This window comes from Halorubrum sp. GN12_10-3_MGM, assembly GCF_005435235.1.
Lineage (GTDB): Archaea > Halobacteriota > Halobacteria > Halobacteriales > Haloferacaceae > Halorubrum > Halorubrum ezzemoulense.
The window spans coordinates 218,950-270,052 of the sequence record NZ_SGUB01000003.1; the positions used below are offsets into that span (position 1 = coordinate 218,950).

General features: G+C 70.7%; 46 protein-coding genes and 1 other RNA gene (1 of these 47 cut by a window edge). 12 read left to right on the forward strand and 35 right to left on the reverse strand.

What is annotated here, in order from left to right; all coding sequences use genetic code 11:
- Positions 1 to 223 carry the start of an RNA ligase family protein gene (locus tag EXE47_RS04200; protein WP_137708031.1) on the reverse strand. 1,685 nt of this gene lie to the left of the window's left edge, so 223 of the gene's 1,908 nt are visible here — the first part of the coding sequence; it begins with the start codon at positions 221 to 223; its stop codon lies beyond the left edge, outside the window.
- A gap of 98 nt (positions 224 to 321) precedes the next feature.
- Here EXE47_RS04200 and EXE47_RS04205 point away from each other — a divergent pair, with 98 nt between their 5' ends.
- The gene (locus EXE47_RS04205) at positions 322 to 906 is read left to right on the forward strand and encodes a GNAT family N-acetyltransferase (protein ID WP_137708032.1); all 585 of its coding nucleotides are present in this window, start codon (positions 322 to 324) and stop codon (positions 904 to 906) included.
- Positions 907 to 1,297: 391 nt separating this feature from the next.
- Here the strand turns inward: EXE47_RS04205 and ffs are convergent.
- Both ffs and EXE47_RS04215 read right to left on the reverse strand, forming a co-directional pair.
- An RNA gene (gene ffs, locus EXE47_RS04210) (signal recognition particle sRNA) lies at positions 1,298 to 1,609 on the reverse strand.
- A gap of 107 nt (positions 1,610 to 1,716) precedes the next feature.
- Positions 1,717 to 2,130, reverse strand: a complete 414-nt coding sequence (locus tag EXE47_RS04215) for a hypothetical protein (protein WP_086219636.1) — start codon at positions 2,128 to 2,130, stop codon at positions 1,717 to 1,719.
- A gap of 118 nt (positions 2,131 to 2,248) precedes the next feature.
- Here EXE47_RS04215 and EXE47_RS04220 point away from each other — a divergent pair, with 118 nt between their 5' ends.
- Positions 2,249 to 2,707 (forward strand): hypothetical protein, encoded by a 459-nt coding sequence (locus EXE47_RS04220; RefSeq protein WP_049931186.1) that lies wholly within the window; start codon positions 2,249 to 2,251, stop codon positions 2,705 to 2,707.
- 28 nt (positions 2,708 to 2,735) lie between these two features.
- Here EXE47_RS04220 and EXE47_RS04225 read toward each other — a convergent pair whose 3' ends face one another.
- Together EXE47_RS04225 and EXE47_RS04230 are read right to left on the reverse strand one after the other, a co-directional pair.
- The gene (locus EXE47_RS04225; protein ID WP_137708033.1) at positions 2,736 to 3,761 is read right to left on the reverse strand and encodes an aldo/keto reductase; all 1,026 of its coding nucleotides are present in this window, start codon (positions 3,759 to 3,761) and stop codon (positions 2,736 to 2,738) included.
- A gap of 111 nt (positions 3,762 to 3,872) precedes the next feature.
- Positions 3,873 to 4,517, reverse strand: coding sequence for an FAD-dependent oxidoreductase (locus EXE47_RS04230; protein ID WP_086216260.1), 645 nt, complete (start codon positions 4,515 to 4,517; stop codon positions 3,873 to 3,875).
- Positions 4,518 to 4,950: 433 nt separating this feature from the next.
- Here EXE47_RS04230 and EXE47_RS04235 point away from each other — a divergent pair, with 433 nt between their 5' ends.
- From EXE47_RS04235 to EXE47_RS04245, 3 genes are all read left to right on the forward strand, one after another.
- The gene (locus EXE47_RS04235) at positions 4,951 to 6,708 is read left to right on the forward strand and encodes a 2-oxoacid:acceptor oxidoreductase subunit alpha (RefSeq protein ID WP_086219637.1); all 1,758 of its coding nucleotides are present in this window, start codon (positions 4,951 to 4,953) and stop codon (positions 6,706 to 6,708) included.
- A 3-nt stretch (positions 6,709 to 6,711) separates the two neighbouring features.
- Positions 6,712 to 7,575, forward strand: a complete 864-nt coding sequence (locus tag EXE47_RS04240; protein WP_049931193.1) for a 2-oxoacid:ferredoxin oxidoreductase subunit beta — start codon at positions 6,712 to 6,714, stop codon at positions 7,573 to 7,575.
- A 193-nt stretch (positions 7,576 to 7,768) separates the two neighbouring features.
- Positions 7,769 to 9,004: a digeranylgeranylglycerophospholipid reductase gene (locus EXE47_RS04245; protein WP_049931194.1), complete on the forward strand. Its 1,236-nt coding sequence runs from the start codon at positions 7,769 to 7,771 to the stop codon at positions 9,002 to 9,004.
- 106 nt (positions 9,005 to 9,110) lie between these two features.
- On the opposite strand, the gene citZ is transcribed toward EXE47_RS04245, so the two are convergent.
- The 5 genes from citZ to alaS all read right to left on the reverse strand — a co-directional run bounded on the left by citZ (position 9,111) and on the right by alaS (position 16,900).
- Positions 9,111 to 10,253, reverse strand: coding sequence for a citrate synthase (gene citZ / locus EXE47_RS04250; protein WP_089307895.1), 1,143 nt, complete (start codon positions 10,251 to 10,253; stop codon positions 9,111 to 9,113).
- A 196-nt stretch (positions 10,254 to 10,449) separates the two neighbouring features.
- Positions 10,450 to 12,336 carry a PINc/VapC family ATPase gene (locus tag EXE47_RS04255; RefSeq protein ID WP_089307896.1) on the reverse strand — a complete coding sequence of 629 codons (1,887 nt, stop codon included), beginning with the start codon at positions 12,334 to 12,336 and terminating at the stop codon, positions 10,450 to 10,452.
- 145 nt (positions 12,337 to 12,481) lie between these two features.
- Complete coding sequence (locus EXE47_RS04260; RefSeq protein WP_049931200.1) at positions 12,482 to 13,198, reverse strand: type 1 glutamine amidotransferase; 717 nt, start codon at positions 13,196 to 13,198, stop codon at positions 12,482 to 12,484.
- Positions 13,199 to 13,296: 98 nt separating this feature from the next.
- Positions 13,297 to 14,100: an alpha/beta fold hydrolase gene (locus EXE47_RS04265; protein WP_049931202.1), complete on the reverse strand. Its 804-nt coding sequence runs from the start codon at positions 14,098 to 14,100 to the stop codon at positions 13,297 to 13,299.
- Positions 14,101 to 14,119: 19 nt separating this feature from the next.
- A complete protein-coding gene (alaS, locus tag EXE47_RS04270) occupies positions 14,120 to 16,900 on the reverse strand; it encodes an alanine--tRNA ligase (RefSeq protein ID WP_089307897.1) in 2,781 nt (926 codons plus the stop codon).
- 148 nt (positions 16,901 to 17,048) lie between these two features.
- Here alaS and EXE47_RS04275 point away from each other — a divergent pair, with 148 nt between their 5' ends.
- The 3 genes from EXE47_RS04275 to EXE47_RS04285 are packed head-to-tail and all read left to right on the forward strand — an operon-like array spanning position 17,049 to position 19,486.
- Positions 17,049 to 18,920: a PAS domain-containing sensor histidine kinase gene (locus tag EXE47_RS04275; protein ID WP_089307898.1), complete on the forward strand. Its 1,872-nt coding sequence runs from the start codon at positions 17,049 to 17,051 to the stop codon at positions 18,918 to 18,920.
- Positions 18,921 to 18,974: 54 nt separating this feature from the next.
- Positions 18,975 to 19,253: a signal recognition particle subunit SRP19 gene (gene srp19, locus EXE47_RS04280; protein WP_004596410.1), complete on the forward strand. Its 279-nt coding sequence runs from the start codon at positions 18,975 to 18,977 to the stop codon at positions 19,251 to 19,253.
- A 2-nt stretch (positions 19,254 to 19,255) separates the two neighbouring features.
- Positions 19,256 to 19,486, forward strand: a complete 231-nt coding sequence (locus EXE47_RS04285; protein ID WP_089307899.1) for an H/ACA ribonucleoprotein complex subunit GAR1 — start codon at positions 19,256 to 19,258, stop codon at positions 19,484 to 19,486.
- Here the strand turns inward: EXE47_RS04285 and EXE47_RS04290 are convergent, their stop codons facing one another.
- The 18 genes from EXE47_RS04290 to EXE47_RS04375 all read right to left on the reverse strand — a co-directional run bounded on the left by EXE47_RS04290 (position 19,487) and on the right by EXE47_RS04375 (position 36,655).
- On the reverse strand, positions 19,487 to 19,807 hold the full coding sequence (locus EXE47_RS04290; RefSeq protein ID WP_089307900.1) for a hypothetical protein: 321 nt from the start codon (positions 19,805 to 19,807) through the stop codon (positions 19,487 to 19,489). It lies immediately after the preceding gene.
- 159 nt (positions 19,808 to 19,966) lie between these two features.
- Positions 19,967 to 21,469, reverse strand: coding sequence for an NADH-quinone oxidoreductase subunit N (locus tag EXE47_RS04295; RefSeq protein WP_049931213.1), 1,503 nt, complete (start codon positions 21,467 to 21,469; stop codon positions 19,967 to 19,969).
- Positions 21,462 to 22,976 (reverse strand): NuoM family protein, encoded by a 1,515-nt coding sequence (locus EXE47_RS04300; RefSeq protein WP_049931345.1) that lies wholly within the window; start codon positions 22,974 to 22,976, stop codon positions 21,462 to 21,464. Before EXE47_RS04300 ends, EXE47_RS04295 begins: the two co-directional genes overlap by 8 nt.
- A 14-nt stretch (positions 22,977 to 22,990) precedes the next feature.
- Positions 22,991 to 25,039, reverse strand: a complete 2,049-nt coding sequence (gene nuoL / locus EXE47_RS04305; protein ID WP_049931216.1) for an NADH-quinone oxidoreductase subunit L — start codon at positions 25,037 to 25,039, stop codon at positions 22,991 to 22,993.
- A gap of 1 nt (position 25,040) precedes the next feature.
- Positions 25,041 to 25,361, reverse strand: a complete 321-nt coding sequence (gene nuoK / locus EXE47_RS04310; RefSeq protein ID WP_049931218.1) for an NADH-quinone oxidoreductase subunit NuoK — start codon at positions 25,359 to 25,361, stop codon at positions 25,041 to 25,043.
- Positions 25,358 to 25,717, reverse strand: a complete 360-nt coding sequence (locus tag EXE47_RS04315) for a hypothetical protein (RefSeq protein ID WP_049931220.1) — start codon at positions 25,715 to 25,717, stop codon at positions 25,358 to 25,360. Before EXE47_RS04315 ends, nuoK begins: the two co-directional genes overlap by 4 nt.
- Complete coding sequence (locus tag EXE47_RS04320) at positions 25,714 to 25,980, reverse strand: NADH-quinone oxidoreductase subunit J (RefSeq protein WP_049931222.1); 267 nt, start codon at positions 25,978 to 25,980, stop codon at positions 25,714 to 25,716. Before EXE47_RS04320 ends, EXE47_RS04315 begins: the two co-directional genes overlap by 4 nt.
- Before the next feature lie 49 nt (positions 25,981 to 26,029).
- Positions 26,030 to 26,491, reverse strand: coding sequence for an NADH-quinone oxidoreductase subunit I (locus EXE47_RS04325; protein ID WP_049931224.1), 462 nt, complete (start codon positions 26,489 to 26,491; stop codon positions 26,030 to 26,032).
- 1 nt (position 26,492) lies between these two features.
- Complete coding sequence (locus tag EXE47_RS04330) at positions 26,493 to 27,566, reverse strand: NADH-quinone oxidoreductase subunit H (protein WP_049931226.1); 1,074 nt, start codon at positions 27,564 to 27,566, stop codon at positions 26,493 to 26,495.
- Positions 27,566 to 29,230: an NADH-quinone oxidoreductase subunit D gene (locus EXE47_RS04335; protein WP_049931227.1), complete on the reverse strand. Its 1,665-nt coding sequence runs from the start codon at positions 29,228 to 29,230 to the stop codon at positions 27,566 to 27,568. Before EXE47_RS04335 ends, EXE47_RS04330 begins: the two co-directional genes overlap by 1 nt.
- Positions 29,227 to 29,925, reverse strand: coding sequence for an NADH-quinone oxidoreductase subunit B (locus EXE47_RS04340; RefSeq protein WP_006113007.1), 699 nt, complete (start codon positions 29,923 to 29,925; stop codon positions 29,227 to 29,229). The genes EXE47_RS04335 and EXE47_RS04340 overlap by 4 nt, the downstream gene beginning before the upstream one ends.
- The gene (locus EXE47_RS04345) at positions 29,925 to 30,341 is read right to left on the reverse strand and encodes an NADH-quinone oxidoreductase subunit A (protein ID WP_004596397.1); all 417 of its coding nucleotides are present in this window, start codon (positions 30,339 to 30,341) and stop codon (positions 29,925 to 29,927) included. Before EXE47_RS04345 ends, EXE47_RS04340 begins: the two co-directional genes overlap by 1 nt.
- A gap of 393 nt (positions 30,342 to 30,734) precedes the next feature.
- On the reverse strand, positions 30,735 to 31,343 hold the full coding sequence (gene purE, locus EXE47_RS04350) for a 5-(carboxyamino)imidazole ribonucleotide mutase (protein WP_049931229.1): 609 nt from the start codon (positions 31,341 to 31,343) through the stop codon (positions 30,735 to 30,737).
- Positions 31,344 to 31,420: 77 nt separating this feature from the next.
- Positions 31,421 to 31,924: an NUDIX hydrolase gene (locus EXE47_RS04355; RefSeq protein WP_089307901.1), complete on the reverse strand. Its 504-nt coding sequence runs from the start codon at positions 31,922 to 31,924 to the stop codon at positions 31,421 to 31,423.
- Positions 31,925 to 31,933: 9 nt separating this feature from the next.
- A complete protein-coding gene (locus tag EXE47_RS04360; RefSeq protein WP_049931233.1) occupies positions 31,934 to 33,100 on the reverse strand; it encodes a 5-(carboxyamino)imidazole ribonucleotide synthase in 1,167 nt (388 codons plus the stop codon).
- 285 nt (positions 33,101 to 33,385) lie between these two features.
- Positions 33,386 to 34,120, reverse strand: coding sequence for a hypothetical protein (locus EXE47_RS04365; RefSeq protein ID WP_049931235.1), 735 nt, complete (start codon positions 34,118 to 34,120; stop codon positions 33,386 to 33,388).
- Between the two features lie 96 nt (positions 34,121 to 34,216).
- Positions 34,217 to 35,413 (reverse strand): cell division protein FtsZ, encoded by a 1,197-nt coding sequence (locus EXE47_RS04370; RefSeq protein WP_086220041.1) that lies wholly within the window; start codon positions 35,411 to 35,413, stop codon positions 34,217 to 34,219.
- A gap of 138 nt (positions 35,414 to 35,551) precedes the next feature.
- Complete coding sequence (locus tag EXE47_RS04375) at positions 35,552 to 36,655, reverse strand: AI-2E family transporter (protein ID WP_049931240.1); 1,104 nt, start codon at positions 36,653 to 36,655, stop codon at positions 35,552 to 35,554.
- 153 nt (positions 36,656 to 36,808) lie between these two features.
- Here EXE47_RS04375 and EXE47_RS04380 point away from each other — a divergent pair, with 153 nt between their 5' ends.
- A complete protein-coding gene (locus EXE47_RS04380; protein ID WP_049931242.1) occupies positions 36,809 to 37,306 on the forward strand; it encodes an NYN domain-containing protein in 498 nt (165 codons plus the stop codon).
- A gap of 15 nt (positions 37,307 to 37,321) precedes the next feature.
- Here EXE47_RS04380 and EXE47_RS04385 read toward each other — a convergent pair whose 3' ends face one another.
- Genes EXE47_RS04385 through dapA form a run of 6 tightly spaced genes read right to left on the reverse strand, consistent with a single transcriptional unit; the run spans position 37,322 to position 43,524 of the window.
- Entirely contained in the window at positions 37,322 to 38,563 is a 1,242-nt protein-coding gene (locus EXE47_RS04385; RefSeq protein ID WP_137708034.1) for a M20/M25/M40 family metallo-hydrolase, read from the reverse strand.
- Entirely contained in the window at positions 38,560 to 39,474 is a 915-nt protein-coding gene (gene dapF, locus EXE47_RS04390; RefSeq protein ID WP_049931244.1) for a diaminopimelate epimerase, read from the reverse strand. Before dapF ends, EXE47_RS04385 begins: the two co-directional genes overlap by 4 nt.
- Positions 39,471 to 40,847: a diaminopimelate decarboxylase gene (gene lysA, locus EXE47_RS04395; protein ID WP_094520755.1), complete on the reverse strand. Its 1,377-nt coding sequence runs from the start codon at positions 40,845 to 40,847 to the stop codon at positions 39,471 to 39,473. Before lysA ends, dapF begins: the two co-directional genes overlap by 4 nt.
- Entirely contained in the window at positions 40,844 to 41,683 is an 840-nt protein-coding gene (locus tag EXE47_RS04400; RefSeq protein ID WP_137708035.1) for a 2,3,4,5-tetrahydropyridine-2,6-dicarboxylate N-succinyltransferase, read from the reverse strand. The genes lysA and EXE47_RS04400 overlap by 4 nt, the downstream gene beginning before the upstream one ends.
- A 57-nt stretch (positions 41,684 to 41,740) precedes the next feature.
- On the reverse strand, positions 41,741 to 42,532 hold the full coding sequence (gene dapB / locus EXE47_RS04405) for a 4-hydroxy-tetrahydrodipicolinate reductase (protein ID WP_137708036.1): 792 nt from the start codon (positions 42,530 to 42,532) through the stop codon (positions 41,741 to 41,743).
- On the reverse strand, positions 42,529 to 43,524 hold the full coding sequence (gene dapA / locus EXE47_RS04410) for a 4-hydroxy-tetrahydrodipicolinate synthase (protein ID WP_086216650.1): 996 nt from the start codon (positions 43,522 to 43,524) through the stop codon (positions 42,529 to 42,531). Before dapA ends, dapB begins: the two co-directional genes overlap by 4 nt.
- 396 nt (positions 43,525 to 43,920) lie before the next feature.
- Here dapA and EXE47_RS04415 point away from each other — a divergent pair, with 396 nt between their 5' ends.
- A complete protein-coding gene (locus tag EXE47_RS04415) occupies positions 43,921 to 44,856 on the forward strand; it encodes an HD domain-containing protein (protein ID WP_049931250.1) in 936 nt (311 codons plus the stop codon).
- A gap of 77 nt (positions 44,857 to 44,933) precedes the next feature.
- Here the strand turns inward: EXE47_RS04415 and EXE47_RS04420 are convergent, their stop codons facing one another.
- The gene (locus tag EXE47_RS04420; RefSeq protein ID WP_137708037.1) at positions 44,934 to 46,511 is read right to left on the reverse strand and encodes an aldehyde dehydrogenase family protein; all 1,578 of its coding nucleotides are present in this window, start codon (positions 46,509 to 46,511) and stop codon (positions 44,934 to 44,936) included.
- Positions 46,512 to 46,628: 117 nt separating this feature from the next.
- On the opposite strand from EXE47_RS04420, the gene EXE47_RS04425 reads away from it, so the two are divergent.
- Together EXE47_RS04425 and EXE47_RS04430 are read left to right on the forward strand one after the other, a co-directional pair.
- Positions 46,629 to 50,363 (forward strand): MarR family transcriptional regulator, encoded by a 3,735-nt coding sequence (locus EXE47_RS04425; RefSeq protein ID WP_137708038.1) that lies wholly within the window; start codon positions 46,629 to 46,631, stop codon positions 50,361 to 50,363.
- Positions 50,364 to 50,428: 65 nt separating this feature from the next.
- A complete protein-coding gene (locus tag EXE47_RS04430) occupies positions 50,429 to 50,938 on the forward strand; it encodes a PUA domain-containing protein (RefSeq protein WP_137708039.1) in 510 nt (169 codons plus the stop codon).
- Positions 50,939 to 51,103: the final 165 nt, after the last annotated feature.

The window sequence follows — 51,103 nt, forward strand, 5'->3', positions numbered from 1 at the left end:
CGCGGCAGAGCGCGGGCCCGACGTCGAGCGTACGGGTGTCGTGGGCGGGGAAGACGCGACCGAGGAGGAACCGGACGACGACCGGGAGGTCGTCGGTCGACCCGTGGTTCGCGCCGCCGTCGCCGGCGTCCGCGAGCAGGTTGGCGACCGCGAGGGTCGTCTCGATGTCGCCGTCGTGCGCGGCCACCCGTTCCGCCCGCTCAGCCAGCGCGGCGAATTCCATACGCGTCGGGTCGGCGGCCGGCGGGCAAAAGCGACGCGATGACGGCGGGCGACCGGGCCGGGGAACCGCTTTTCACCTCCGCCCTCGTACAGCCGTCTATGTACGTCCGCGACGCCAAAAACCGTGACGAGGCGTGGTTGTTGGACGCGATCGAGCAGCTGGGGCTCGACGACGTCGCCTTCCGGTCGCGGGACTACGTGATCGCGGTCGACGAGGAGTCGGGCGACCGGGCCGGGTTCGGTCGGCTCCGCCTCCACCGCGGCGACGGGGACGAGGAAAACCGGATCGAGCTCACCGGCATCGGCGTCCTCCCCGAGTGGCGCGACCGCGGCGTCGGGGCGCACGTCGTGGAGCGCCTCGTCGACACCGCGGCCGCGGACGGGTTCGAGACGGTGTACGTGCTCACCGACCAGCCGGAGTACCTGACGCAGTTCGGCTTCGAGCGCGTCGACACCGACGACCTCCCGCCGGCCCTCTCGGACCGCCTCACCGAGAAGCGCGAGTTCCTCGGCGGCGGGGTCGTCGGCCTCGAACTGACCGTCGACGCGTTCGAGATGGCGGACCGGTTCCGGCGGGCGTTCAAGGACGCCGAGCCGACGGGCGACGACGAGCCGGAGGAGTCGGCGGAGGACTTCGGGATCGACCCCGACTCGGCGACGTACAAGTACGACACCGGTCGCTGAGCCGCGAGACTGGTTTTTTGTGGCCGCTGTGGCGCGTGCCTCCGAGCGTCCGAAGGACGCGAGGAGCACGCGCGAGGGAGTCGGTGGTCCGGAGCGGAGCGGAGGACCACCGACGAGGCTGGGGAGGTGTGAGGCGCGGTCGCTGTGCGGGGCGGGGCTCGCGGCTGGGGCTTCGGTGGTGGTCGTTTCGATCGATAATTCATAAATGGTATCGTCAGACAGCCGAGCGGCTGGGTGTTCGAGGTTGCTCAGCGTGGCGGCGTCAGTTGCGTATAACTGGAGCCCGGATGAGGGTGATTTTACGTATAAGTAAACGCTCGCGGCGTCGACGCTCACACCGGCGACCGTAGCGTCACAGCATCACCACTCGTCGAAGGAAGCAGCGTATGAATGGCGGACAGGCGGGGTAGCCCGGCGTTCCGTCACGGGGTATCCCGATTGCCTCCTCCACCCCGCGACCCGACGAGCGACTGGCGTCCGGCGGTGGGCTGCTCGCTTCCGCGCCTGACCCAATATCGCCGACGAACCGCGACGGACCGCTCCTGCGAGCGGGCGCCACGGACCGCTGTCCCCGGCGGACGAGGCTTCCACGTTGGCTCTCGGGGCCCGTGCCGGTCTGACCGGACGTGCCCGCTGTTCGGTCCCCGCTGAAGACTGCCTCACGGGTAACGAGCGGGGCCTAACCGCCCGACCTAGTCCGTTCGACGATATTCGGGTGCGGCATAAGGGCCTTTCGTTCGCCGGCCGACGGCGACGCGGGCGGCGAGCGCGCGTCGGAAAAGAGGCGTCCCGCGCGTTCCGGCGTCTCGGCTACGATAACACCGCTCGGGCGTACACCGCCGCGGAGAGCGGCAGCGGGACGGAGAGCGCGACGACGGCGGGCGCGTGCCACACCAGCCAGAGGTGGTCGCGGAACACGGCGGTCGGTTGGACCGCGAGCGCCCACGTCGCCGCGCTCGCCGTCGTCGCGAGCCCGAGGACGATTGCCACGCCCGCGAGCGTCCCCGGGTCGACGTTCCCCTGCTCGACCGAGGCGATAACGACCGCGGCGAGCAGCGCGAACAGCGCGATCCCGCTCCAGCCGACGGCCCCGGAGGCGTAGTAGGACGCGAGCTGCGACGCGTACTCCGGCCCCGTGATGATCGCGTACGGCGCGACGAGCGCGACGACGGTGACGACCGCGGCGGCGATCCCGACCCGACGCGAGACGGCGCGGAGGTTCATACCCGACCTCGGAACGGAACCGCGGTAAAAGGACCGGATCGGAGCGGACGCGGGGGGCGACCGCCTCGCCGCGCTCCGTTCCCGTAGCGTTTTGGCCCGTCGGCACCCACTACGGACCATGTCACTCGACGTCGACCTGCCGGAGCCTCCCGAACTCGCCGCCGTCGACCCGAACGAGTACGAGGACGCCGAGGTGGCTGGCGGCGAGTACCGCCGCGACGACCTCGAAGCGCTCCTCCGCGAGGGCGCGTGGGAGGAGGCGTTCGACCAGTGGGCCGCGGGCAGCGACATGGACGCGGCGGACTGGCAGATCGCGCTCGACCTCGAGTTAGTCTCCCGGTTCGACTTCTTCTGGGACGACTTCGCCGACCGGGTCGGCTACCACGCGCCGGGGCTGCCAGAGGACTGGAAGGAGCGCGACCTCCACCCAGACCTCGACTCGTGGGGGACCGTCTCCGCGATCAACGCGGGGCTCACGGAGCTCGGGCAGATCGTCTGCGAGACGCTCAAGGAGGAGTACATCGACTGGGAGGCCGACTTCGAGGCGCCGGACGACCTGCCGGACTTCGACGAGTAGCGGCCGCTTGTGGCCGGGAGGCGACTGCTCAGTGGCCCCAGCGGTTCCCGTCCGGGTCGTAGCGCGCGTCCATGATCCGGTCCCACTGCTCGTCGGAGAGGTGGAGGTCGGCCGCCGCGACGTTCTCGTCGAGCTGGTCGACCGTCCGCGCGCCGACGATTGGGACGCAGGTGAACTCGTCCCAGCCGGAGAGCCACGCAAGCGCGACCTGCGCGGGCGTCGCGTCGCACTCGTCGGCCACATCGCGGACCGCGTCGAGCACCTTCCAGCCGCGCTCGGAGAGATAGAAGCGCTTGAACCGGTCGTCGAAGCTCGCCCGGGAGCCGTCGGGCGCGATCACCTGCTCGGGGTCGTCCGGGTCGGCGCGCTCGTACTTCCCGGTGAGGAACCCGCCCGCGAGCGGAGAGTACGGGCAGACCGCAAGGTCTTGGTCGATACAGACGTCGAGGTACTCCTTCACGTCCTCGTAGTAGCCCGCGTGGTGGAGTGGCTGGACCACGTCGAAGCCCGCGTACCCGTTGACGTCGGCGGTCCACTGCGCCTTCGTCAGTTGCCACGCCGCCATCGTCGACGCGCCGAGGTGGTGGACCTTTCCCTCGGCGACCAGCTCGTCGAGCGCGCGCATCGTCTCCTCGATGGGGGTGTCCTCGTCCCAGCGGTGGATGTAGTAGATATCGAGGTAGTCCGTGCCGAGCCGGTCGAGGGTCCCCTCGATCTGCGCGTGGATGTGTTTCCGGCCGAGCCCGGAGTCGTTGGGTCCGGGCTCGCCGCGCCCGTCGAATGGGAAGTACACCTTCGAGGCGATCACGTAGTCCTCGCGGTCCCGCTCCGCGAGCCACTCGCCGATGTACGTCTCGCTTTTCCCGTTCGGCGTCCCGTAGACGTTGGCCGTGTCGATGAAGTTGATCCCGCGGTCCGCGGCCGCGTCGAGGATCTCGTGTGACTCCTCGCGACCCGTCTCCACGACGCCGTTCGTCTCGCGCCCGAACCGCCACGTGCCGAAGCAGAGCTCCGAGACGCTGAGCCCGGTGTTCCCGAGCCGTCGGTAGTCCATACCCGGTCCTCGCGGGGGAGGTGTGTAAAGCGTGGCGGCGTCGGCCGGCGACGCCGCGAAGATCGGCCGAGGCGCCGACGCGAGCGCGGACGGCCCGGCCTGCGGCCGCGCCTACCCGAAGTTCTCGACCTTCGCGGCGTCCGCGTCGCCGCCCGCCGCCTCGATGGCGGCCTCCGCGTCGGCGACGAGGTCGGCGAACCCGTAGACGAACACGGTCCCGCCGTCGGCGCCGGTGAGGACGTCGGCGACGGCGTCGGTCAGGGGGGCATCGCCGTCGAGCAGCCTGACCGCGGCGCCGCGCTCGCGGAGGGCGTCGATCCGGTCGGCGTGGGCCACGTCGTCGTCGCGGTAGACGACGGCGGCCTCGGCGTCCTCGTCGAGCGCGCGCTCGGCGATGGCGACCGCGGGGCCGACCCCGGGGCCGCCCGCGATCACGACCGCGCGTGGCTCGCCGTCGTAGTGCTGGTCGCCGAAGGGGCCGGAGAGCGTCATCTCGGTGCCCGCCTCGGCGCCGGAGAGGAACGCCGAGAACTCGCCGCCCTCGTCGGGGTCGATACCGACCGTGACCTCGAACGTCTCGCCGACGCGGGGCGACGAGAGGGTGTAGAACCGCGCGACCGACTCGCCGTCGATCTCGGTGCCGAGCTTCACGAACTGTCCGGGTTCGGCCGCGAACCCCTCGGGGGCGCGGAAGCGGAGGGCGTACGTGTCGGAGCCGACCGGCTCCACCGACTCGACCGTCGCTGTCGTGTCCATACGTCGGATCGGCGGGGCAGACACAAACGCCTTCCCGTCGCCGTCGGTCCTGCCCATGTCGAAACCGGTTCGGACGGGAGGCCCAGATCCCCGCTGCGGTGACCGGCCCGCAGGGCCGACCGCCTCGGCGTGGGGACGACCCGACACATAGACGCCAGATGCGGGGATACCCGACGCCTTGGCCTACCTCGTCGTGAACAAGTCCGCCGCGCACGGGGCCGACGCAGTTCGTCAAACGTCGAAAACGGGTCCGACGCGAAGGGTCGATCGTGATGATTTTGGTGAACGAACGTCCAATTATATGCGTTATTACAAGGTATATAAGTCTCAAAGCTGACAATATTCGCGATATCGAAGACGTACGTCCAGATACACCTCGGTGGCTCCTTCCAGAAGCCTTTTGATGAGTCCGCCGGAACCTTGCCCATAGCACATGGCTGCGGATTTCAACTGGGCTGTCGGCGGAGAGGCCGGCGACGGCATCGACTCGACGGGGAAGATCTTCGCACAGGCGCTTTCCCGCGCGGGTCGACACGTGTTCACGTCGAAGGACTTCGCATCTCGGATACGAGGCGGCTACACCGCCTACAAGGTGCGGACCTCCGTCGACAAGGTACAGAGCGTCGTTGACCGACTCGACGTGCTCATCGCGTTGACCCCCCGGACGATCGAGGAGAACCTCGACGAGCTCCACGAGGGGTCGGTGATCATCTACGACGGCGAACGGACGACGATGCAGGACGTCGAGATCCCCGAGGGGATGATCGGCCTCGACGTGCCGCTGAAGAGCCTGGCCGAGGAGGCCGGCGGCGCGATTATGCGGAACGTCGTCGCGCTCGGCGCGGCCTGCGAGGTGGCCGAGTTCCCCATCGAGAACCTCGACTCGGCGCTGGAGAAGCGGTTCAAGGAAAAGGGCCAGAAGCTCGTCGACAACAACAAGGAGGCGGCCCGCGCGGGCCAGTCGTACGTCGCCGACGAGTACGACCACGAGTTCGACTACTCGCTGGAGACCACCGACGAGGACTACGTCCTCCTCAACGGCGACGAAGCGATCGGCATGGGCGCCATCGCGGCCGGCTGCCGCTTCTACGCCGGCTACCCGATTACGCCCGCGACCGACGTGATGACGTACCTCACTGGCCGCATCGAGCGGTACGGCGGCCACGTCGTCCAGGCGGAAGACGAACTCTCCGCGATCAACATGGCGCTGGGCGCGGCCCGCGGCGGCGCCCGCGCGATGACCGCGACCTCCGGGCCGGGGATCGACTTGATGACCGAGACGTTCGGGCTCATCGCCACCTCGGAGACGCCGCTCGTCATCTGTAACGTGATGCGCTCGGGCCCCTCGACGGGGATGCCGACGAAACAGGAGCAGGGCGACCTGAACCAGATGTTGTACGGCGGCCACGGCGAGGTGCCGCGGTTCGTCCTCGCGCCGACCACCATCTCGGAGTGCTTCTGGAAGACCGTCGAGGCGTTCAACCTCGCCGAGAAGTACCAGCTCCCTGTCTACCTCACCGCCGACCTCTCGATGGCGGTCACCGAGCAGACGTTCTCCCCGGAGACGTTCGACATGGACGAGGTGGAGATCGACCGCGGCAAGATCGTCGACGAGACGGCGATCGACGACCACATGAGCGAGTCGGGCGGCTTCCAGCCCCACGAGATCACCGATGACGGGGTCTCGCCGCGGGCGTTCCCCGGTACGGCCGACGGCGCGCACATGTCCACCGGCCTCGAACACGACGAGCAGGGCCGCCGGACAGAGGACACGGAGATGCGCGTCGAGCAGGTCGACAAGCGCAACCGCAAGGTCGAGACCGCCCGTGAGCGCGAGGACTGGAGCCCGCGCGAGTTCGGTGACGAGGACGCGGACACCCTCGTCATCACGTGGGGGTCGAACGAGGGCGCGCTCGCCGAGGCAGTGGAGTTCCTCGACGAGGACGGACTGGACGTGCGGGTCCTCTCGGTCCCGTACATCTTCCCGCGGCCGGACCTCGCGGAGGACGTGGCGGCCGCCGAGACGACGGTCGTCGTCGAGTGTAACGAGCAGGGCCAGTTCGCGGACCTCGTCGAACACGACGTGCTCGAACGCGTCGACCGCGTGAACAAGTACAACGGCGTGCGGTTCAAGGCCGACGAACTCGCAGCGGAGATCAAGTCGACCCTCGAAGCGGGGGTGGAGGCGTAACCAATGAGCTCAGACATTCGATTCACCGATTTCAAGTCCGACAAGCAGCCGACGTGGTGCCCGGGGTGCGGCGACTTCGGGACGATGAACGGGATGATGAAGGCCCTCGCGGAGACGGGCAACGACCCCGACAACACCTTCGTCGTCGCCGGCATCGGCTGTTCCGGCAAGATCGGCACGTACATGCACAGCTACGCGCTCCACGGGGTTCACGGGCGCGCGCTCCCCGTCGGCACCGGCGTCAAGATGGCGCGGCCCGACATCGAGGTGATGGTGGCCGGCGGCGACGGCGACGGCTACTCCATCGGCGCGGGCCACTTCGTCCACGCCGTCCGGCGCAACGTCGACATGACGTACGTCGTGATGGACAACCGCATCTACGGGCTGACGAAGGGCCAAGCGTCGCCGACCTCCCGCGAGGACTTCGAGACGTCGACGAGCCCCGACGGGCCCAAACAGCCGCCGGTGAACCCCCACGCGCTGGCGCTCGCCTCCGGCGCGACGTTCATCGCGCAGTCGTTCTCCTCGGACGCGCTCCGCCACCAAGAGATCATCCAGGAGGCCATCGAGCACGACGGGTTCGGCTTCGTCAACGTCTACTCCCCCTGCGTCACCTTCAACGACGTCGACACGTACGACTACTTCCGCGACTCGCTGGTTGACCTGAAGGAGGCGGACCACGACCCGACCGACCGCGAGGCGGCGAAGGACGTGATCCTCGACAACGAGAAGGAACACCAGGGCGTCATCTACAAGGACGAGTCGTCGGTGCCGTACCACGAGCAGCACGGCGTCGACGAGGACATGTCGGTGCTTCCGGACGGCGCCCCCGAGGGCGCGACCGACCTCGTCCGCGAGTTCTACTGAACCGCGCCGCGGTCCCGGCGGGCGGACCCGATCCGACGCCCGTTTCGGGGGCCGGGTCTGCGTCCGACCGCCGGATGAGACCCCGGTAATTCCGACCTCTCTCGACGGCCAAAACCGGGCGAACGAGGGGGTTCGCGCGTATTTTCCGGTGGGTTTCAGCAAGCCTAATTAGGTGGGTCCGTAACCGTCGTGTATGGTTGACCGCTACGACGTCGCCATCGCCGGCGCCGGTCCGGCGGGCGCGCAGTGCGCCCGTGACCTGGCGACGCGCGACTACGACGTCGTCGTCTTAGAGACGGAGTCGGAAGACGAGTTCCCGCGACAGAGCAACAAGTCGACGGCGGGCACGTTCCCGTCGATGATGTCCTCTTTCGGAATCCCCGACGACGTCGTGATGTCGTACACCGACGACGTCGTGCTGGAGTCGCCCAACGAGTACTATGAGAGCTACCAGCCGGGCGCGGTGTTGGAGTTCGCGGAGTTCAAGCAGTTCCTCGTCGCCGACGGTCGCGACAACGGCGCGGAGTACCGCTTCGACGCGCGGGTCTCGCGGCCGATCCTCGACGACGACGGCGTCATCGAGGGGGTGCGGTACAACGGCGACGAAGCGGTGTACGCCGACATCGTGATCGACGCTACCGGTCCGGCCGCACCGATCGCCAGCGCGCTCGACGTGGTCGACCTCGAACGCGAGAACCAAGCCATCGGTATCGAGTACGAGATGGAGGGCGTCGAGATGAACCACCCGGACTACGCGGACCTCCGGCGGGCGATGATGCTCCGCTTGGACCACAACATCGCGCCCGGCGGCTACTCGTGGATCTTCGCGACCGGCGAGGACACCGCGAAGGTCGGCATCTGTTACATCCAGAACGACCGCCACCGCGAGTTCGCCGAGGCGGGGAAGACCGTCGACGGGTACCTCGACGACTGGATCGACCGCGACCCGCGGTTCGCCGAGGCGGAACAGATCGACGAGACGGTCCACCGCGGCTCCGCGCACATTCAGCGCCCGGAGCAGATGTACACCGACCGGTTCCTCGCCGTCGGCGACACCGTGCCGAGCATCGACCCGCTGTGGGGAGAAGGGATCCACAAGGGCATGAAGTCGGCCCGCGCCGCCGCGGCGACCGTCGACCGCTGTCTCACCGACTCGGAGCGGCGCATCGACGCGGAGAGCCTCGCGGTGTACGAGACGCTCTGGCACCGAGACGTGGCGCCGCGCGCGGAGTCGCGACTGACGCTCACGGAGTTGCTGTACCTCGCACCCAACGAGCGGTACGACCGGTTGATGCGCGATCTCCAAGAGACGGACGACGACATCTTGGCGAAGGCGAACCGCGGCGAGAAGGCGGGGATGGCGCGGCTGCTTCACCTCGACGATGTCCCGCTGCTCGCGAAGTACGCCCGCGAGCGGTTCGGAATCTGAGGAGCCGGGCCGATCGGTCGCGGACGCACATATTCTGCGAGCGGGTGACGCGCCGCGACGTTTGAAGAGCCGTTCGGAGAAGGCGGGTGGGCGGCGGGCGCGACCGTTACCGTTCGTCGAGGGGAACGAACTTGCTGTCTTCCGGACCGGTGTACCGGGCGCGCGGACGGATGAGGCGGTTGTCCTCTTGATACTCGGCGACGTGCGCGATCCAGCCGCCGACGCGGCTCATCGCGAAGATGGGCGTGTACATGTCGACGGGGATGCCGAGCGAGTCGTAGACGGAGCCGGAGTAGAAGTCGACGTTCGGGGCGATCCCCTCCTCGACGAGCCCCTGTTCGGTGAGGTACTCCTCGATGGCGGTGGTGTAGTCCAGCCACTTGGTGTCGCCCGACGACTCGGCGAGGTCGCGGAGCTTCTCCTCGAGGATGTTCGCGCGGGGGTCTTTCACCTTGTAGACGCGGTGCCCGAAGCCGGGGACGCGCCGTCCGTCGTCCCGGGCGTCTTTCACCCACTGGACGGGGTCTTTCGAGGAGGCGTCCACCTCGTGGAGCACCTCCATCACGTCTTGGTTCGCGCCGCCGTGGAGCGGGCCGGAGAGCGCGCCGATACCCCCGGTGACGCCGGAGTAAACGTCCGCCATCGTCGACCCGATCACCATCGCGGTGAACGTGGAGGCGTTGAGCCCGTGGTCGGCGTGGAGCGTGAGCGCCATGTCGAACGTCTCCTCGCTCACGTTGTCCGGCTCGGTCCCGGTCAGCATGTAGAGGAAGTTCCCGGCGTGCGAGAGGTCCGGGTCGGGGGCGACCGGCTCCTCGCCCTGACGGACGCGCTCGAACGCGGCGAGGACCGTCGGGATCTTCGCCGTGATCCGTCGTCCCTGACGAAGCGTGGCCTCACCGGGGTCGGCCTCGTCGTCCGGGTCGTACGCCGACAGCATCGACGTCGCGGTCCGGAGCGCGGCCATCGGACGCTCGCCGGCGTCCGCGAGCGCGCGGACCGTCTCGATGACGTCGTCGTCAACCTCGCGCTCCGCCGCGAGGTCGGCGGCGAACGCGTCGAGCTCCGCGGCGGTGGGGAGCGAGCCGTGCCACAGGAGGTACAGCACCTCCTCGTAGCTCGCGCCCCGCGCCAGGTCTTCGATGTCGTACCCGCGATACACGAGCTTCCCGACCTCGCCGTCGACGTAGCTCAGATCTGACTCCGCGACGAGGACGCCCTCGAGCCCGCGTTTTAACTCATCAGCCATACCCCGAGTTATCTAGGCCGTCAAAAAAGCGTTATCTTTCAGGAGGGATACGTTACGACAATCGTGGTATGTGGCCGCGTCGAACGACGACGTGACAGCGAGCGAAAACGTCTGGCGTGGATGCGATCGCCAGCCAGCGGGGCGATCGGACGGCCGTCGGGCGGCTACGTCCGACCCGAACGGCCGGTTGCGGGATTCACCGCGCCGGGACGACCGTCACGGTCCGGTTCCGGTCGATCGCGTCCTCCAGTTCCTCGGCGATGGCCGAGCCGCGCGAGACCTGAACCTCACCGCCGCGCCCGACCGTGGCGGTGAAGAGGTACTCGCCGTCCGCGCGCACTTCGACCGTCTCGCCGACCTCGTCGTCGACATCGATGACGACGTGACGCGAGGTGATCTCCGGCGCGACCACCGTCCCGCGCTCGGCGCCGACCTGCCCGTCGCCGTGCCCGTTCTCGGGGCCGCCGGCGGGACCGCCGCCGGACCCGCCGGGCTTCTCGTCGTGCGTGCGGACGTCGATGTCGATCCCGAGGCGGTTCTCGATGTCGGCGATGCGGCCGCCGCCCTTCCCGATCACCGTGCCGATGTCGCCCTCGGTGACGTAGACGACCGCCTCGTCGTCGCCGTTCAGCTCCACCTCGACGTGGCCGTGCGCGACCGAGCGGATCTCGCGTTCGATCTCCTTTTTCGCGATGCGGCCGACGCCCGTCTCGCTCCCCGCCTCGCCGCCGTCCTCGTCGAGCGGGACGGTGACGACCTGCCGGTTGAACGTGTATATCTCGTACTCCGGCCGACCGGTCTCGAAGTTCGACACCTGAATGACCGGACGGGCAAGGTCCTCGGCGGTGAGCCCCGCCGGCACCTTCACTTCCGTCGTCACGTCGTAGACCGTGTGGACCTCACCGGCCTCGATGTAGACGACGGTGTCGACGATCTGCGGGATCATCCCGAGTTCGACGCGGCCGACGAGCCGCTGGAGCGCGTCGATGGCGCGGGAGGCGTGGACGACGCCGACCATGCCGACGCCAGCCATACGCATGTCGGAGAACACCTCGAAGTCGTTCGTCTTCCGGACCTCGTCGTAGATGGTGTAGTCCGGCCGGACGAGGAGGAGAGAGTCGGCGGTGTTCTCCATCTCGCCGCCGAGCGCGCCGTACTGCGTGATCTCGGGACCGACTTGGAGGTCCCGGGGCTTCTCCATCGTCTTCACCGCGTAGTCGCTGTCGTTTAGGAACTCCGCGACCGCCTGCGCGAACGTCGACTTCCCGGCGCCGGGCGAGCCCGAGATGAGGACCCCGCGTTTCCGCTCCGCGAACCGGTCGCGGAGCTCGTCGGCGAACTCGTAGTCGTCGAGGTCCGTCTTCGCGATGGGGCGGACGGCGGTGATCTCGACGCCGTCGGCGAACGGCGGGCGCGCCACCGCGATCCGGTAGTTGCGGAACTGGACGATGTTCATCCCGTCGTCAGAGAGCTCGATGAACCCCTCGCTCGACTGGCGGGCCAGGTCGACGATCGAGTTCGCCCACTCCCGCAGCTGCGCCTCGTCGGTGGGGTCGTCCGCGATCTCGACGTAGCGCATCTCGCCGAGCGCCCCGCGTTTCGCCTTCGGGACGGTCCCCGTCTTGAGGTGGACTGACATCGTCTCGTCGGTGAAAAAGTCCTGTATCGGCAGCTCGTCGACGACGCCGCGGGCGACGGGCTCGACGTACTCGACGTCGAGCCCCTTCGCGCGGGCCACCTCGGCCTGAACCACGTCGCTGGAGAGGAGCGTCGCGTCGTGGTCGGCGGCGAGGTCGCGGATCAGCGCGTCCACGTCGCCCTCGTGTGCGTTCGAGCGGGCGTCGCCGCTCGCGCGCTCGCCGACGTACCGCAGCTCGATCGTCCCGTCGTCGGCGTAGTCCGCGAGCCGCTTGAGTTCGCTGAGCCCGTCCCAGCCGGATTCGAGCCCGTCGTTCGCCTGCGACTCCAACTCGCCGACGACCGCCTCCGGGACGAACACGGTGACCGACTCGTAGGTCCCGTCCGCGACGCGTTCGGACACGCGGCCGTCGACGACCGCGCTCGTGTCCGGTACTACGTTCATACCCGAGTTCGGGACGGGAACCGTATAAGGGTGTTCGACCGGGGGCCGCGGGCGGACGGCGTGGAATCGCGCCGGTCAGTCGTCGCATCGGTCGTGCCGGTCGAGCGGCGCGGCGGTCGCGCCTCCGTCGAACCGGTCGACCCGCTCAGTCGTCCGCGGCCGCCCGCTCCGCCCGCTCGGCCGCCAACCGCTCGGCGTAACCGGTGAAGTTCTCGAACAGTTGCTTCGCCTCGCAGGCGGCGTCGTAGGCGTCGGGCGTGATCGACTCGAGGACGCCGTCCACGCGGGCGTCACCGATCTGATCCCGCTTACCGTCGGTCACGTCGCGGGCCGTGTCGATGTCGTACTCCGGGTGGAACTGGACCCCCCAGCAGTGGCCGTCGCGGAACGCGTGGACGCCGCGGTCGTTCTCCGCGAGCAGCGTCGCTGACGGCGGGAGTTCGACGACTGCGTCGCCGTGGGTGGTGAAGGCGGTGAACGTCTCGTCGATCCCCTCGAACAGCGGGTCGTCGCGAGGTCGGCGGATCTCGTTGTAGCCGATCTCGAACCCGTCCATGCCCGCGACGCGGCCGCCGAGCGCCTCCGCGAGCACCTGGTGACCGTAACAGACGCCGAGGACGGGGACGCCGGCGTCGGCGGCCTCGGCGACGTAGTCGACGAGCGGCGGGATCCACGCCTCGTCCCAGTAGACCGACGAGCGCGACCCGGTCACCACGACGCCGTCGAACTCGGTGTGATCGGGGAGGTCTCCCGCGACGGCGTCGAACTCGACGAGGTCGGCGTCGAGTTCTCTGCGGAAGTTCCGCCGGGTGTTCGCACCGTCGTGGGCGGCGTTCAGCAGGGCGAACCGGAGGCGAGTCATCAGGTGAAGGGTTCGGCGAGAGTCACAAAACGGTTGCGACGCCGGACGCCCCGGCCGACGACGCGGACGCGGGCGTCGCGCGGCCCCGAACGCCGCGCCTACTCGAACCGGCCGGCCGCGTGTTCGGCGAGCCAGCCGACGAGGAGGTCGTTGACCGCGGCCGACGCCTCGACTCCGACGAGGTGGCGCGCCCCGTCGATCCCGTGGAACTCCCCGCGGGGGAGCCCCTCCGCGAGCGTCTCCCCGGCCGTGGCCGGACAGACCGTGTCGTCGGTGCCGTGGACGACGAGCGCGGGCGTGGTGATCTCGTGGAGGCGACCGGTGAGGTCGAACCCCTCGATCGCGGCGCGGTGCGCCTCGTACGTCTCGCGGTCGGCGTCCTCCGCGAGGCGCCACTCCGCGATCCGCGAGAGCGCGTCGGGGTGGGCCTCACGGAAGTCGAGCGAGAGGAGGCCGTTCAGCGACCCCTCGACCGCGGCCGGATCGGCCGGGGGGGCCCAGACGCCGTCGGGGTTGTAGGCGTCCCCCGCGGGCGGCGTCCCGACGAGCGCGACGCTCGCCGGCCGCGAGGAACTCGCCGCGGCCGTCAGCGCGACCATCCCGCCGAGCCCGTAGCCGACGAGGTGAGCGTTTCGGATCCCCTCGGCGGCACACACCGCGTCCACGTCGGCCGCGAGCTCCCCGACCGCGTACGGGCCGGGCGGGGCGTCGGACCGCCCGACACCGCGCGTCTCCGGGGTGATCACGGTGTGTGGACCGGCGAGCGCCGCGTGCTGCCAGCCGAACTGCCAGGCGCCGAGCCCGACGTCGCCGCAGAACACCACCGCCTCGTCGCCGTCGCCGGTGTCGGGGGCGTCCACCTCGTACCGGATCTCGGTCCCGGCGTTGGTCGCGTGCGGCATAGTGGCGAACTGGGCGCGTTCAGGCCTCCTGAAGGCTGCGGAGCACGTCCGGCGCCGCGTCGAGGGCGTCGTCTAAGGCGTCCGCGTCCGGGCCGCCGCCCTGCGCGAAGTCCGGCGGCCCGCCGCCGCCGCCGCCGACGCGCCCGGCGAGCTCCGAGACGACCTGCCCCGCGTTCACGTCGACGCAATCGGGGACGCCGACGACGAAGCTCGCGGAGCCGTCCGCGCCGCTGCCGATCACCGCGACTTTCCCGTCGTCGACGTGGGCGTTCGCGGTCGCGCGCAGTTCGTCGGCGTCGCCGTCGAGCCGCTGGATCACCGCTGTCGTCCCGGCGACCTCGACCGCCTCGGCGTCGGCGCCGCCGGCGGCCCGCGCGGCCGCGAGCTCCTCTTTGAGCGACTCGATCTCCTTGCCGCGGGCCTTCCACTCCTCGAAGAAGCGCTCGGCGGTGTCCGGCACGTCGAGCGGGTCCACGTCCAGGACCTCGGCCGCGTCGTACAGCGCGTCCTCGGTGCGCTGGGTCGCCTCCACCGCCGCGGCCCCGGCCGCGAAGACGATGCGCTCGACGCCGTCCTGTACCGGCTCCGTCTTCAGCACTTTCACGGCGCCGATCTCGCCGGTGCGGGCGACGTGCGTGCCGGCGCAGGCCTGGACGTCGGCGTCGCCGACGTGGATCAGCCGGACGTTCGTTCCCGGCGGGACGCCGCCCTGGTACAGGTCGAAGCCGTGCTCGGCCTCCGCCTCGTTGCGGTCGGGCCACTCCTGGCGGACGGGGACGTCGTCGCGGACCAACTCGTTCGCGACGCGCTCGATCGCCTTCACGTCCTCGCGGTCGATGCGCTCGAAGTGGCGCACGTCGAGCCGCGCCGAGTCGGTTCCCTTCTGGGCGCCAGCCTGCCGGACGTGGTCGCCGAGCACCTCGCGGGCGGCGTGACCGATCAGGTGCGTCGCGGTGTGGTGCGCGCGCAGTCGGTCGCGGCGGTCGCCGTCCACCTGCCCCGTGACGAACTCGCCTTTGCCGGGGTCCGCGTCCGTGCGGTGGAGCACGACCCCGTCGACCTCCTGAACGTCGTCGACGTCGACGGTGGTCTCTCCGACCGTGAGGTGGCCGCGGTCGGCCGGCTGACCGCCGCCCTCGGGGTAGAACATCGTCTGGTCCAGCACCACGTCGTACCCGCCCTCGGCCTCCAGCACGTCGAGGACGACCGCCTCGAACTCCGTGCGTCCCTGGTCGTCGTAGAACAGCTTCTCCGTCTCGGGGAGGTCGGCGAGCCGCTCGTCGCGCTCGTCGCTCTCTCCCGCGGCGTCGCCCTCCTCGTGTCGGTCGGCGACGAGCGCGTAGAAGTCGTCGGGCACGTCGACGGTCGCGCCGCGCTCGTCGGCGATGTCGGCGACCATGTCGGGCTGGATCCCGTGGGAGTCGTACAGCTCCAGTAGCTCCCCCGTCGGGATCGGCTCACCGGTGCCGGCGTACTCGTCGGCGAGCTGTTCGACCTTGCGGGCGCCGCGCTCCAGCGTCCGCTCGTACTTCCGCTCCTCGCTGCGGACGATCTCGCGGATCGTGTCGCGGTTCTCGTAGCCGAGCCGCTCGGCCTGCATGTCGACCAGCTCGTCGAGCGGCGCGTCGACGCCGACCTCGTCGACGAGGCGCTTCATCCGGCGGAGCACCATCCGGGCAAGGTAGCCCGTGCCGACGTTCGACGGGACGATCTCGTCGCCGAACATGTACGCGAGCGTCCGCGAGTGGTCGGCGATCGCGTAGATCGCTTCGAGCGGTTCCACCAGCTCGCGCAGTCGGTCGACGTCCACGTTGAGCCGGTCTGCGATCTCGCCGCGGGCGGCCTCCACGTCGTCGACGTCGTCGATGTCGAGCCGGCCGGAGAGCTTGGCGGCGCGGTGGACGATCTCGCGTTCGGCCTCGGTGTGCTCGACACCGGCGTTGTCTTTCAGGAAGTCGATCGCGTCGGGGTAGACGGCCTCGTACACGGTCGCGGTCCCCTGGCTCATCCACGTCCACCGCTCTAACCCGTACCCGGTGTCGACGATGTACGTGTCCATGAACGAGTACGAGTTCCCGTCTTTCATCTCGTAGTCGCCGTCGGGGTCCCGCTCCATACACATGAAGACGAGCGTCGCCAGCTCGGCGCCCTTGTAGATGACCTCGATGGCGGGGCCGGCGTTACCGCCGCCGACCCACGGGTCCTCGATGTAAGTGATCTCTTCGAGGTCGGCGCCGAGGCTCTCGAACAGCTCGTCGCAGTACCGGACCGTCTCGTCTTTCCAGTACACCTCGCCGTGGTAGGCGTACTCGTCCTCGTCGACCTCCTCGCGCGTGTTGAACGCGTGGTGGGCCATCATCTCGAACGCCATCGTGTGCCGGCCCGTCTTGCCGACGTTGTCGATGTCCTGCATCCGGATACAGGGCTGCGAGATGGTCAGCGGGTTCGCCGGCGGGGGCGTCTGTCCCGAGGTGACGAGCGGCTGGAAGTCGTAGATCGACGCCTGCGTCAGGAGCACGTCATCGCGCCAGCGGTTCGCGGCGACCGGGTACGGGTCGATCCGCTCGTGGCCGTTGTCTTCGAAGAAGGAGAGGAACGCCTCGCGCATCTCCGACAGCGAGTGCGCCTCCGGGAAGCCCGGGTCGTCGATGAAGCTGTAGTCCTCGCAGGGCGGCTCGCCGCACAGGTCGCGGTCGCCGTCGCGGGTCCAGAAGTGCGCGCCACAGGAGGGACACTCCTTGCGCTCGAACCCCCCCTCCTCGAAGTAGTCGAGACGGTACTCCGCTTCGAGATCGCTCATTACACGAACGTGGCCCGTGTTGCTCCAAAAGGGTTCCGGGGTCGCTCGTCGCCGGCGAAGAGGGCGGAGCGCGGGACGGCCGGAACCGCCCGACTGCGGAGATCGGTACGAAGTTTTATGCTCTCGGCGTGTACTAATTCGTACAATTGTGACTCCTGCGTTGGGTGAGCGCGCGTCCGTTCTCGTGCTCGCAGACGACCCCCGACTCACCGACGAGGTCGAGTCGGGGGCCGACCCAGAGAACCGCGGCGACGACGGACCGGTCGCGGTCGAGACCCACGCGACAGCTCCCGCCGACGTCGACGAGGAGCGCCTCGCGGACGTCGACGTGGCGGCCGTCACCGACGAGGCGGGGCTCGACCGGGTCCGCTCGGCCGAGGCCGTCGAGTACGTGATCGCGTACGTCGACGATCCGACGGGCCGGACCGCGACGGACCCGCTCGTCGACGCGGTCGCCGGAACGCCCGAGGCGCTCTCGGAGACGGTCTCGTGGCTGCTCGCCCGGGATCAACGGTCGACCGTCCGGGCGAAGCCGACCCGGACCCCGTCGCGAATCGAACAGCTCAACGCCGGGATGGCGGAGCTCGCCGCCGTCAGGTCGGTCGACGAGGCGTACCGGGCGGCCATCGCCGTCACCGAGCAGGTGTTTCCGGAGTATCACGCCGTCGTCGCCGTTCGGGACGGCGAGTGGGTCGAGCCCGTGGTCGCCTCCAGCGGGACGCCCGTCGAGGACTGTAACCGGGTCCGCGTCGGCGCCGGCGTGGCCGGCAGGACCGTCCAGACGGGCGACGCGTCGATCGCCCCGAACCCGAACCCAGAGGGCCAGTTCGGTACGCTGCTCACCGTTCCCGTGGGCGACGATGTCGTCTTCCAGCTCGCTGCCGACGGAGTCGATGACGGCGACGCGTTCGACGACGCCGACCGCCGGCTGGCGGAGCTGCTCGCCTCCCACCTCGAAGAGACGCTCGACCGGATCGGGGTCACGGAGGCGCTCCGGACCGAACGCGACAGGCTGCTCGCGCTGTTCACGAACGTACCGGACCCCGCCGTCGCCTACGACTACGTCGACGGCGAGCCGATCGCCCGACAGGTGAACGACGCGTTCGAGGCGACGTTCGGCTACGAGGCCGAGACCGTGCTCGGCGAGTCCATCGACGAGTACATAGTCCCCCCCGACGCCGAGTCGGAGGCCGACGACCTCAACGAGCGCTTACAGTGCGGCGAGAACGTCCGCCGGGAGGTGACCCGGACCACCGCGGAGGGGCCGCGTCACTTCATCCTCCACGTCATTCCGATCCACCTCGACGCCGCCAACGCGGCCGGATACGCCATCTACACCGACGTCACCGACCGACGGGAGCGCGAGGAGACTCTCCGGCGGCAGAACGAGCGACTCGACGAGTTCGCGTCCATCGTCTCGCACGACCTCCGGAATCCGCTGTCGGTCGCGGAGGGGTACGTCGACCTCGCCCGCGAGACGGACGACACGGCGCCCCTAGAGAAGGCCGCGGACGCGCTCGGGCGGATGGACGAACTCGTCGCGGACCTCCTGTCGCTGGCCCGGGAGGGACGCTCGGTGGGAGAGACCGAGTCCGTCTCGGTGGTGGACGTCGCGCGCGAGGCGTGGGAGTGCGTCGACATGGCGAACGCGACCCTCGACGTCGAGACGGACGCGACGCTGGACGCGAACCGGACGCGGCTCTGCGAGCTGCTTGAGAACGTCTACCGGAACAGCGCGGACCACGGCCGCGACTCCCCCGACGAGCCGCTCTCGGTCCGCGTCGGAGCGCTGACGCGTCGCGACGACGGGACCGCGGCCGACGGCTTCTACGTCGAAGACGACGGGAGCGGGCTCCCGGACGACGCCGACAATGTGTTCGAGAGCGGGTTCACGACCGACGAGTCGGGGACGGGACTGGGACTCGCCATCAGCGAGCGCATCGCCGAGGCCCACGGCTGGAGCGCGCACGCGCTCGCCGCCGAGGACGGCGGGGCGCGCTTCGAGTTCCGGGTCCCCTGAACGCGCCCGGCGGCGGTCCGAAACGACCTTACGCCGCGCGCGAAGGTATCCGGTATGGTCGAGAACGTCGTCTACCCCGCATACTTCGACGCCGAGCTGTCGCGGTCCGAGGGGCGCCGCGTCCCGACGGATCTGGCGGTCGAAGCGCCGACCGTCGACGAGATAGCGAAAGCCGTCCAGCAGGTGGGCTACGACGCGGTCGTCGAGCGCGACGCGACGTATTCCCGGGAGTTCGAGCCACGGGGCTCCGTCGTCGTCAAAGGCACCGAAGACACCGCGAAAAACGACCTCGTTCAGGCGATCGCCGCGTACCTCGGCGTGCTCCGGGAGTAACCGTGCGGCGCGTCGGCACCGTCGTCCGCACGGCCGGCGGACTCGCGATCGCCCGCGGCGACGCCGGCAACGATCCGCCCCGGATCGGCGCGAGCATCGTCGACGAGTCGCTCTCGACGGTCGGCCGCGTCGTCGACGTGTTCGGTCCTATCGACCGCCCCTACGTGGCGATCACGCCCGGCGACGGCGTCGGACTCGCCGACCTCCTCGGCGAAAAGTTGTACGCGCGGTAGCTACGCGTCGCCCGGCTCGGGTGTCGTTCGTCCCTCCGCCGCCTCCTCGTCGACCGTCACGTCGAAGTCCGCGAGCGTCTTGTCCGTGCGAGCGAGGCGCTCGGCGACGAGCAGCTTCTCCCGCCGCTCCAGTCGGTCCCAGTCGAACTCCGCCGGCGGCGACGCCTCCAGCGACTCGAACCGCTCGATCACCGCCTCGTTCGCGAACCGCTCGAACGAGCCGCAGTCCGGACAGGTCCGGGACAAGTGCGACGTGTCGAAGGTGCGCGTGACGGTGGCGTCGAGGCAGTTCAGACACCGATAGGTGTGGCTCCGGGACACGAACACAGTAACGGGGCGAACGAATGAGTATCTGTGGTCGGCGGTGCGGGGTTCGGCGACCGAAACCGCCCTCCGGGGCGCGGTGAGTGGTGACGCGGAGAACAGCGGAAACAGAAATCGACCGGCGGAACGGACCGCTCAGCGCTGCGGAGCCGCCGGTCAGAACAGCGCGGAGGCCGCCGCTTCGGCCGTCTCGATGACGGGCCCGAAGCCGGGCAGGAGCAGCACCGTCGCGACCGCCGCGAAGATGACCGCGGCGTACAGCGCCGTCGGCCGCACGTCGATCGCGTCGAGCGCGCTCGGCGACGCGGGGTCGTCCAGGAACAGCGCCTTCACGACCCGGCTGTAGTAGTACAGCGACACGACGCTGTTTATCGCGCCGAGCCCGGCGAGCCACAGGAAGCCGTTGTCGATGGCCGCCTGAAACAGGAAGTACTTCGAGAAGAACCCGGCGAACGGCGGGAGCCCCGCCAGCGAGAACATGAACACGGCCATCGCGACGGAGGCGACCGGCGCGCGCCGCCAGAGCCCCGCGTAGTCCGCGAAGGTGCGGCCGACGCCCCACCGCTCCGCCATCGCGACGAAGAGGAACGCGCCGGTGTTCATGAACCCGTAGACGAGCAGGTGCGCCATCGCGGCGCCCATGACGGTGCCGTTGGCGGGCCCGTCGACCGTGAGCGCGGCGACGCCGATGAGCGCGTATCCGGCGTGCCCGATCGAGGAGTAGGCCAACATCCGCTTGACCTCCTCCTGGACCGCGGCCGCGAAGTTACCGAGCGTCATCGTGACGGCCGCGAGGATCGCGAACGCGAGCATCCAGTCGACGTTCGCCGACGCCGCCATCTCCAGCGGGAACGCCTCGGTGAACACGCGGAACGCGACGACGAACCCGGCGGCCTTCGAGGCCGACGAGAGGAACGCGCTCACCGGCGCGGGCGCGCCCTCGTACGCCTCCGGCGCCCAGAAGTGGAACGGGACGGAGGCCGTCTTGAAGGCGACGCCGCCGATCATCATCACGACGCCGACGCCGAGCACGCCGGCCAGCCCGTCGATCGAGGCCGACGCGATGTCGGCGAGGATCAGCGAGCCCGTCGCGGCGTACACGAGCGAGATGCCGAACAGGAAGATAGCCGACGAGAGCGCGCCGACGAGGAAGTACTTCAGCCCCGCCTCGACGCTCCCGCGGTTCTGCTTGAGGTACGCGACGAGCACGTACGAGGGCAGCGACACCATCTCTAAGGCGACGAACACGACCGCGAGCGAGTTCGCGACCGCCAGAAGCGCCATGCCGGTCGCGGCGAACGTCACGAGCGAGTAGAACGCCGCTGGGTTGTCGTGGTCGTGGAAGTAGTCGTGGGCCGCGACGAGCACCAGCGCGGTCACCGACGCGAAGATGGCGGTGAAGAACAGCGACAGCGTGTCCACCTTCACCGCGTCCGCGAACAGCAACACCGCGCCGCCGTCCGGGCTCACACCGCCGCTGGCGGTGAGCCAGACGCTCGCCGCGAGCGCGGCGAGGGACCCGATCGCGCCGACGACCGCCATCGACGTGTTCGACCGCGCGTCCGGCCGGACCGTGTCGACCAAGAGCAGCGCGAGACCGGTGACGGCAAGCAGGAGCGCCGGCAGCAGCGCCGTCACGCCGGGCAGGCCGTTAACCATTGATCGTCACCCCCTCTACCACGGGTAGGGCAGCGTCGCGGATCATCTCGAAGAAGATGTCGGGCGCAACGCCGAGCACGATGATCGCTACCAGCAGCACCGCGAGCGGGGCGACGTCGTGGAACGGCGCGGGCCCCACGTCGTAGTCGGTCTCCAGTTCGAACGGACCGAACAGCGTACTCTGCATCGCCGACAGCAGGTAGCCGGCGACGATGACGATACCGAACATCGCGAGCGCCGTGAACACCGGCGCGTACGGGAGCGACGGGGCGGACAGCGAGCCGACGAAGATGAAGAACTCGCCCGCGAAGCCGGCCATCAGCGGGAGCCCCATGTAGCCGAACGCGCCGGCGACGAGGATCCCGACGGTGACCGGCATCCGGTCGGCCATGCCGCCCATGTCGCCGATCATCCGCGTGTGGGTCGTGTTGTAGATGACGCCGACCGCCATGAACATCAGTCCCGAGATGAGGCCGTGCGCGACCATCTGGAACGTCGCGCCGCCGACCCCGTACTCGGTGAACACGATGAGCCCGAGGATGACGTACCCCATCGACGAGACCGACGAGTACGCGACGATGCGCTTGAGGTCCTTCTGTGCGAGCGCCAGCATCGCGCCGTAGATGACGCTGATGACGGCGATCGCCGCGATCGGAACCGCGAGCATCGACGCCTGGTCGGGCAGCATCGTGAAGTTGAACCGGAGCAGCGCGTACGTCCCCATCTTCAGGAGGACGCCCGCCAGCAGCACCGACGCGGGGGTCGGCGCCTGAACGTGCGCGTCCGGCAGCCACGTGTGGAACGGCACGATCGGGACCTTCACCGCGAACCCGAGGAACATCGCGAGGAACGCGAACAGGGCGAGGCGGTCCGGCGCGATGCCGAACCACGTGCCCAAGTCACCCGCGGCGATCGCCTGCGCGATCTCGGGTAAGGCGAACGACGACACCGAGTCGCCGAGCGCGAACACGAGGCTCATGAAGCCGATGAACATCAGTAGCGACGCCGCGTTCGTGTACACGAAGAACTTGATCGCGGCGTACTTGCGGCGCGGACCGCCCCAGATCCCGATGAGGAAGTACATCGGGACCAGCACGGCCTCCCAGAAGACGAACCACAGGAAGAAGTCGAGCGCGGCGAACACGCCCAGCAGGTTCGCCTCCATGAACAGCATGAGCCCGTAGAACTGGCTCTGCCGCGAGTCCACGGGCGTCCACGCGCTGACGATCGCCAGCGGGACGAGGAACGTCGTGAGCACGAACAGCGGGAGGCTGATCCCGTCGAGGCCGACGAACCACGAGACGCTGCGGCCGCCGACTTCGAGCCACTCGATCTGCGTCGCGTACGCTATCTCTCCGCCCAGCAGGGCGTTGCCGCCGGCCTCGAAGCCGGACCACAGGTAGAGGCTGCCGACGAACGGGATCAGGCTGATCGCGAACGACAAGCGGCCGGCCCACTCGTCGGGCGCGAGGAACACGGTCAGCGCGCCGACGAAGGCGGCCGCCATGAGCGCTTCGAGTATCACAGGAACCACCCCCCGGTCGCGCCGAGCACGAGCAACAGCGCGACGAGTCCGAAGGTGAGCAGGGCGGCGTACTGCGAGACGATCCCCGACTGGAGCTGACGGATCCGACCGCCGCCGGTGAGGCTCACCGAGGAGACGCCGTTCACGACGCCGTCGATGATTCCCTGATCGAAGACGTTCGCGCCGCCCGCGACGTCTTCCGTGCGATACGCGAGCCAGACCTGCAGTTCGTCGAGGTAGTAGTTGTTGTACAGCACGTCTTTGATGCCGCCGAGCTTGGCGGTGTGTTCCGCGGGCGACGGCACGTTGTAGAGCCGCCAGGCGAGTCCGAGTCCGAGCAGCGCTAAGCCGAGCGAGACGGCCGCGCCGACGAGGACGGTCCCGGTCTCACCGCCGACGAGGTAGCCGCTGCTGTAGGGACCCAAGTCGGCGTAGTGGTGCGAGGAGAGGCCCTCGATGCCGCCCCAGTGGTTGTCGAGCCACAGGTGAAGCAGGTCGATCCCTTCGATGCCGAGGACCTTCTGGACCGGCACCATGTTGATGAACCCGGTGACGACCGCGAGCGAGCCGAGGACCGTCAGCGGCCCCTTCACGTTCCAGCGGACCGGGACGGGGTCGCGCGCGGTGTCGCTGCGGGGCTCGCCGTGGAAGGTCAGGAACACCATCCGGAAGGTGTAGAACGCGGTGACCGGCACCGCGAGCAGCCCCATCAGGTAGCCGCCGAGCAGCAGCGGGTCGTTGAGGCCGTGGACGAGCGCCTCGTAGAGGATTTCGTCTTTCGACCAGAAGCCAGCGAACGGGAAGATGCCCGCGAGCGCCAGCGACCCGGCGAGGAAGGTGTAGTAGGTGACGGGCAGCTTCGACTTCAGCCCGCCCATGTCCCACATGTCCTCGTTGTGGTGCATCGCGATGATGACCGACCCGGCGCCGAGGAACAGCAGCGCCTTGAAGAACGCGTGGGTGGTCAGATGGAAGACCGCGGCCACGTACCCGCCCGCGCCGAGCGCGAGCATCATGTACCCGTACTGGGAGATGGTGGAGTACGCGAGTACCTGCTTCAGCTCGTTTTTCACGAGCCCCATCGTCGCAGCGAACAGCGCCGTGAAGCCGCCGATGAAGGCGATGACCGCCATCGTCGTCGGCGTCAGCACGTAGAACCCGTACATCCGCGCGACGAGGTAGACGCCGGCCGCGACCATCGTCGCGGCGTGGATCAGCGCCGAGACGGGCGTCGGGCCCTCCATCGCGTCGGGGAGCCACGTGTGAAGCGGGAACTGCGCGGACTTCCCGACCACGCCGCCCAAGACGAGCAGGCCGACGACGGTCAGCCACGTCCCGAGTTCGACGCCGCCGGGCGTCCACGCGACCGAGCCGGAGCCGTTGAGCGCCGCGTCGGCGAGCGCCGGGAACGACTCCGGACCGGCGAACTGCGCCGTGCCGAAGGTGGCGAACACCGCGACGACGCCGACGAGGAAGAAGTAGTCGCCGAAGCGGGTGACGAGGAACGCCTTCTTCGCCGCCGACGGCGGGCCCGGCTCCCGGAAGTTGAAGCCGATGAGCAGGTACGAGCAGAGCCCGACCAGCTCGAAGAACATGAACGCCATCAGGAGGTTGTCGGCGACGACGAACCCGAGCATCGAGGCCGTGAACAGACCGAGGCCGGCGTAGTAGCGCGGCAGGCCGGTCTCGCCCTCGTCGTTCATGTAGCCGAGCGAGAACACGTGGACGAGAAGCGCCACGAGCGTCACGATGACGAGCATGAGCGCCGACAGCGGGTCGATCAGGACGCCGAAGGAGAGCTCGATGTCCGTCGGGCCGATGCCGGCACCGCCCTCGCTCGCCCAGTAGTACAGCGTCTCGTTGTACGCCCGTCCGCCCGCGACGGTCGCCGCGACCCAGATCGACAGCAGGAACGAGCCCGCGGTCGCGGCGATACCGCCGAACGCGCCGCCCTTCGGGAGGTACCTGCCCGCGCCGAGCGCGACCAGGAACGAGAAGAACGGGAGGAGCACGATCGCCGGGACGTATGCGAATGCGTTCACCATCTTACCACCTCATCTCCGCGGGAACAGTCACGTCTGTCGTGCCGAAGTTGCGGTATAACACGAGTATGATGCCGATGCCGATGGCGACCTCGGCGGCGGCGAGCGCGATGACGAACAGCGCGAACACCTGCCCCGTGAGGTCGCCGTAGTAGAGCGCGAACGCGACGAAGTTGATGTTGGCCGCGTTCATCATGAGCTCGACGCTCATGAGGAAGTACAGCGCGTTCCGGCGCGTCAGCACGCCGAACAGACCGACGCAGAAGACGGCCGCCGCCAGCAGCAGGTACCACGACGGCGGAATGGAGGACGCGACGGCGGTCACTGCCGGTCACCTCCGTCGCGTCCGCCGTCCGTGAACGCCTGTCCGACCGCCGAGATAACCGACCCGTCCTCCTCGCGTTTCGCGAGGTAGACGGCGCCGTCGACCGCGACGTCGAGCGCGACCGCGGCGATCAGGAAGGCCGCGAGGAACCCCTCCGCGGGGATGGTCGCGATGTCGTACGCGCCGAGGTTGAACAGGGCGTACCCGAGGTTGTGGACGATCGAAGCGTCAGCCGGGAAGCCCACCTCCTCGAAGCCGAACGTCGCCGCGTTGATCGTCGCGGCCAGCACGGCGAACAGGGCGCCCACGGCGACCGCGGGGGCGATCCGCGACCCGCGGCTCTCGTCGTTGCTCACGCGCTACTCACCTCCGTTTCAGAATCAGATCGCGTGAGCATCACGGCGAACGTGACCAAGATGAGAACCCCGCCCACGTAGACGAGGATCTGCATGGCGGCGATAAACTCCGCCCGCAGCATCACGTAGTGCACCGCGACGCTCGTGAGGGCTCCGCCCAGCAGCAGCGCGGCGTGGAACACGTCGCGCGCCAGGACGACCCCGAGGGCGAACGCCAGCGTAACCGCGGCGAACAGCCCGAACGCGATGGTAGGATAAACCATTGTGTTTGTCTCCTATGAGAACCCCTTTGAAGATTTCGAGACGTGCCCGCTACTGGTAGTCGACCTCGCCGTCACCCTCCCCGATCCACGCGCCGCGATCGGGATTGCGGGACTCCAGCGGGTCGATCCCCTTGTACCACGGGACGTTCTTGAGCTGTTCTTTGTTGAACACGAAGTCGTCTTTCGTGTCGGCGGTGAACTCGAAGTTCTGCGTCAACAGGATCGCGTCGACGGGACAGACCTCCTCGCAGAGCCGGCAGTAGATGCACTGCCCGATGTGGAGGTTGTACTGCTCACCGTTGCGCTGGTCGTCCTGAACGATCTGGATCGTGTCGTTCGGACAGACGTTCTCGCACTGCCGACACCAGATACACCGTTCCTGGCTGAACTTGTGGACCCCGCGGAACCGCGGGCTCACTTCGGGCGCGTCCTCCGGGTATTCCACCGTGAACGTATTCCCGTCCAGCGCGTGCTTCATCGTCGTCGCCATGGATTTCATGAGTCCAATCATGTTACGCGATCACCCCCACGATTACGGCCGTGAGCACCAGGTTCGCGAACGACAGCACCAGCATTCCCTTCCAGCCGATTTCGATCAGCTGGTCGATACGGACGCGGGGCAGCGCCGCGCGGGCCCACTGCGTGAACAGGAAGAAGCCCCAGATCTTCACCACGAACCAGATGAAGCTGATACTCTCCGGACCGGGCCCGGAGGCCCCGCCGAGGAACGTCACGGCGAGGATCGCCCCGCCGAGGAAGATGTGGACGAACTCGCCGAGGTAGAAGAGGACGAAGTACGCCGAGGAGTACTCCGTCTGGTACCCGCCGACGATCTCGGTCGGCGCCTCGGGGATGTCGAACGGATTCCGCCCGATCTCCGCCATGTTCGCCGTGAGGAACAGCACGAACGCGAACGGGTTCACGAGGGCGTACCACGACGGGATCGAGACGCCGGCGATCGTCACGAGCGTCTCCGTCTGCGCGCCGACGACGCCGCTCATCTGGAGCGTGCCGGAGAAGATCACGACCGACATCGCCGTGACGATGAGCGGGATCTCGTACGCGAGGTTCTGCGCGACGGCGCGGAGACCGCCGAGGAGCGAGTACTTGTTGTTCGACGCGTAGCCGGCCATCACCAGCGAGACCGAGGCGATCGACGCGAACGCGAACACCAGCGCGAACCCGACCTCGGGGTCCGCGAGGTGGAGGTTGATCGGACCGAGCTGGCCCATCGGGATCACGGAGAAGCCGAGCAGCGCCGACGACGGCAGGATGATCGGCGCGATGTCCCACGAAGGGCGGTCGACGCCCTCGGGGATGATCAGCTCCTTCGCGAGGAGCTGGATCGCGGCCGCCGGGATGATGAGCAGGCCGAACGGGCCGATCCGGTCGACCGCGATCCGGTCGGTGAACGCCGCCGTGATCTTCCGTTTCGCCCACGGGCCCGCGACGCCCGTGAACGCGAGAATGATGTTCCCGACGACGAAGGCGGCGACCAGCGAGGCCGCGACCTCGCCGATGACGCTGTCGAGCCCGAGCGTGTCGACGATGAACTCGGGGAACAGCTGTGCGGGGGCCGTACCCATCAGCGGTCCACCTCCCCGAGAACGACGTCGAGGCTACCGAGGGCCGCGATCACGTCGGGGATGTACTCCCCGTTCGCCATCTCCGGCAGCGTCTGGAGGTTCGAGAAGCACGGCGACCGGATCTTGAACCGCGCCGGCTTGTCCGTGCCGTCCGCGCGGATGTAGATGCCGAGTTCGCCCTTCGCGCCCTCGACGGCGCGGTAGATCTCCGTGTCGTCGTCCGGGCGCAGCGTGCGCGGCACGTTCGCCTGGATGTTGCGCTCGTCTTCGGGCCAGTCCTCGAGCAGGTCGACGCACTGCTCGATGATCTTCGCGGACTCCTCGACCTCGCGCATCCGGACGAGCAGGCGGCTGAAGTTGTCGCCGCCGTCCTCGGTGACGACGTCCCAATCGAGCTCGTCGTAGTAGCCGTACGGGTCGTCGCGGCGGAGGTCGTAGTCGACCCCCGAGCCGCGGGCGACGGGGCCGGTCGCGCCGTAGTTCTTCGCGACCTCCGGCGGCAGGATGCCCGTGTCGATGGTCCGCATCTGGAACACCTCGTTCGAGGTGATCAGGTTGTGGTACTCCTCGACGGACTCCGGGAGCTGGTCGAGGAAGTCCCGGGTCTTCGAGAAGAACTCCTCGCGCGGTTCCGGCAGGTCCCAGACGACCCCGCCGAGCCGGAAGTAGTTGAACATCAGCCGCTGGCCCGTCAGGTCCTCCAGGAGGTTCTGGACGCGCTCGCGGTCGTTGATGGCGTACATGAACGTCGCCGTGAAGTCGCCGTTGATGTCGAGCGCGAACGTCGCGAGCGCGAGCATGTGCGCGGCGATCCGGCACATCTCCGCGCCCATCGTCCGAATGACCTGCGCGTACTCGGGCACCTCGATGTCCGCGAGGTCCTCGGCCGCGCGGGCGTACGCCCACTCGTTGAGCAGGCCCGCCGAGATGTAGTCCCAGCGGTCGGGGTACGGCATGATCTGGTGGCGGTACGTCCCGGACTGCGCCATCTGCTCCTCGCTGCGGTGGAGGTAGCCGATGTCTGGCTCAACGTCGGCGACCTGCTCGCCGTCGAGCACCGTCTTCAGGTGGAGGACGCCGTGGGTCGCGGGGTGGTGCGGCCCGATGTTGAGGAACATCGTGTCGGACTCGGCGTCCTTGTGGTGGTCCTCCAGCGGGTTCGCGTGCTCCGGCAGCGTGGCGATCTGCGGCCGGTCCTTGTCGTAGTCCATCGACAGGGGGTGGCCCTGCCACGTCTCGGGGAGCAGGATCCGACGGAGGTCGGGGTGGTCGTCGTACTCGATCCCGATCAGGTCGTACGCCTCCCGCTCGTGCCAGTCGGCCGTGCGGAAGACGGGCTCGGCCGACTCGGAGACGGGGTCGTCCTTGTCGGCGGGCACGACGATGCTGACCTCTTGGGTCGGATCGTCGTACTTCTTCAGGTGGTAGATGGACTCGTAGCGGTTCTCGTACTCCTGTGCGGAGACCACGGAGAGGTGGTCGTACCCCGCCTGCTCTTTCAGGGTCCGAAGCGTTTCCTGAACGGTGTCCGGGCGGATGACGAACCCGGGCGCGTTCAGATGGTCGTCGCGGTCGACGACGAGGTCGCCGAGCAGCGCCTCCAGCTCGTCGGGGGTGCGCTCGACGGCGTCGTCGTCGACTCTGTCTGGTCGTTCGAGGCTCATGGCGAATCAGCGAAGTTGTACCGCATGACGAGTTCGTCGTCGTCGATCTGGTCGGCCAGCTTGTCGACGAGCTCGTCGCGTTCGAGGTCCGAGAACTCCTCCAGCTCGTACGGCTTGACGGTGACGGGCGCGGCCTCGCCGTTGGCGACGCGCTCCTGTAGTTTCACGACGCCGTACACGAGCGCCTCGGGGCGGGGCGGGCAGCCGGGGACGTGGATGTCGATCGGGATGACCTCCTCGGCGCCCTTGATCACGTTGTACCCCTCCTGGAACGGGCCGCCGGAGATGGTACACGAGCCCATGCCGACGACGAACTTCGGCTCGGGCATCTGGTCGTAGACGCGCTTCATCCGCGGAGCGAACTTCGAGACGATCGTCCCGGGGACGATCATCACGTCGGCCTGCCGCGGCGAGGCGCGGGGGACGCCCGACCCGAAGCGGTCGAGGTCGTGTTTCACCGCGTAGGTGTGCATCATCTCGATGCTACAGCAGGCGATACCGAACTGCAGCATGAACATCGAGGAGCCCCGACACCAGTTCAGGAACTTGTCGAACTTGGTGAGGATGAACGGCGAGGAGCCGAACGCCTCGCGGAGCCGGGAGTTGAACCGGTCCCCCTGCCCGGTCATCCGGGCGTCTCTCGTCTCGGTTACGACCTGCGATTCGTCGGTGATAAACGGTTGATCGCTGCTCATTAGTTGATGTCCTCCGTCGTTTTTCTGCTGGTCGCGCGGGGGCTGCGGGCCCAGCTGATCGCCCCCGACCGCCACGCCCAGACGAGTCCGACCGCGAGGATTCCGACGAAGGCCAACATCGGCCACAGTAGGTCGGCCATCGGCACGCCGGCCTGGACGGCCGGGCGGTAGATGACAGCCCACGGGAACAGCAACACGGTCTCGATGTCGAACACGACGAACAACAGCGCGACCATGTAGTACTGGATGTTGAACCGGATGCGGGTTCCGCCCGTCGGGGTCTCGCCGGACTCGTAGGTGGTACTTTTACCGGTCTCAGGCACGCTCGGACGGAGCAGCGCCGACACTGTCATCATCGCTATCGGGATGAGCAGGCCGACGACCGCCAAGGCGCCAATCGCTATCCAATCGCTCATATAGGTCTCCGTAACGTGCTGGGGTTTGGACCGCCCCCTCATAAGCGTTGAGTCTTGTGCGTCCCCGCGTGTGCGGGCCGGTACCGGCCGTTCGCGGTCGAAGCGACGCCGAAGCGACCGAGAGTCCTCGATCGCCCCTCGATCGTGAACCCGCGTGCGAGTGGGGAGGGGGACGGCGATTCGGTGGGAGACGAGGCATCCGGTTTTATAAACCGACGCGCGGTCGCGGTGGCGCGTGCCTACGAGCGGGACGGAGGCCCGCGAGGCAGCACGCGCGAGGGAGCGGTGAGCGCTCGGAGAGCGCGAACAGCGAGGCTGGGGAGGCGTGAGGCACGGCACGGTCGCGGTCGAGGGAGACGCGAGTGGGCGGCCACGGAGCGGACGGACGCCCCCTCACCGGTCGCGGAACCCGTCGATACCGAGGTCGTGGAGGTCAGCGGAAACGTCCGCGACGCCCGCTTTCTGCCCGTCGTGGAGGTCGAGCAGTCGCTCTTCGACCTCGTCGTGTTCGCGCGCGAGCACCTGCGCCGCCGACAGCGCCGCGTTGTACGACTTCCCGGCGTCGACGGCGACGATCGGGGCCCCGGTCGGCATGCCGATCACGGAGTCGACCGACTTCTCTTGAACCGGCACGCCGATCACGGGGACCGGATACGCGATCGAGGCGGTCATGTTCGGCAGGTCCGCGGACTTCCCGCCCGCGCCCGCGACGATCACGTCCAGCCCGCGGGCCGTCGCCGTCTCCCCGTACGCGTACATCAGCTCCGGCGTCCGGTGCGCGGAGACGACGTAGCTCTCGTAGGTGAACCGCGCGTCCGGCGCGTCGCCGAAGTCGGTCTGCTCCGCGAAGCCGAGGTCGTCGAGCGCCTCGTAGGCGCCCTCCATGACGGGGAGGTCCGAGTCGGAGCCCATGATGATCCCCACGTCGGGGGTGGTCGACGGGTCGGCGTCCGCCGCAGCCTCCGATTCGAGCCGCTCGATCAGGTCGTCTACCATGGTCATGATCGGACGTTCGGCGGAGGGCTACAAGGAACTCCCGGATGCGGCGACGCCGGTGTGCTCCGTCTCCCGGACGGCGTTCAGAGGTACGGGCGGAGCAGGGCGCCGTCGTGGAGGGCGGCCGGGACAGCCTCGAACCACCGCGCGGCGCGGATCTCGTCGGGAGAGACACCGAGACCGGCGGCGTCGGGAATACGCCCCGCGGCGCGGGCCGCGTAGACGACGTACTCGGCCTCGAACGCGACCGCACCGCCCTCGGCGCCGACGTACGACTGCTCGAAGACGACGACCGGGTCGTCGATCGCCGCGTCGAGTCCCGTCTCCTCGCGGACCTCCCGCGCCGCCGCGGTCGGGGGCGACTCGTCGGGTTCGACCGCGCCGCCCGGAAGGACCCACCCGTCCGACCACGAGGTCTTCACGAGCGCAATCCGACCGTCGGGGTCGCGGACGCGGGCGGCGGCGGTCAAGCCGGTTCCCGCCTCCGCCCACTCCCGAAGGGCCTCGATCCGCTCTTCCGGGAGCCGGATCGACTGCGACTCGCGAGGGGCACCTGGCGCGACGCCGCCGGGAGCGTTGTCAGACATCGGGGCGAGCTACGCGTCGCGGAACGTCAGTCCGTCCCGGAGTTCTCGCGCGTGTGAGAGCAGCGCGTCGCGGTCGGCCCCGTCGTCGCTTCCGCCTGTCACGGTCAGATGCCCCATCTTCCGGAGCGGGTACACGTCGTCTTTGCCGTACCAGTGGAGGTCGGCGTCGGGCGCGGAGAGGACGGACTCGACGTTCCGGAGCGTCGCCGGTCCGGTCGCCTCTGCGTCACCGAGGACGTTCGCCGTGACCGCGGGCGCGACGAGGTCGGTCGGGCCGAGCGGCCACCCCAGCACGGCGCGGACGTGGTTCTCGAACTGCGAGGTGCGCGCGCCCTCGATCGTCCAGTGCCCGGAGTTGTGCGGGCGCGGCGCGATCTCGTTGACCAACACCTCCCCCTCGCGGGTCTCGAACAGTTCGATCCCGTAGACGCCCCGGCCGTCGAGGACCGCCAGTACGTCGCGGGCGACCGACTCCGCCTCGGCGACGACCGCGTCGTCGGCGCGGGCGGGACTGACGCTCTCGCGGAGGATCTCCTCGCGGTGGACCGTCTCCGTGACCGGGTACGTCCGCGTCTCGCCGTCGGCGCCTTTCAGGCCCATCACGGCGATCTCACGCTCGAAGTCGAGAAACTCCTCGGCCATCGCCGCGCCGCCAATCTGGTCGAGCGCGGCGGCCGCCTCGTCGGGCGTCTCGACCGGGACGTTCCCGCGGCCGTCGTAGCCGCCCTCGCGGGCCTTCAGCATGACGCCGCCGAACTCCTCGACGACGCGTTCGAGCCCCTCGGCGGTGGCGACCGCGACGAACTCGGGGACCGGGATCCCCGCGTCGGCGAGCGCCTCCTTCTGGACCAGCTTATCCTGAATCGTCTCCAGCGTGGCCGGGTCGGGGTGGACCGGCACGTCGTGGTCCTCGCTCGCGGCCGCGAGGACCGCCGGGTCCGTGAGCTCGATCTCGAAGGTCAGGGCGTCGACGCGGGCCGCCAGTTCGCCGATCGCGTCCGCGTCGTCGAAGTCCGCGACGATCTGGTCGGCCGCGACGGGCGCCGCCGGACAGTCGGGCGTCGGGTCCAACACGACGAGGTCGACGCCGAGCGGCGCGGCGGCCTCGGCCAGCATTCGGCCGAGCTGGCCGCCGCCGACAACGCCGAGCGTCGGCCCCGGAAGAGTGATCGACATGTGCGGGTCGGTACCCAACAGAGATGAATAAGTATTGCCAATCGACCCGTCGAATACACACAGATACGGATCAAAGCCGAGAGAGCTGCCTCGGTGCGTCGGAAGGACGGACGGGACGAACCGACAGGCTGAGCGGGGGCCGAAGGGGACGGACCGACGAGCCGAACGAGGGGCGGACGGGACGGACCGACGAGCCGAACGAGGGGCGGACGGGACGAACCGACGAGCCGAACGAGGGGCGGACGGGACGAACCGACAGGCCGAGCGAGGGGCTGGGAGGGCGAGTCAGACGGAGATCCGTTCGAGGTCGCTCTCGAGTTCGTCGACGAACTCGTTGTACGTCTCGACGAAGCCGCGGAACCGGTCGGCGTACTCCCGGACGTCGGCCGCGGAGGGGGCGCCGTACTGCGAGAGGAGGTAGAGCCCGCCGGACCCCCCGATCCGGAGATACGAGACGGCCCCCTCGTCGTGTTTCAGCTCCCAGCGGTCGCCCTTGACGCGCGCGGTGAACGTCCCGTAATCGTCTCCCTCGTACCGGTGTATCTCCCCGGCGATCACCGCGCAGGTGTCGCGGATCTCGTCGAGGACGCGGTCGCGCTCGGCCACCACGCCCTCGGTGGTCGCCGGCTCTGGGAACTCCGCGCTCACGCCGTCGAGGACGCCCGAGAGCGAGTCGACGTGCTCGTTCCACGCGGCAACGAACGCCGCGTAGTCGTCGAGCGCGGTCGAAAGCGCCGCCGGCTCCGGCGGCTGCTTCGTCGAGATCACGTACGTGTCCGAGCCCGACTTCGGCGAGAACAGGAGGAACTCCAGCTCGCCAGCCTCGTGTTTCACCGTCCACTCGCCGCCGGGCGTCGAGAGCGTTTCGCGCCCGTAGTCGCCGCCCTGGAGCCGCGCGAGCTGGTAGGCGATCCGCCCCGCGTGGTCGCGCACGGCGGCGACTATCTCGTCGCGGCGCTCCGCGACGGCCGCGGCGTCGCGCACGTCGAGGTCGATTCCGAGGTCTGCCTGCGTCGTCACGGGTTCACTGGGCGCGCCACTCGGTTAACCGGTTCGGGTCGGCGTCCGGTCCGCGGTCGTCTATCTACGCTTCCCCGCCGATCAGCGGCGGCGCAGTCACTCGATCGTCTCGCGTATCGCTCGAATCCGCTCCGGCTCGTCGAGCCCCGAGCGGATCACGACCGCCGAGACGGCGTCGCCGTCGGCGACCGGCGCGTCGCCGCTCAGTATCGCGTCCGAGCCGGTCTCGTCGGCGAGCCAGCGCCGCCCGTCGGCGATCGCCTCTCGGTTGAGCCACGCGGGCGGGCCGCCGACTACGAGGAGGGTCCGGTCGGCGCGCCCGCCGGCGACCTCGATCGTGTTCTTCCCGCGGGTCGCCTTCCGGATGACCGTCTCGATCGCCGACACCGCGGCGCTCGTGTCCACCTCGGCGGGCTCATCGGAGCCGAACAGCCCGAGCCCGAATCGGGACCCCGAGTCGGGCGGGTCCACCGCCTGCGTCGCGTGGCCGATCGCCGCGATCTCGCCGTCGCTCCCCACGGCGCGCGCGATGTCGCTCGCGTCGAGCACCTGCTGTGGCGTCTCCGTTCCGTCCGGCGTCTCGCCGGCGCCGAACAGCGCCGCGATCCGTTCGGCGGCGACCTCGTTCAGTCGCCCGCGGGCGTCCCCGAGCGTCTCTCTAGATCGGATCCACGCCGCGTTGTCGAAGGGGAAGACCGCCGCGCAGCGGTCCGAGAGCGCGTCGAGCGTCCGCGCGGCGTTCCGCTCGGCCAGCGGCCGATGGAGCGTCGGCGGCGCCGGGTCGCCGCCCGGTCCCGCAGCAACGGCCCCGTCGGTGGGCGCGCCCGCGGGGCCGTCCGACGCGCTCGCGGGACCGCCGTCGTCCGGTTCCTCCGTCTCGCCCGGCGTCGGGAGGAATCCGAAGGCGTAGACGGGGGCGTCGTAGAGCCGGGAGAGCTCCTCGGCGAGCGCAGGGGCCGCGCCCGCGCCAGCCGCGCCGCCGAGGCCGACGACGAGCAGGAACGCCTCCGCGAGGGAGGGCCGCTGGTCGTCCAGCGCCCTGCCGAGTTCGCTCGCGTGGGCGTCGCCGAGCCGGCGGCCCGCGTGGAGGTCGCCGCCGAGCCCGTCCCCGCCCGCGGCGTCGCCGAACCGGTACCGACGCTCCTCGCCGAGGGCGTCCAGCGCCCCGAGCGCGTCGATGTCCGTGTCGAAGGCGTGAACGCCCGCGAGGAACGGATCGCCGCCGCGGTCGGCGGCGAGTCGGTCGGCGATCCGCCCCCCGGCCCCGCCGAGGCCGATGACGTGTAGTCGCATACGTACCCCGGTCGTCGACCGGGGATAAATGACTTCGGCTCGCCGCGGCCGACGGGTTAGACGGCCGAGTGGTCCGACGACCGCGCGCTCGACACACCGGGCCCCGCGACGACTCAGAATTCGGGGCCCCGCGACGACTCAGAATTCGTCAAGCCGACGCTGGCCGGCGGGGACCTCGGACCCCGGGTCCGGCTCCACGCCGAGCAGGCGCAACAGCGCGGTGTCCGCGAACGTCAGCGCCAACACGAGGATGATCGGCGCGAGGAACAGGCCGTGGAAGCCGAACACGACCGGGCCGAAGATGTACGCGAGCATGAGCAGCCCGACGTGCGTCGTCTCGCCGCTGAAGTACGGTCGGAGGACGATGTCCGGGACGGTGTCGACGACCACGACCGCGACGGCGAGGAACCCGGCAACGTAGACGAGCAGCGAGACCTCGCCGTCGAGCGCGACGGGGACAGACATCGCCGCCGCGAGCGGGATGTAGACGATCTTCATGCCGATCACGGGGATCAGACTGGCGACGCCGGTGAGCGCGCCCGCGAGCGTCGGGTACGGGATCTCGACCGCGGCGGGGGCGACCGCGTTGTACCCGAGGTAGGTGACGACCGCGATGACCCCGATGGCGATCACGTTGAGGAGGTTCCCGTACAGCACCGCCTCCAGTTCTGCGTCGGCGGTCTCGAGGTACTCGCGGACGATCGCGTCGTCGTCGAAGCTGAGCAGCCAGTCGTGGAACTTGTCGCCGTCGATGAGCAGGTAGTAGGTGACGACCACGGTGATGAGCAGGTTCAGGGCGAGCCCGGAGACCGTGCTCGCTAGGAGCGACGCCTGCTCGGAGACGAGGTCGATGAGCGGGTCGAACTGCCCGGAGCGGTACGCGGTGAGCAGTTCGTCGGCCGTCGGGTTCGACAGCTCCGCGAGGTCCCCGATCACCGAGTTCTCCGCGCCGATGGTGTCCGCCACGGGGTACTGTTCGATGAACCGCCGCGCCTCCAGGATTAGCAACACCAGCGTGTAGCTCACCAGGCCGATGAGCGGGACGCCGATGAGCGACAGCGACACGACCGCGCGCACCCGAGACGGGAGCCGGAAGCGTTCGAGCCGGTGGTAGAAGCGCCGCGTCGAGTAGTAGAGGAAGACGGCGACGGTGAGCGGGGCGACGAACCGATAAGCCACGTAACCGGCGACGATCGCGACCGCGAGGCCGAAGAGGGCGACGACGAACCGCTTCTCGTCCATGGGCCACGGTCTTCAGGCCTCGGTATAAACTATGGTGGTCGTAACGGTCCCGTCCGCCGGGACCGCACGGGGAGTCGTGCGCGACGGGACCGACCGCGGGTGGCGGTCGCGCCGATCCCAAAACCCCTAACGGCGGGGGGTGAATGGAGACCCATGACCGACATTCACCCGGACCAGCGCGTCGCGGTGCTGGCGGACTCACAGAACCTGTATCACTCGGCACAGAGCTTCTACTCGCGGAACATCGACTACTCCGGCCTCCTCGACGGGGCCGTCGCGGACCGGTCGCTGGTCCGCGCTATCGCGTACGTGATCCGCGCCGACTCCCCCGAGGAGGAGAGCTTCTTCGAGGCGCTCCGCGACATCGGCTTCGAGACGAAGATCAAGGAGATCAAGACGTTCGCGGACGGCTCGAAGAAGGCCGACTGGGACCTCGGGATGAGCCTCGACGCCGTCTCGCTCGCGAGCCACGTCGACACCGTCGTCCTCTGTACCGGCGACGGCGACTTCGCCCGGCTCTGCTCGCACCTCCGTCACGAGGGGGTCCGGGTGGAGGCGATGGGGTTCGGCAACTCCGCCGCCGACGAGCTGATCGAGGCCGCCGACGACTTCGTCGACCTCGCGGAGGACGAGGAGAAGTTCCTGTTGTAGGAGCCACCCGAAGGGCTACCCGAGCAGCGTCGACAGCGCGCGCTCGACCGTCTCCGCCGCCGCCTCCACCTCGCGCACTCGGACGTACTCCCGCTCGGCGTGCGCGACGGCCCCGCTTTCGTCCGCGAGATCTCCCGGACCGAACACGACCGTCGGCGCCGGCGCGAAGTACGACGCCTCCGTCGCCGCGCCGAACGGGCGCACGCCCCCGCCGCGCCCGCTCGGGAGACCGACGGCGTCGCCCGCGTCCCGCGCCGCGGCCGCGACGGTTCGGACGAGTTCGTGGTCTGGTTCCGTCGCGAACGCCTCCAAGAACGGCGACTCGCGGTCGGTGAGCGCGACCGCGGTGTCGACGTCGCCGGAGTCCTCCCCAGCGCCGTCACCGAGCGACGCCCGCACCGCGGCCGCGAGCGACTCACGGAACTCCTCGGCGGACTCCGGCGGGACGCTGCGCCGATCGACCGTGATCTCGCAGTCCGCCGGCACCTGGTTCGTCGCCGCACCCCCCTCGATGACGGTCGGGGTGAGCTTCGGCGACCCGAGCTGCGGATGGTCGGCTGCGTCCGCGTCGAACGTCCGGATCGCCGCGAGCGCGTCCTCCGCGGCGGCGACCGCGTTCGCGCCCGCGAACTCCGCGGCGTGGGCAGCCGTTCCGGACAGCTCGACGGTCGCCTGAAACCGGCCCTTGGCCGCGGTACAGGCGTCGAGCCCGGTCGGCTCGCCGACGAGGAACAGGTCGCCGTCGAGTCGGTCGTCGGTCCCCGGGAGTCGGCCCGTCAGCGCCGCCGCGCCGAGCGACAGCGCCTCCTCGTCGGGCGTGAGCGCCAGCGTGATCCGGCCGCGCTCGGGGTCGGCGGCGAGGAAGCCCGCCAACAGCGCCGCAAGCGGTCCCTTCGCGTCGCAGGCGCCGCGCCCGCGGATCACCGCTTCGCCGGCCGCGGCGTCCGCCTCGGGGCCGCCACGCTCGTCCGCGCTCGCCTCGCCCCGCTCGAACGGGACGTGCGGCGTCACCGTGTCGAGGTGCGTGTTCAACACGAGGTGCGGGCCCGAATCGGGCGCCGGGGATCGCTTCTCCGCGAGGACGCAGCCGTCGGCGTCGACGACGGGGTCGGTCGCGCGAGCCGCGAGCGTCTCGACGACGAGCTCGCGCATCGCTTCGACCGACTCGTGGGAGGCGATCGGGACCGCGTCTTCGAGGAACGAGACCGGGTCGAACTCGTCGTCGCGGCCCGGGGTGGCGTCGCTCCGGTCGCTCATCGCGGGTCGGCGGGGAGCGTCCCCGAGAACTCGTGGGCGACCGGACCGGTCAGGGTGGCGTGGCCGCGGTCCGGAACCGCGATCTCCAGCTCGCCGCCCGGGGGGCGGCTCACCGCGGTCTCGCCCTCGATCAGTCCGAGCCGGCGGGCGGCCGCGACGACCGCGACCGCGCCGGTGCCGCAGGACCGCGTCTCCCCCTCGACGCCGCGCTCGAATGTGCGCTGGTCGAGCACCGCGGGGCCGTCGCCCGACCCGTCGTCGACGACGGCCGCGAGGTTCACGTTCGCGCCCTTGGGGAAGGCGTCGGCGTGACGGACCGGCGGCGCGACCGCGTCGAGGTCGACCGCGTCGATGCCGTCGGGGTCGTCGCGCCCGCCGTCGACGAACGCGACCGCGTGTGGCACGCCGGTGTTGACGGCGGTGACGGGCAGCCCCGCGACCGGCTCGTCGACGAGGGGCTCGTCCGCGAGGGCGCCCCCGCGGGCGGCCGGAACGCGACGCGGGTCGAACGTCGGCTCGCCCATCTCGATGGTGGCCGCGGTCGCGTCCGCGTTCACGGTCGCCCGCCGGGTCCCGGCCTGCGTGTCGATCATGAACTCGCGGTCACCCGTTCGGTCGTTGGCCCACCGCGCGACGACGCGGGCGCCGTTGCCGCACATCGTCGCCGTGGAGCCGTCCGGCTGGACCAGCGTCATCACGACGCGGGTCGGGTCGAACCGCTCAGCGACGCTAAGGAAGAGGACGCCGTCGGCGCCGCGGCGGTCCCCGTCTCCCTCGACGCCCGTCCCGCGGTCGCAGTGCGCGCGCGCGAACGCCGCGCGGTCGCCGACGCCCTCGGCGTCCGCGTCGACGACGATGAAGTCGTTGCCGGTGCCGTGGTACTTCTCCACCGGGACGGCGTGGGCGCTCATCGGTCGCCCTCCGATCGGCCGGCTCGGTCGCGCGGGATCTCGCGTTCGACCGTCGTCAGGTCGCCGAGCGTCTCCCTGCGGCGGGCGATCGTCGCGGTTCCGTCGTCGAGCGCGACCTCCGCGGGCCGCGGTCGTGAGTTGTATTGGCTCGCCATCTCGTACCCGTAGGCGCCCGCGACGCCGACCGCAAGGAGGTCTCCGCGGACCGGCTCGGCGAGCGCTCGGTTCTCACAGAACGCATCGCCGGTCTCACAGATAGGTCCGGCGACCGTGACAGGGGTTGCCTCCCGCTCTCCGACGGGGGGCGCGTCGCCTCCCTCGCGCCCCCGCCCGCTCCCCAAGTTGCGGATCGGGTGGTACGCGTCGTACATCGCCGGACGGAGCAGGTCCGTCATCCCCGCGTCGACGCCGACGACCGTCTCGTCCGGCGTCGGCTTCACCGTGTTCACGCGCGCCAGGAGGACGCCGGCGTCGGCGACGACGTACCGCCCGGGTTCTATCGCGAGGTCGACGCCCTCGGGGAGCGGCGCGACCGCCTCCCGGGTGGCGTCGGCGACGGCCCGCAGGTCGAGCGCCGGGGCGTCCTCCTCGTAGGGGACGCCGAACCCGCCGCCGACGTCGACGTACTCGAGGTCGAGGGGAGCGGCCCCCTCGGCGTCTGGGTCGGTCAGCTCGCGCGCCAGGTCGCCCATGCGCGCGACCAGTTCGCGGTGGCTGTCGAGCTGGTCCGGGTCGATCCCGGAGCCCGCGTGGGCGTGGACCCCGACCGCGTCGAAGCGCTCGGCCGCGTCCCGCGTCACCTCTGCGGCGCGGTCGTACGGGACCCCGAACTTCGCGGCCCCGCCGGTGGTGACCTTCTCGTGGTGGCCCGCGCCGACGCCGGGGTTCACGCGGACGCAGACCCGGCCGTCGTACCCGCGCTCCGCGAGTCGGTCGAGGGTGTCGACCGCGCCGACCGTGACGGTGAGGTCCGGGTCGGCCTCCGCGACGCCGGCGACGTAGTCGAGGTCGCGAGCGGGGGGGTTGACCGCGGTGTAGTGGAGCCGGGAGCCGTCGAAGCCCGCCGCGAGCGCGCGGTCGACCTCGCCCGCCGAGGCGCACTCGGCGTCGAGGCCGGCGTCGCGAACGGTCTCCAAGACGGCCTGGCCCGTGTGCGCCTTGACGGCGTACCGCACGTCCGCGTCGGGGAACGCCGCGAGCAGGCGCTCGCAGTTCTCGCGGACCCGGTCGAGGTCCTGGACGTACAGGGGCGTCCCGTGGGCGTCGGCGAGCCCGCGGAGGCGCCCGGCGTCCCAGTCGCTCACGCGGCGGACCGGGGGGTTGTCGCCGTCCGCCTCGTCGGTCGCTCCCGCGGCCGCCTCGGCGTCGCTCATTCGCGGAGCGCGTCCTCCCGCTGCGTTGCCTCCAGCGTCTCCTCCTCGACGTGTGTCGCCACGACCGCGGGCTTGTACGCCCCGCCCTCGAACAGGTCATGGTCGCCGACGGACGAGTCCACCATCCGGGTGAACGCCCGTCGCTCGGCCGGGAGGTGCCCGTAGATGACCTCCTCCTCGACGAGGTCGTAGACGGGGATTCGGGGGGTCAGCAGGGTGTTCTCGCCGACGACCGTGTTCTCGCCGACGCGGAACCCCGAGGTGACCCGACAGCCCGCACCGAGGGAGACACCGTCCTCGATGATTACGGGCGCGTCCTCGACGGGCTCGAGGACGCCACCGATCAGGGTGTTGGCGCCGAGCTTGACGTTCTCGCCGAGCTGCGCGCAGGAGCCGACGGTGTCACAGGAGTCGACGAGCGTGCCGTCGCCGACGTACGCCCCCATGTTGACGAACGAGGGGCTCATCATGATACAGTCGCTGCCGAGGTACGCCCCGCGGCGGATCGCGGTCCCGTCCGGCGTGTTCCGCGTGCCCCGCTCGCCGAGGTCGGCGGTGTCGCGCAGCGGGAGCACGTCGTGGTAGGTGACGCCGCCGTACTCGCGGGGCTCCGTCTCGCGCAGGCCGAAGTTGAGCAGGATCCCCCGCTTGACCCACTCGTTGGCCTCCCACGACGTCACGTCGTCGCCGGTCTTCTCTGCGGCGCGGACCTCGCCGGCCTCCAAGGCGGCGAGGAACTCGTCGACGACGGCCGCGTCCTCGTCGGTCGCGTCCGCAGCGGTCAGCCCGTCCTGATAGCGGTCCCACAGATCGGAAACGTCGGCTTCGAGGCTCATTGGATGGTGTATGGATGAGTAGCGGTATTTACTCGTCGAAGTAAGTATGTCTCGTCGTTATTCATCGGCGGCCCCGACGTCCAGCACGTCGCCGAACCCGTACCAGCCCGGGTCGCGCTCGGCGAGCCACTCGGCGGCGTCGAGCGCGCCCTCGGCGAACACCCCGCGGTCGCCGGCGCGGTGCGTGAGTTCGAGCGTCTCGCGGTTCCCGGCCAGCAGGACCTCGTGTTCGCCGGTCACGTCCCCAGCACGGCGGGCGTGGACGCCGATCTCTCCGGACTCGCGCGGCGCGTCGCCCTCGCGGCCGTGGACGCGCTCGTCGAGGTCCTCGCGAACGCCCTCCACGTCGTCGAGGATCGACTTCGCGGTGCCGGAGGGGGCGTCGCGCTTCGCGTTGTGGTGCGTCTCGGTCAGCTCGACGTCGTAGCCCGGTAGCGCCGCGGCCGCCTCGCGGACCGCCCGGCGGAGCGCCGCGACGCCCCGCGCGAAGTTCGACGCCTTGAGGACGGGCACAGCTTCGCTCGCGGCGCGGATGTCGTCGATCTGCGCGTCCCCGAACCCGGTCGTCCCGGTGACGAGGGGGACGCCGGCGTCGGCGCAGGCCGCGGCGTACGCGACCGCCGAGTCGGGGCCGGTGAAGTCGACGAGGGCGTCCGGGGCCTCGCTCGCGAGCAGGTCGTCGAGGCGGTCTGCGTCCCCGACCGCGACGCCCGCGACCGGGTCGGTCTCGGTCCGGTTGACGGCGACCGCGACCGTGACGCCCTCCCGGGCGGCAGCGGCCTCGATCACCTCGCGGCCCATGCGACCGCCGGCGCCCGTCACGGCGATCGACAGGGGGTCGGCGCTCATTCGGCGCCCCCGGTCCCGACGGGAGCGACGGCCGTCGGGTCGATCGTCCCCGGCGCGCGCTCGTCGTACGCGGCCAGCAGGTCTCGGAGCGCCTCCCGGCGTCCCTCGGAGAGCCGCGAGAGGGGCGAGCGGACGCGGGGGGCGCCGCGTCCGCGGAGGTACATCGCCTCCTTCACCGGGATCGGGTTCGTCTCGGCGAACAGCTCGCGGACGAGCGGCGACAGCTCGTGGTGGAGCGTCCGCGCGCGGTCGTAGTCGCCGGAGAGCGCGGCGCCGACCATCGCGCAGGTCCGTTCGGGTTCGACGTTGGCGACCACGCTGATCGTCCCGGTGCCGCCGACCGAGAGGACGGGGAGCGTGAGCCCGTCGTCGCCCGACAGCACCGCGAACGCCTCGTCGCGGGTCCGCTCGATCACCTCGCTGATCAGGTTGAGGTCGCCGGAGGCCGCCTTGTAGCCGCGGATGTTCGGGTGTGCTGCCAGCTCGACGGTGACATCGGCCGGGATCGACCGGCCCGTGCGGCTCGGGACGTTGTAGACGATCTGCGGGAGGTCGACCGCGTCCGCGATGGTCCGGTAGTGGTCGAGGAAGCCCTGCGGTTCGGGCATGTTGTAGTACGGCGAGATGAGCAGCAGGCCGTCGGCGCCCGCGTCGGCCGCGCGCCGCGACAGCGACAGCGCCTCCTCGGTGTTGTTCGAGCCGGTACCCGCGATCACGGGGATGTCGTCGAGCGCGTCGCGGACCGTCTCGATCACCGCGACGTGTTCGTCGTGGCTCATCGTCGCCGACTCGCCCGTCGAGCCGACCGGGACGACGCCGTCGACGCCGGCGCGTTCGAGGTACCGGGCGTTCGCCGCGAGCTGGTCGTGGTCGACCGCGTCGTCCTCGGTGAACGGGGTCGTCATCGCCGGGTAGACGCCCTCGAAGGGCGCGTCGGTCGCCTGGCTGTCCGTCTGCGTCGCGTAGGGTGTCGTGGTGGTCGTGTCTGTCATGGGGTGCTGCGGTGGGTCCGGATCGGTAAGCGGGCCGGTGCGCGCGGGTCGGGGGTCGTCCGGGACGGGGTCGCCACTCCCGCCGGCGGACGGATCACGCGCGTTTTTTCGAGAAGAGCCGCGTCGCTAACGCCGACTGCGGACCGCACGCGGACGCGGATCGGGTCACACCGGTACATGGACCGGTCGCGCGCTTATACGTTGTGCCTCGCGCCGAAACTGCCGCCGCGGCCGGTTGCCCGCCCGCTCTCCGCGGTTCCCGCCTCGGCGGCCGCCGCGTCCGGGAGCGTGCGAGGCGGGGGGCACGGCCGATCCGGTCGTCGTTACGGGGCCGAGCGTCACCGCGGGGCCGCGCGTCTCGCACATTTATCCCGGCCGGGACACTCTGAGAGAGGCATGAGCGACCCCACCGACGACGGCCCAGAGCCCACCGACGACGGCCCAGAGCCCACCGACGGCGACGACGCCCACGACCCGACCGCGGAGGACGCGCCCGCAGCGCGCGAGGAGATAGACGCCGACACCGACGCTACGCGTCACGAGTACGACCCGGACGCCGAGCACGCGTTCCCGGACGGGCGGCTCAACGAGGTCCTCGACCGGCTCGAATCCGACGAAGAGGTCCTCACCTACCTGGAGGCGCAGAACGTCAACCCGGTCGCCCGGAAGGGGTACAACGACCACGGCGCCAAACACGTCGAGATCGTGCGCGACCGCGCCCTCCGGCTGTACGACCTGCTCAAGTCAGGCGGCGTCGAGTTCAACGGCGCGCGCCAGCAGGGGCTCGACGAGGCCGACGAGCCGGTGATCGTCGCGCTCGCGGCGACCCTCCATGACATCGGCCACGTCGTCCACCGCCACGACCACCCCTACTACTCGATCCCGCTGGCGGCGGACCTGCTGGACGACCTCCTCCCCTCCTTCTACGGCGTCGCCGATCGGGTCCGCGTGAAGGCGGAGGTGCTCCACGCGATCCTCTGTCACCACACCGAGGAACAGCCGCTCACGCTGGAGGCGGGCGTCGTCCGGATCGCCGACGGCCTCGACATGGAACGCGGGCGCTCGCGTGTCCCCTACGAGGAGGGCGGCCGCGGGATCAACACCGTCTCCTCGCAGGCGATCGAGCGCGTCTCGCTGCGCCAGGGCGACGAGACGCCCGTTCAGGTCGTGATCCGGATGAACAACGCCGCCGGCGTCTACCAGGTCGACTCGCTGCTGAAGGCGAAGATGGAGGGGTCGCTGCTGGAAGACCGGGTCCAGACGATTGCGATCAACACCCACAGCGACGGGCAGGACGGCAACGGCTCGATTGTGGACAAGATCGAGCTCTGACGGGGCCGCGGAGCACGCGGGGAAACGTTTCACGGGCTGCGGGGAGACCGCTTCACATCCTCCGTGCGGAGACCGCTTCAGGGCCCGCGGAGCGTGTCGCCCGCGCCGTTCCGATGTGACGCGCCGTCGACGACGCTCGTCGCCGCGACGGTCGTCGTCCGCGCGAGGCGGGCGGGCGTGAGCCCGCCGCACAGCTGGCTCCCCTCGGCGGTCCCGCCGCCCAGCACGGGCGCCGCCTCGAACCCGTTCGAGCGCGCCCCCGTCGCCGCGATCCCCGGCTGGTTGACGACGAGGCGCCCGGGAGCGAGCCGCGCCGCGGCCCGGCGGGCGCGGCGCTGCTGAGTGGTGTGGACCGCCGCCGCGTGAGGGGACCCGAGGTCGGCGGCGAGCCCGAGCGCGGCGTCGAACCCGTCGCGGCCGTGGACCGCAATCGCGGGGATCCCGGGCAGCGTCGCGAGCGGGTCGTCGGCGCTGTCGGGCGTCACGATCAGGAAGGAGGTCTGACGCGCCGCGTTCGGGAGGCCGAGCGCGGCCGCCAGCCGCCGCGGCGACTTCCCGCGCGGGTCCGAACCTGCGGCGCGTGCCTCGCTCTCGTCGCACTCCGAGTCGCCGAGGAGCGCGCGGAGGCGGTCGCGCTCGGCCGCGTCGAGGACGTACCCCCCCTCGTCTTCGAGGGCGGCGCACAGCGGGTCGACCGCCGGCGACACGGTGACGACCGCGGCGTCGCCCGCGGGGTGAGCCCCGAAGTCGTACGTCGCGCCGACCGCGACCCGCGCCGCCACGGCCGGGGCCGGGACCGACCCGTCGGCGACGGCGACGACGCCGTCGGCGCTCGCGGCGACGTTCGGTGTCCCGCAGCGCTGTCCCGCGGCGACGGTGGTCTCGGAGCCGGCAGCGACGACGAAGTCGGCGCGCTCGAACAGCGCGTCCGTCTCGGGCTTCGAGGGCGGCGCCGGGAGCATCGAGACCGCGTCCGTCGGCGCGCCGGCGTCGGCGAGCGCGCGACTGACGGTCTCGACGACCGCGTCGCACGTCTCGACCGCCGACGGCGACGGCGCGAGGACGACCGCGTTCCGCGCGGCGAGCCCGTACAGCGAGAGGACCGCGGGGACCACGACCGGGTGCGTGGCGGGGACCGCCGCGCCGACGACGCCGAGCGGCCCGGCGACCGTCACCGTCCCCGCTGCGCCGTCGCGGTCGACCACGCCGGCGGTCGGCGCGTCTCGGACCGACCGCCGGGCGGCGTCGATCTCGGTCGCGACCTTCTCCGCCTTCGTCCCCGGGTGCCCCCGCCCCGTCTCGTTGGCCGCCGACCGCGCGAGCCGGCTGATCGTCTCTCCGTCCGCCAAGCGCTCGCCGACGGACCGCACGAGGGCGGCGGCGTCGTCGGGGTCCCACGCGGCCAGTTCGTTCGCCGCCGTCCGCGCCGCGGCGACGGTTCGCTCTGCGCGCCGCGACGAGTCCGAGGCCGCCGCGTCGGGTCCGCCGGCCGCCGCCCTCGCTTCCTCCGGGCCGGTCGCGCTCGGACCGTCGCGTCCATGCGTCGCCGGTCCGTCGCTCCCGTCCTTCGACGCCTCGGCGGGGTCGGTCGGTTCCGTCCCGTCGGGCGTCTCCGCGCCCGGGCCGTCGCTCCCGCTCGTCCGATCCCCACTCATGGGTACCACTGCGCCGGTGTCCGGCTTATTCTCACCCCGTGAAACACTGTGTCACCGCGCGGGCCAAGTCGTCATCGAAGAAACAGTTATGTCGGTGGGGACGGTGCGGGGGGACGTATGACCGAGCCGTCGGAGCTCGCGGGCGTCGTCGAGCGTCGCCTCGACTTCCTCGAACGGCTCGCCGCGGAGCCGCTGCGAAAGCATGAGCTCGTCGACGCGCTCGGCCACTCCCGGTCGACGGTGAACCGCGCGATAGACGAGCTGGAGGCGGCCGGGCTCGTCGCCGGCGAGACCGACGGCTACCTGACGACGCTCTCGGGCCGCCTCCTCGCGGAACAGTACCGCGAGTTCCTGACGGCCGCGGCCGACCTCGCGGCCGCGGGCGACGTGCTCGACCCCCTCGGCGCGGACGTCGGCGTCGACCCCGCGGTCCTCCGGAAGGCCGAGACGCACCGGGCCGCAGCGCCGGACCCGTACCGACCGCTGGAGGCCCTCGACGACGCGCTCGCCGACGCCGACTCGGTCGCCGCCGCGCTGCCCGCGTTCCCCTACCCGCGGGTGGCGGAGCGGCTCCGGCGCGCGGCCGTCGGCGGCGGCTCCGTCGATCTGGCGCTGGCGGATCGGGCGTACCGCCACGCGACCGAGCGGTTCGCGGACGACCTCGGTACCGTCGCGAACCGGGACGACTGTCGGATCGCCGCCGTCGACGCCGTCGACGCGGGGGTCGTCGCGGCCGACGACACCGCGCTGCTCCTCGTCTTCGACGACGGCGCGCTCCACGGCGTGACGGCGTCGACCGAGCCAGAGGCGGTCGCGTGGGCGGAGACCGAGGTACGCGGGCTGATCGAGCGGGGCCGCGACACGACCGAAGCGCTCGCGGCGACCGGGCGCGCGGCGGGGAAGCGGACCGGAGGCGGCCGGTCCGAGGACGACCGGCCCGGAGGCGGCCGGCTCGGCGGCGACGGCTCGCGTGACTCGCGCCGCTCGTCCGACGGCGGCCTCTTGGGGCGCGGGTATCCGAACGACGAGGGGGCCGGATCGCTCTCGGCGCAGGGGTTCCGCGCGGTCGACGAGGACCGCCTCGCCGGCGATCCGAACCCGTGCGGCCCGCTGCGGGCCACGGCGTCGTTCCCCGAGGTCGACGCGGGACACGTCCTCGAGAGGAGCGTCGCGTGCGACGGCGAGCGGCGCGAGCTCGCGGGGGCACTCGTCGAGGGGCTCGCCGGGGGGACCGACCACGCCCTGGTCGGGCCGCCGGGAAGCGGCAAGAGCACCGTCTGCCGGAGCATCGCGGTCGAGTGGTACCGGTCGGGACGCGGCCCGGTGACGTACCGGACAAGCGACGGGGGCGACCCGTTCACCGCGACGGACCGCCTGCGCGAACGCGTCACCGGGGGGGACGGACACCACCTCGTCGTCGTCGAGGACGCCGTCGACCCGGGGGCCGCGGAGGCGATCACCGTCGCCCGCCAACTGGCCGACTGCGGCGACGTGTCGTTCCTGTTCGACGCGCGCGAGGAGCCGTACGACGACCTCGACGGGCTCCCGCTGTCGCCCGCTGACCTCCGCTACCGGCGGGCGATCGAGACCGTTCGGATGCCCCGACTCGACGAGCGCGAGGTGGAGCGGTTCGTCCGCCACGTCGCCGACCGCACCGGAACCGCGCCGGCGGCCGATCCGAGCTCGCTGCTTGACGACGTGCGCGGCGACGACGACGAGCGCGTGGGGGAGCTGCTCGCGCTCGGCCACCGCCTCGTCCGCGCGGTCCGAGGCGGGACCGTTCGGTCGGAAGAGGCGGACGAGAACGCCGGCGAGGCGTCGCCGGAGAATGAAGCGGGCGGCGCCGCGCCCGCGTCGGGGTTGGAGCGGGCGGTCGCGGAGGCGGTGCGCGAGGTCAGGAACCGCCCGCCGCCGACCGCGGACGTCGCGGTGCTGGTGAACCTCCTCAACGTCGCCGGCGCGAGCGACCTCCGGACGCTGGCGTACGCGCTCGTCGACGGTCGCGAGGGGGCGACCGGCGGCGGAACCGACCGCGAGCCGTCGCCGACCGTCGACGGGGTCCGACGGGCGCTCGACCGCCTCGCGGGGACGGTCCTCGTCCGGGCGGGCGACGGGGAGTACCGCGCGGTCCACGACGAGTGGTCGGTGCTGTTCTTGGAGCGGCTCGTCGACCGCGAGCCGGAGCCGGTCGTCGCCAGACGCGTGGGCCGGGTCGTCTCGCGGCTGCTCGCGCTCGCGGACGACCCGGCGCGTCGGTCCCGCGTCCGGCGGGCCGTCGGCGGGGAGGCGCCGGCAATAGACCGGATCGAGCGCGACCCGAGCGCGTGGGCGGCGGCGACCGTCCGGTCGGTGTACGGCGTCGGACGGCGGTACCCGCGGCTCGCCGCGCTGTACGGTCGCGTCCGCTACGCGTGGATCGACCTCCCGGACGCGTGCCCCGACGACCTGCGCGACCGGCCGCCGGAGTGGGTCGCGCGGATGTACATCGACGCCGGCGACCTCGACGGCGCCGCGGCGGCGCTGGACGCGTGGCGGCCGACCGGCGAGGCGGGGGCGGCCGAGCGCCAGCGGGGGTACGGCGACGTCGCCCGTCGGCGGGGCGAGTACGACGCGGCGCGGGAGCGGTTCCGGCGGGCCGAGGAGCTGTTCGCCGCCGCGGGCGATCGGACCGGGCTCGCGTCGGCGGTCCGCGGGCGGGCGCAGGCGGCGCACTTCGACGGCGACTACGAGGCCGCGTACGAGGCGGCGTCGCGGGCGTGCGCCATCGCCGCGCGGACCGGCGACCCGATCGCGAAGGCGAAGGCGATGACGGACGCCGGCAACGCCCTCGACGCCCTCGACGGGTCCGACGCGGTCCTCGAGCACTACCGGGTCGCCGGCGACCTGTTCCGCGCCCACGACGACACCCACGGCGAGGCGAACGTCCGGGCGAACCTCGCGGTCGCGCTGCGGCGGCGGGGGGACCTCGACGCCGCCGAGCGGACCGCGCGCCGCGCGCTGGACGGCTACCGGACGGTGGGAGACGAACATCGAGAGGCGATTTCGCAGTTGAATCTCTCCGCGATCGCGGAGCAGCGCGGCACCGTCGGCGAGGCGGTCGCTCGCGCGGCGGAGGCCCGGGCGATCGCCGAGCGGATCGGCTCCGACATGTGCGAGGCGCTCGCGTTGAGCCACCTCGGCAGCGCGGCGCACCTCGCCCGCGACTTCGACCGGGCGGAGCGGTTCCTGAGGACTGCCTTGGACCGCTTCGACGCGCTCGACGCCGACGCCCGGCGCGCGATGGTGACCGCGATCCTCGCGGAGGTGGCGGTCGACCGCGGTGATCCGGGCGCGGCCGAGCGGCGGGTCGAACGGGCCGCGGCGCTGCTCGACGACCACGCGGGCCGCAAGCGGCTGGCCGAGACGGACCGGATCCGCGGGCGGGCGGCGCTGGCTCGCGGCGACGCCGACGCCGCGGCGACGGCGCTTGAATCCGCGGTCGAGTCGGCCCGGGAGGGGGGGTTCGCGCAGGCCGAGGCGAAGGCGCTCGCGTCGCTGGGCGCGGCGGCGGCCGAGCGCGGCGACGCCGAGGCGGCGGCGGGTCGGCTGACGGCGGCGCTCGACCTCGGCCGGCGAGTCGAGGACGCGCGGGCGGTCGCGTCGGCGGGCGATCGGCTCGCCGACCTGCTCGCGGGGAACGACGCCGGACCGGAACCGATCGACCGCGAGGCGCTTCGGGCGGCGCTCCGCGAGGCGCCGCCGGAGGCGGTCCCGCCGGATTCGGCCGCGGACCCGGCGGCGTACCGGGAGATAGCCGAGCGCTGGCGCGTCGACGGCGACGGGGTCGCCGCGTCGTACCCCGCGCTCGGCTGAGGGGTCGGCCCGGCGGCTTCGGGCGCTGTCGCAACCGCTTTCAGCGCGCGCTGAGAACGGCGGCCATGACCGACGCCGACACGCTCGCGGACCTCCGGACCGCGGCCGACTACCAGTTCGGGGCCGACGCGGGCGAGGCCCTGTTCCCGCCGGACGCCCCGCTCACGGTGCGCCGGTCGAGCGGCGGCCGCCCGCGGCAGGTGATCGACGGCGACGTCGACGACACCCCCGGCAGCAGCGAGGGCGACCGACTTGTCTCGTACGGCACCGACGGTCGGTTTACGCTCGGGCTCGCCGGCGGGAAGCGGATCGCCGACGCGTTCCCCGAACCGCGACACCGGATGGTCGTCGGCGAGGAGAGCGAGCCGTTCGTGCGCGAGGGGCGCAACGCGTTCGCGAAGTTCGTCACCGCGGCCGACGACGGGATCCGCCCCGGCGACGAGGTGCTCGTCGTCGACGAAAGCGGAGCGATCTTCGGGGTCGGCCGCGCCGAACTCTCCGGCGCGGAGGCCGAGCAGCTCGGCTCCGGCGTCGCCGTGAAGACGCGCGACGGGAACTCCGCTGACGGCGACTGACGGATGTGTACGCCGGCGCGTGCCTGCGAGCGGCCGCGCCACCGGCGGCCGCGAGATAGCACGCGCGAGGGACGCGGTGAGCGCTCGGAGAGCGCGAACCGCGAGGCTGGGGAGGCGCGAGGTGCGGGGCGGTCGCGGTCGGGCGGGACTCGAAGGGGCAGCCGC

Excerpts from the sequence above, each read along its gene's own strand:
- nuoL (WP_049931216.1), bottom strand. The coding sequence starts at position 25,039 with ATGGTGAACGCATTCGCATACGTCCCGGCGATCGTGCTCCTCCCGTTC.
- EXE47_RS04205 (WP_137708032.1), top strand. The coding sequence starts at position 322 with ATGTACGTCCGCGACGCCAAAAACCGTGACGAGGCGTGGTTGTTGGAC.
- EXE47_RS04330 (WP_049931226.1), bottom strand. The coding sequence starts at position 27,566 with ATGGGTACGGCCCCCGCACAGCTGTTCCCCGAGTTCATCGTCGACACG.
- EXE47_RS04265 (WP_049931202.1), bottom strand. The coding sequence starts at position 14,100 with ATGCCGCACGCGACCAACGCCGGGACCGAGATCCGGTACGAGGTGGAC.
- EXE47_RS04415 (WP_049931250.1), top strand. The coding sequence starts at position 43,921 with ATGAGCGACCCCACCGACGACGGCCCAGAGCCCACCGACGACGGCCCA.
- EXE47_RS04360 (WP_049931233.1), bottom strand. The coding sequence starts at position 33,100 with ATGTCGATCACTCTTCCGGGGCCGACGCTCGGCGTTGTCGGCGGCGGC.
- srp19 (WP_004596410.1), top strand. The coding sequence starts at position 18,975 with ATGGTCGAGAACGTCGTCTACCCCGCATACTTCGACGCCGAGCTGTCG.
- dapF (WP_049931244.1), bottom strand. The coding sequence starts at position 39,474 with ATGAGCGCCCACGCCGTCCCGGTGGAGAAGTACCACGGCACCGGCAAC.
- EXE47_RS04375 (WP_049931240.1), bottom strand. The coding sequence starts at position 36,655 with ATGGACGAGAAGCGGTTCGTCGTCGCCCTCTTCGGCCTCGCGGTCGCG.
- EXE47_RS04340 (WP_006113007.1), bottom strand. The coding sequence starts at position 29,925 with ATGAGCAGCGATCAACCGTTTATCACCGACGAATCGCAGGTCGTAACC.
- purE (WP_049931229.1), bottom strand. The coding sequence starts at position 31,343 with ATGACCATGGTAGACGACCTGATCGAGCGGCTCGAATCGGAGGCTGCG.
- EXE47_RS04225 (WP_137708033.1), bottom strand. The coding sequence starts at position 3,761 with ATGGACTACCGACGGCTCGGGAACACCGGGCTCAGCGTCTCGGAGCTC.
- lysA (WP_094520755.1), bottom strand. The coding sequence starts at position 40,847 with ATGAGCGACGCCGAGGCGGCCGCGGGAGCGACCGACGAGGCGGACGGC.
- EXE47_RS04425 (WP_137708038.1), top strand. The coding sequence starts at position 46,629 with ATGACCGAGCCGTCGGAGCTCGCGGGCGTCGTCGAGCGTCGCCTCGAC.
- EXE47_RS04355 (WP_089307901.1), bottom strand. The coding sequence starts at position 31,924 with ATGTCTGACAACGCTCCCGGCGGCGTCGCGCCAGGTGCCCCTCGCGAG.
- citZ (WP_089307895.1), bottom strand. The coding sequence starts at position 10,253 with ATGGCTGATGAGTTAAAACGCGGGCTCGAGGGCGTCCTCGTCGCGGAG.
- dapA (WP_086216650.1), bottom strand. The coding sequence starts at position 43,524 with ATGACAGACACGACCACCACGACACCCTACGCGACGCAGACGGACAGC.
- EXE47_RS04400 (WP_137708035.1), bottom strand. The coding sequence starts at position 41,683 with ATGAGCCTCGAAGCCGACGTTTCCGATCTGTGGGACCGCTATCAGGAC.
- EXE47_RS04240 (WP_049931193.1), top strand. The coding sequence starts at position 6,712 with ATGAGCTCAGACATTCGATTCACCGATTTCAAGTCCGACAAGCAGCCG.
- EXE47_RS04215 (WP_086219636.1), bottom strand. The coding sequence starts at position 2,130 with ATGAACCTCCGCGCCGTCTCGCGTCGGGTCGGGATCGCCGCCGCGGTC.
- EXE47_RS04385 (WP_137708034.1), bottom strand. The coding sequence starts at position 38,563 with ATGAGCGACCGGAGCGACGCCACCCCGGGCCGCGACGACGAGTTCGAC.
- EXE47_RS04300 (WP_049931345.1), bottom strand. The coding sequence starts at position 22,976 with ATGGCGGCCGCCTTCGTCGGCGCGCTGACCGTGTTCCTCGCGCCCGAC.
- EXE47_RS04320 (WP_049931222.1), bottom strand. The coding sequence starts at position 25,980 with ATGGTTTATCCTACCATCGCGTTCGGGCTGTTCGCCGCGGTTACGCTG.
- dapB (WP_137708036.1), bottom strand. The coding sequence starts at position 42,532 with ATGAGCGCCGACCCCCTGTCGATCGCCGTGACGGGCGCCGGCGGTCGC.
- EXE47_RS04235 (WP_086219637.1), top strand. The coding sequence starts at position 4,951 with ATGGCTGCGGATTTCAACTGGGCTGTCGGCGGAGAGGCCGGCGACGGC.
- EXE47_RS04370 (WP_086220041.1), bottom strand. The coding sequence starts at position 35,413 with ATGCGACTACACGTCATCGGCCTCGGCGGGGCCGGGGGGCGGATCGCC.
- alaS (WP_089307897.1), bottom strand. The coding sequence starts at position 16,900 with ATGAGCGATCTCGAAGCGGAGTACCGTCTCGACTACTTCGAGGAGGGG.
- EXE47_RS04260 (WP_049931200.1), bottom strand. The coding sequence starts at position 13,198 with ATGACTCGCCTCCGGTTCGCCCTGCTGAACGCCGCCCACGACGGTGCG.
- EXE47_RS04345 (WP_004596397.1), bottom strand. The coding sequence starts at position 30,341 with ATGAGCGATTGGATAGCGATTGGCGCCTTGGCGGTCGTCGGCCTGCTC.
- EXE47_RS04420 (WP_137708037.1), bottom strand. The coding sequence starts at position 46,511 with ATGAGTGGGGATCGGACGAGCGGGAGCGACGGCCCGGGCGCGGAGACG.
- EXE47_RS04220 (WP_049931186.1), top strand. The coding sequence starts at position 2,249 with ATGTCACTCGACGTCGACCTGCCGGAGCCTCCCGAACTCGCCGCCGTC.
- EXE47_RS04380 (WP_049931242.1), top strand. The coding sequence starts at position 36,809 with ATGACCGACATTCACCCGGACCAGCGCGTCGCGGTGCTGGCGGACTCA.
- EXE47_RS04430 (WP_137708039.1), top strand. The coding sequence starts at position 50,429 with ATGACCGACGCCGACACGCTCGCGGACCTCCGGACCGCGGCCGACTAC.
- EXE47_RS04230 (WP_086216260.1), bottom strand. The coding sequence starts at position 4,517 with ATGGACACGACAGCGACGGTCGAGTCGGTGGAGCCGGTCGGCTCCGAC.
- EXE47_RS04255 (WP_089307896.1), bottom strand. The coding sequence starts at position 12,336 with ATGAACGTAGTACCGGACACGAGCGCGGTCGTCGACGGCCGCGTGTCC.
- EXE47_RS04295 (WP_049931213.1), bottom strand. The coding sequence starts at position 21,469 with ATGGTTAACGGCCTGCCCGGCGTGACGGCGCTGCTGCCGGCGCTCCTG.
- EXE47_RS04245 (WP_049931194.1), top strand. The coding sequence starts at position 7,769 with ATGGTTGACCGCTACGACGTCGCCATCGCCGGCGCCGGTCCGGCGGGC.
- EXE47_RS04325 (WP_049931224.1), bottom strand. The coding sequence starts at position 26,491 with ATGATTGGACTCATGAAATCCATGGCGACGACGATGAAGCACGCGCTG.
- EXE47_RS04335 (WP_049931227.1), bottom strand. The coding sequence starts at position 29,230 with ATGAGCCTCGAACGACCAGACAGAGTCGACGACGACGCCGTCGAGCGC.